Annotated in this window: 47 protein-coding genes (2 of these 47 cut by a window edge); 28 read left to right on the top strand and 19 right to left on the bottom strand. The window is 45.6% G+C overall.

Annotated features, from left to right (window positions below; all coding sequences use genetic code 11):
* A protein-coding gene (gene htpG, locus GVN16_RS04165; RefSeq protein ID WP_166562594.1) for a molecular chaperone HtpG crosses the window boundary here: on the top strand, window positions 1-1,429 show its 3' portion. 380 nt of this gene lie to the left of the window's left edge; 1,429 of the gene's 1,809 nt are visible here — the last part of the coding sequence; its start codon lies off the left edge, out of view; its stop codon occupies window positions 1,427-1,429.
* 55 nt (window positions 1,430-1,484) lie between these two features.
* Here the strand turns inward: htpG and GVN16_RS04170 are convergent, their stop codons facing one another.
* From GVN16_RS04170 to GVN16_RS04180, 3 genes are read right to left on the bottom strand one after another with little or no spacing between them, the layout of a single operon-like run.
* Window positions 1,485-1,832 (bottom strand): DoxX family protein, encoded by a 348-nt coding sequence (locus GVN16_RS04170; protein ID WP_166562595.1) that lies wholly within the window; start codon window positions 1,830-1,832, stop codon window positions 1,485-1,487.
* 1 nt (window position 1,833) lies between these two features.
* Window positions 1,834-2,514, bottom strand: a complete 681-nt coding sequence (locus GVN16_RS04175; protein ID WP_205748783.1) for a response regulator transcription factor — start codon at window positions 2,512-2,514, stop codon at window positions 1,834-1,836.
* A 56-nt stretch (window positions 2,515-2,570) separates the two neighbouring features.
* Window positions 2,571-3,827: a sensor histidine kinase KdpD gene (locus tag GVN16_RS04180; protein ID WP_205748784.1), complete on the bottom strand. Its 1,257-nt coding sequence runs from the start codon at window positions 3,825-3,827 to the stop codon at window positions 2,571-2,573.
* A 166-nt stretch (window positions 3,828-3,993) separates the two neighbouring features.
* Between GVN16_RS04180 and GVN16_RS04185 the strand changes: the two genes are divergently transcribed.
* Both GVN16_RS04185 and GVN16_RS04190 read left to right on the top strand, forming a co-directional pair.
* Complete coding sequence (locus GVN16_RS04185; RefSeq protein WP_166562596.1) at window positions 3,994-5,595, top strand: sodium:solute symporter family transporter; 1,602 nt, start codon at window positions 3,994-3,996, stop codon at window positions 5,593-5,595.
* Between the two features lie 127 nt (window positions 5,596-5,722).
* Window positions 5,723-6,358, top strand: a complete 636-nt coding sequence (locus tag GVN16_RS04190) for an NAD-dependent epimerase/dehydratase family protein (RefSeq protein ID WP_166562597.1) — start codon at window positions 5,723-5,725, stop codon at window positions 6,356-6,358.
* On the opposite strand, the gene GVN16_RS04195 is transcribed toward GVN16_RS04190, so the two are convergent.
* On the bottom strand, window positions 6,359-6,727 hold the full coding sequence (locus tag GVN16_RS04195) for a DUF3276 family protein (protein ID WP_166562598.1): 369 nt from the start codon (window positions 6,725-6,727) through the stop codon (window positions 6,359-6,361).
* A 202-nt stretch (window positions 6,728-6,929) separates the two neighbouring features.
* On the opposite strand from GVN16_RS04195, the gene GVN16_RS04200 reads away from it, so the two are divergent.
* The 3 genes from GVN16_RS04200 to GVN16_RS04210 all read left to right on the top strand — a co-directional run bounded on the left by GVN16_RS04200 (window position 6,930) and on the right by GVN16_RS04210 (window position 8,830).
* Window positions 6,930-7,490 carry a septal ring lytic transglycosylase RlpA family protein gene (locus GVN16_RS04200; protein ID WP_166562599.1) on the top strand — a complete coding sequence of 187 codons (561 nt, stop codon included), beginning with the start codon at window positions 6,930-6,932 and terminating at the stop codon, window positions 7,488-7,490.
* 9 nt (window positions 7,491-7,499) lie between these two features.
* Window positions 7,500-8,405 carry a DUF58 domain-containing protein gene (locus GVN16_RS04205; RefSeq protein ID WP_166562600.1) on the top strand — a complete coding sequence of 302 codons (906 nt, stop codon included), beginning with the start codon at window positions 7,500-7,502 and terminating at the stop codon, window positions 8,403-8,405.
* Between the two features lie 104 nt (window positions 8,406-8,509).
* Complete coding sequence (locus GVN16_RS04210; RefSeq protein WP_166562601.1) at window positions 8,510-8,830, top strand: heavy metal-binding domain-containing protein; 321 nt, start codon at window positions 8,510-8,512, stop codon at window positions 8,828-8,830.
* A gap of 278 nt (window positions 8,831-9,108) precedes the next feature.
* On the opposite strand, the gene GVN16_RS04215 is transcribed toward GVN16_RS04210, so the two are convergent.
* From GVN16_RS04215 to GVN16_RS04230, 4 genes are all read right to left on the bottom strand, one after another.
* Complete coding sequence (locus GVN16_RS04215) at window positions 9,109-10,041, bottom strand: dihydrodipicolinate synthase family protein (RefSeq protein WP_166562602.1); 933 nt, start codon at window positions 10,039-10,041, stop codon at window positions 9,109-9,111.
* Between the two features lie 164 nt (window positions 10,042-10,205).
* Entirely contained in the window at window positions 10,206-12,410 is a 2,205-nt protein-coding gene (locus GVN16_RS04220; RefSeq protein WP_166562603.1) for a hypothetical protein, read from the bottom strand.
* A gap of 38 nt (window positions 12,411-12,448) precedes the next feature.
* Window positions 12,449-13,633 carry an exo-alpha-sialidase gene (locus GVN16_RS04225; RefSeq protein WP_166562604.1) on the bottom strand — a complete coding sequence of 395 codons (1,185 nt, stop codon included), beginning with the start codon at window positions 13,631-13,633 and terminating at the stop codon, window positions 12,449-12,451.
* Window positions 13,634-14,686, bottom strand: coding sequence for a polysaccharide deacetylase family protein (locus GVN16_RS04230; protein WP_166562605.1), 1,053 nt, complete (start codon window positions 14,684-14,686; stop codon window positions 13,634-13,636).
* A gap of 238 nt (window positions 14,687-14,924) precedes the next feature.
* Between GVN16_RS04230 and GVN16_RS04235 the strand changes: the two genes are divergently transcribed.
* Window positions 14,925-15,794, top strand: coding sequence for an alpha/beta hydrolase (locus tag GVN16_RS04235; protein ID WP_166562606.1), 870 nt, complete (start codon window positions 14,925-14,927; stop codon window positions 15,792-15,794).
* Between the two features lie 104 nt (window positions 15,795-15,898).
* Here the strand turns inward: GVN16_RS04235 and GVN16_RS04240 are convergent, their stop codons facing one another.
* Complete coding sequence (locus tag GVN16_RS04240) at window positions 15,899-16,759, bottom strand: bile acid:sodium symporter family protein (protein ID WP_166562607.1); 861 nt, start codon at window positions 16,757-16,759, stop codon at window positions 15,899-15,901.
* Between the two features lie 413 nt (window positions 16,760-17,172).
* On the opposite strand from GVN16_RS04240, the gene GVN16_RS04245 reads away from it, so the two are divergent.
* From GVN16_RS04245 to GVN16_RS04280, 8 genes are all read left to right on the top strand, one after another.
* The gene (locus tag GVN16_RS04245) at window positions 17,173-17,718 is read left to right on the top strand and encodes an RNA polymerase sigma-70 factor (protein ID WP_166562608.1); all 546 of its coding nucleotides are present in this window, start codon (window positions 17,173-17,175) and stop codon (window positions 17,716-17,718) included.
* A gap of 42 nt (window positions 17,719-17,760) precedes the next feature.
* Window positions 17,761-19,092, top strand: a complete 1,332-nt coding sequence (locus tag GVN16_RS04250) for a metallophosphoesterase family protein (protein WP_166562609.1) — start codon at window positions 17,761-17,763, stop codon at window positions 19,090-19,092.
* Between the two features lie 235 nt (window positions 19,093-19,327).
* The gene (locus GVN16_RS04255; protein ID WP_229244049.1) at window positions 19,328-22,714 is read left to right on the top strand and encodes a SusC/RagA family TonB-linked outer membrane protein; all 3,387 of its coding nucleotides are present in this window, start codon (window positions 19,328-19,330) and stop codon (window positions 22,712-22,714) included.
* Window positions 22,715-22,736: 22 nt separating this feature from the next.
* Entirely contained in the window at window positions 22,737-24,377 is a 1,641-nt protein-coding gene (locus GVN16_RS04260; RefSeq protein ID WP_229244051.1) for a SusD/RagB family nutrient-binding outer membrane lipoprotein, read from the top strand.
* Window positions 24,378-24,423: 46 nt separating this feature from the next.
* Entirely contained in the window at window positions 24,424-25,686 is a 1,263-nt protein-coding gene (locus GVN16_RS04265) for a hypothetical protein (RefSeq protein ID WP_166562612.1), read from the top strand.
* A 42-nt stretch (window positions 25,687-25,728) separates the two neighbouring features.
* Window positions 25,729-27,099, top strand: a complete 1,371-nt coding sequence (locus GVN16_RS04270) for a PhoPQ-activated pathogenicity-related family protein (RefSeq protein ID WP_166562613.1) — start codon at window positions 25,729-25,731, stop codon at window positions 27,097-27,099.
* A gap of 51 nt (window positions 27,100-27,150) precedes the next feature.
* A complete protein-coding gene (locus tag GVN16_RS04275; RefSeq protein WP_166562614.1) occupies window positions 27,151-27,351 on the top strand; it encodes a hypothetical protein in 201 nt (66 codons plus the stop codon).
* Complete coding sequence (locus tag GVN16_RS04280) at window positions 27,341-28,177, top strand: glycerophosphodiester phosphodiesterase family protein (RefSeq protein WP_166562615.1); 837 nt, start codon at window positions 27,341-27,343, stop codon at window positions 28,175-28,177. Before GVN16_RS04275 ends, GVN16_RS04280 begins: the two co-directional genes overlap by 11 nt.
* Before the next feature lie 9 nt (window positions 28,178-28,186).
* Here the strand turns inward: GVN16_RS04280 and GVN16_RS04285 are convergent, their stop codons facing one another.
* Both GVN16_RS04285 and GVN16_RS04290 read right to left on the bottom strand, forming a co-directional pair.
* Window positions 28,187-29,143, bottom strand: a complete 957-nt coding sequence (locus tag GVN16_RS04285; protein ID WP_166562616.1) for a CPBP family intramembrane glutamic endopeptidase — start codon at window positions 29,141-29,143, stop codon at window positions 28,187-28,189.
* 226 nt (window positions 29,144-29,369) lie between these two features.
* Window positions 29,370-30,641: a hypothetical protein gene (locus GVN16_RS04290; protein ID WP_166562617.1), complete on the bottom strand. Its 1,272-nt coding sequence runs from the start codon at window positions 30,639-30,641 to the stop codon at window positions 29,370-29,372.
* Window positions 30,642-30,803: 162 nt separating this feature from the next.
* On the opposite strand from GVN16_RS04290, the gene GVN16_RS04295 reads away from it, so the two are divergent.
* From GVN16_RS04295 to GVN16_RS04315, 5 genes are all read left to right on the top strand, one after another.
* A complete protein-coding gene (locus GVN16_RS04295; protein ID WP_166562618.1) occupies window positions 30,804-33,479 on the top strand; it encodes a glycosyl hydrolase 2 galactose-binding domain-containing protein in 2,676 nt (891 codons plus the stop codon).
* Window positions 33,480-33,673: 194 nt separating this feature from the next.
* A complete protein-coding gene (locus GVN16_RS04300) occupies window positions 33,674-34,381 on the top strand; it encodes an orotidine 5'-phosphate decarboxylase / HUMPS family protein (RefSeq protein ID WP_166562619.1) in 708 nt (235 codons plus the stop codon).
* A 32-nt stretch (window positions 34,382-34,413) separates the two neighbouring features.
* Window positions 34,414-35,439, top strand: a complete 1,026-nt coding sequence (locus GVN16_RS04305; RefSeq protein WP_166562620.1) for a zinc-binding dehydrogenase — start codon at window positions 34,414-34,416, stop codon at window positions 35,437-35,439.
* Window positions 35,440-35,441: 2 nt separating this feature from the next.
* A complete protein-coding gene (locus GVN16_RS04310; protein ID WP_166562621.1) occupies window positions 35,442-36,230 on the top strand; it encodes an SDR family oxidoreductase in 789 nt (262 codons plus the stop codon).
* Between the two features lie 24 nt (window positions 36,231-36,254).
* A complete protein-coding gene (locus tag GVN16_RS04315) occupies window positions 36,255-37,145 on the top strand; it encodes a sugar phosphate isomerase/epimerase (protein ID WP_166562622.1) in 891 nt (296 codons plus the stop codon).
* On the opposite strand, the gene GVN16_RS04320 is transcribed toward GVN16_RS04315, so the two are convergent.
* The 7 genes from GVN16_RS04320 to GVN16_RS04350 form a co-directional block, all read right to left on the bottom strand.
* Window positions 37,146-38,315: a DNA-binding transcriptional regulator gene (locus GVN16_RS04320; protein WP_166562623.1), complete on the bottom strand. Its 1,170-nt coding sequence runs from the start codon at window positions 38,313-38,315 to the stop codon at window positions 37,146-37,148.
* Between the two features lie 160 nt (window positions 38,316-38,475).
* Window positions 38,476-39,096 carry a porin family protein gene (locus GVN16_RS04325; RefSeq protein ID WP_166562624.1) on the bottom strand — a complete coding sequence of 207 codons (621 nt, stop codon included), beginning with the start codon at window positions 39,094-39,096 and terminating at the stop codon, window positions 38,476-38,478.
* Between the two features lie 293 nt (window positions 39,097-39,389).
* Entirely contained in the window at window positions 39,390-40,367 is a 978-nt protein-coding gene (locus GVN16_RS04330; protein ID WP_166562625.1) for an LGFP repeat-containing protein, read from the bottom strand.
* A gap of 35 nt (window positions 40,368-40,402) precedes the next feature.
* Window positions 40,403-40,705, bottom strand: a complete 303-nt coding sequence (locus GVN16_RS04335; RefSeq protein ID WP_166562626.1) for a hypothetical protein — start codon at window positions 40,703-40,705, stop codon at window positions 40,403-40,405.
* A 71-nt stretch (window positions 40,706-40,776) separates the two neighbouring features.
* On the bottom strand, window positions 40,777-41,949 hold the full coding sequence (locus GVN16_RS04340; RefSeq protein WP_166562627.1) for a PQQ-binding-like beta-propeller repeat protein: 1,173 nt from the start codon (window positions 41,947-41,949) through the stop codon (window positions 40,777-40,779).
* A 312-nt stretch (window positions 41,950-42,261) separates the two neighbouring features.
* Window positions 42,262-43,896, bottom strand: a complete 1,635-nt coding sequence (locus GVN16_RS04345) for an amidohydrolase (protein WP_166562628.1) — start codon at window positions 43,894-43,896, stop codon at window positions 42,262-42,264.
* Window positions 43,897-43,935: 39 nt separating this feature from the next.
* A complete protein-coding gene (locus GVN16_RS04350; protein WP_166562629.1) occupies window positions 43,936-44,787 on the bottom strand; it encodes a helix-turn-helix domain-containing protein in 852 nt (283 codons plus the stop codon).
* Window positions 44,788-44,979: 192 nt separating this feature from the next.
* On the opposite strand from GVN16_RS04350, the gene GVN16_RS04355 reads away from it, so the two are divergent.
* Entirely contained in the window at window positions 44,980-45,612 is a 633-nt protein-coding gene (locus GVN16_RS04355; RefSeq protein WP_166562630.1) for a response regulator transcription factor, read from the top strand.
* Here GVN16_RS04355 and GVN16_RS04360 read toward each other — a convergent pair.
* Entirely contained in the window at window positions 45,578-47,746 is a 2,169-nt protein-coding gene (locus GVN16_RS04360; protein ID WP_166562631.1) for a sensor histidine kinase, read from the bottom strand. The genes GVN16_RS04355 and GVN16_RS04360 overlap by 35 nt on opposite strands.
* 147 nt (window positions 47,747-47,893) lie before the next feature.
* On the opposite strand from GVN16_RS04360, the gene GVN16_RS04365 reads away from it, so the two are divergent.
* From GVN16_RS04365 to ychF, 7 genes are all read left to right on the top strand, one after another.
* Window positions 47,894-48,658, top strand: a complete 765-nt coding sequence (locus tag GVN16_RS04365) for a hypothetical protein (protein ID WP_166562632.1) — start codon at window positions 47,894-47,896, stop codon at window positions 48,656-48,658.
* 109 nt (window positions 48,659-48,767) lie between these two features.
* Window positions 48,768-50,126, top strand: coding sequence for a M20/M25/M40 family metallo-hydrolase (locus GVN16_RS04370; protein ID WP_166562633.1), 1,359 nt, complete (start codon window positions 48,768-48,770; stop codon window positions 50,124-50,126).
* A gap of 84 nt (window positions 50,127-50,210) precedes the next feature.
* Window positions 50,211-51,740 (top strand): glycosyltransferase family 39 protein, encoded by a 1,530-nt coding sequence (locus GVN16_RS04375; protein ID WP_166562634.1) that lies wholly within the window; start codon window positions 50,211-50,213, stop codon window positions 51,738-51,740.
* A 42-nt stretch (window positions 51,741-51,782) separates the two neighbouring features.
* A complete protein-coding gene (locus tag GVN16_RS04380) occupies window positions 51,783-52,247 on the top strand; it encodes a DUF1801 domain-containing protein (protein WP_166562635.1) in 465 nt (154 codons plus the stop codon).
* 818 nt (window positions 52,248-53,065) lie between these two features.
* Window positions 53,066-55,567, top strand: coding sequence for a M14 family metallopeptidase (locus GVN16_RS04385; RefSeq protein WP_166562636.1), 2,502 nt, complete (start codon window positions 53,066-53,068; stop codon window positions 55,565-55,567).
* A gap of 134 nt (window positions 55,568-55,701) precedes the next feature.
* The gene (gene nhaA, locus GVN16_RS04390) at window positions 55,702-56,841 is read left to right on the top strand and encodes a Na+/H+ antiporter NhaA (protein WP_166562637.1); all 1,140 of its coding nucleotides are present in this window, start codon (window positions 55,702-55,704) and stop codon (window positions 56,839-56,841) included.
* 215 nt (window positions 56,842-57,056) lie between these two features.
* A protein-coding gene (ychF, locus tag GVN16_RS04395) for a redox-regulated ATPase YchF (RefSeq protein ID WP_166562638.1) crosses the window boundary here: on the top strand, window positions 57,057-57,671 show its 5' portion. Its footprint extends 489 nt past the window's final position; only the first 615 of its 1,104 coding nucleotides appear in the window; it begins with the start codon at window positions 57,057-57,059; the stop codon falls past the right edge of the window.

The following is a 57,671-nucleotide window of genomic DNA, read 5'->3' on the forward strand; positions in this document are numbered from 1 at the left end:
CTACATGGTAGCCAAAGAGGTCGAAATCATCACCAAATCGTACCAGGATGCTCCCGCAGCCCGCTGGATTTGTGACGGTAGTACGGCGTTCGAAATTTCTGAATCAGACAGAACCGAAAGAGGAACCGATATCATTCTTCATATCGCTGAAGATTCTGAAGAGTTCCTCGAAGAATCAAAACTGGAGCAAATTCTTGAAAAATACGGCAAATTCCTTCCTGTAGAGATTGAATTCAACGAAAAAGTTATTAATAATCCGAACCCTGTCTGGGTTAAGCCTCCTTCTGAACTGACTGACGAAGACTACCTGGCTTTCTACAAAGAACTTTACCCTTACGGTGAAGATCCTTTGTTCTGGATTCACCTGAACGTAGACTACCCTTTCAATCTGACAGGAGTACTGTACTTCCCTAAAATCAAAAAGGATTTCCAGCTTAACCGTGAGAAAATCCAGTTGTACAGCCGCCAGGTATTTATTACAGATGACGTAAAAGATGTTGTCCCTGAATTCCTTCAGTTGCTTCATGGGGTGATCGATTCACCGGACATTCCTTTGAACGTGTCGAGGAGTTATCTTCAGGCTGATGGCAATGTAAAAAGAATCAACTCGCACATCACTAAAAAAGTGGCTGATAAACTTCATGAACTTTTCAATAATGACAGAAAAGCATTTGAAGACAAATGGGAAAGTATCGGTCTGTTTGTTAAATACGGTGTTATTTCGGATGAGAAATTCTATGACAGGGCCAAGGACTTTATCTTACTGAAAAATGTTGATGATCAATATTTCACGATAGAAGAATATAAAACCAAACTGGAAGCCAATCAGAAAGACAAAGACGGCAACCTGGTAGGTTTGTATGCGAGTGACAAAGCCAAACAGGACGCTTACATCAGCGGAGCCAAAAAACGCGAATTTGATGTCATTATCTTTGACGACGTGCTTGATTCTCACTTTATCAATACGATTGAATCTAAAATTGAGAAATTCAGCTTTAAACGTGTGGATGCAGACACCTTCGAAAAACTGATCGACAAAGGCCTTAAGTCGGAAAGTGTTCTGAGCGAAGATGAGAAGAAAAAAGTAGAAGAAACTTTCAAAGAACTGGTGGGGACCAACATCGTACAAATTGAAGCTTTACCGACTGACGAACTTCCTGTGAGCATTGTCATGCCTGAGTTTATGCGTCGCTGGCAGGATATGTCCAAAGTGAACGGACAAGCCGGAATGTTTGGTTCTATGCCGGTTACTTACAATCTTGTAGTGAACGGCAACCACCCGCTGATCGGCAAAATTGCCAACGAAGAAAATGAAGAGGTCAGAAAGAGTCTTTCCAAACAATTGCATGATCTGGCCTTATTGTCACAAGGCATGCTGAGCGGAAATGACCTGACCAGGTTTATCGAAAGAACTGTAGGGACACTATAATTTTTGTGTGGGTTCGTGCCTCGAGGCACGAACCCACACAAAATACAACAAAAAATCAGATATAAAGATAAGCCCACCAGACCAGTACAAACTGAAGCGGAAGACGCCCCCATTTGATCCAGGCAGGGACTTTATGAAATCTTTCTGAAGTAGCCATGTAAACATTCGCCGGGAAAACAGCCACCAGCAAAAATATAATACCATAAGCCGAAAAGCTCCTGGAAGGCTCAAACAACAAACCCACACCCAGCAGTACTTCTGCCAGCCCGCTTACCCAGACCGCCGTTTTATGAAAAGGAAAATAGGGCGGCATAATTTTCAGGTAAAACCCGGGATTGACAAAGTGATAAACTCCCGCAGCTATATAAAAAACCGCCATGATATAAAGAGGAATTTGCTCCATATCAGCAGATAAATTTAAAACCTACACCGTGTACGTTCTCAATCTTGATATTAGGATCTCCCGAAAGCATTTTCCGGATACGCGTCACAAAAACATCCAGGCTTCTGCCCAGGAAATAATCGTCTCTGCCCCAGATGGCTGTCAGGATGTCTTCGCGTTTGATGACCTGGTTTTTTCTTTCACATAAGAATTTCAGCACTTCCGCTTCCCTGTGAGTGAGTTTCTGTACATCAGATTTATGTGTCAGGGATAACTGTGAGAAACAGAAATCGTATTTCCCGCAGGAAAAATTATCAGAAGTATTGGTAGAATCCGAAATGGCGTTTCTTTTCAGAAAAACCTTGATCCTCAGAACGAGCTCGTCTATACTGAAGGGCTTTGTGATGTAGTCATCCCCCCCGATTTTAAGCCCGGCTATCTTATCTTCATGCAATGACTTGGCCGTAAGAAAAATGATAGGCACCTGCTGGTTCTGTACCCTGATTTTTTCAGCCAGTGAAAACCCGTCAAGCTCCGGAAGCATCACGTCTAACAGACATAAATCGAATTTCTCTTTTTTGAAACTTTTCCAGGCTTCTTTACCATCTGAAAAATGAAGAATTTCGAAACCTTCTTCTTCCAGGCTGTCCTTGGTCACAAACCCGAGGTTAGGATCATCTTCAACATACAAAATCTTGGCCATTATGCTCTATTAAATTAAGGTTGTTTTTTGTTATTGCCTGTTCATTTTTACCGGAATCAGGTGGACTGAGAAATCACAATCCTGAACGTTGTTCCCATATTGTATTCACTGTCCACTTCAATGGTCCACTTGTGAGATTTCACGATCTCTTTGACATAACTGAGCCCCAGTCCGAAACCTTTTACGTTATGTAAATTACCGGTCGGAACCCTGTAAAACTTGTCGAAAATCTTAGATACGTATTCTCTGGGAATCCCGATGCCTTTATCAACGATTTCAAGAACCAGGTTGTTGCCTTCGTTTTTGGTGGTGATCGAAATATCCGGCGGTTTGGGCGAATACTTTACAGCGTTGTCTATCAAATTCCTTACCACATTCATCAGGTGCATCCTGTCTGCGTAAATACTGGTACGTTCTGCTTTAAGGTCCAGGCTCAGGCCGTCTTCCAGCTCAGCCCTCACCCCTTCTGTTACTTCGACGATCAGCGAATGGATTTCCTGCAATTGTATATCCAGCTCAATATTCCCTTTTCCTATTCTTGCAGTCGCCAAAACGGCCTCCACCTGGTTTTTCAGACGGTTATTCTCCTGCCTGATAATGTTTACGTATTTTTTGAGACGCTCAGGCTGGTCCAGTATTTTTTGCTGGGCCAGTACATCCGTAGCCACCCTTATGGTTGAAATAGGGGTCTGAAACTCATGCGTCATGTTATTGATGAAGTCACGCTGCACTTCACTCAGCCTTTTCTGCTTCAGGATCACAAACATAGAATAACCAAAGAAAGCCGTAACGACCAGCGTAATAAAAGAGGATATGATCCAGAAGTCCAGTTTACTGGTCAGATAGCTCTTTCTTTCGGGAAATTTAACCCCGAAATAGTTGAGAAACTTGTCTGTTTTCGGCAGAATAACCGGATTTTTGGCATCGGCTTCATAATTGGCATTGATGAAGGCCCCGTAAACGATCTTGTCGGTATCACAGTCATAAATACCATATTCAAAATCCGTTTTCAGGTTATTTCTTTTGAATTCTTCTTTAAGATAATGCTCCAGGACCTGTTCGTCTAGAGGAGTTCGAAGGTTGACCACATAATAATCAGAGGAGTACTCGCTTACCGGATTATCAATACTGGAAAGTTTGTAGGCTTTAGAGATGTGGTTGGCTACGTTACGAAGGGCTACCATGACGGTCTGTCGGAATTGCTGATTTTGAAGATCGAAGGCACGCTTTACCCAATAGGCCTGTACAGCTATGATCCCGCTAATTGACAAAACGCCAAGCACAATTATTAGTCGAATGGTATTTCTGCTCAAAACAAAGTATTTTAGAGTGAATCTGGCTAAAATTTCATTTCAAAACTCTGAAATAAAGACAAATATAAGCTTATTTTTCTCCGGCCTAAAAAAAACCTTGAAATAATCAACAATCTCCGCTTTATTTGTGGGTTTTAAAACTATCAATATTTAACCCTATATAATTATGCAGCAACTCCAGACTTTGGATTATTTTGTCTTCTTATTCTACTTTTTTGTTGTCGCCGGATATGGATATTGGATTTATAATAAGAAAAAAGCCAAAGAAGCTTCCACAAAAGACTTCTTTTTAGCTGAGGGTTCATTGACCTGGTGGGCCATTGGTGCCTCACTGATCGCCTCAAATATCTCCGCAGAACAATTCATAGGAATGTCAGGAAACGGTTTTTCGATGGGACTCGCTATTTCAACTTACGAATGGATGGCCGCCGCCACACTGATCATCGTAGCGGTGTTTTTTATGCCTATCTATTTGAAGAACAGAATTTTTACTATGCCGCAATTCCTCAACCAGAGGTATAACAAATCCGTGAGTCTGATCATGGCCATTTTCTGGTTAGGTCTTTATATCCTGGTTAACCTTACCTCTATCCTTTACCTTGGGGCTCTTGCGGTTTCCGGTATTTCAGGTATTGATTTCTGGGTTTGTATGTGGGGTCTGGCCATTTTTGCCATCATCATCACCATCGGAGGTATGAAAGTAATCGGCTTTACCGATGTTATTCAGGTGTTTTTCCTGATCATCGGAGGTCTGGCTACCACTTACCTGGCTCTGAACCTTGTTTCTGACGAATTCGGCATGAAAGGCCTTGTCAACGGCTTTAAGCTGATGACTGAGAATCATGACGATCACTTCCACATGATCTTCAAAAAAGGCACCACATTTTATTCTCAGCTTCCGGGACTTACCGTACTGATCGGTGGTATGTGGATCGTGAACCTTAACTACTGGGGATGTAATCAGTACATTACACAGAGAGCCCTGGGTGCCGATCTTAAAACTGCCAGAAACGGTATCCTCTTCGCCGCCTTCCTGAAATTACTGATGCCGGTTATCGTGGTATTGCCGGGCATTGCAGCTTATACATTGCACAGCAAAGGATTGTTCCAGCAGGAAATGCTCGGAGCTGACGGCTCTATAGCCCCTGACAAGGCTTACCCTGTGCTGTTGGGCTTACTTCCGGTAGGATTAAAGGGCCTGTCATTTGCAGCCCTTACCGCTGCCGTGGTAGCCTCACTGGCCGGAAAAGCCAACAGTATTTCGACCATCTTTACCCTGGATATATTTAAAGAGTATTTCGGAAAGAATAAAACTGAAAAAGAACTGGTTAAAATCGGCCAGATCGTGATTCTTGTTTCGATGGTATTGGCCATCGTTGTTTCTCCTTACATGGGTATTGACAAAAAAGGCGGCTTCCAGTTTATCCAGGAAATGACCGGCTTGGTTTCTCCTGGTGTGTTCGCAGCCTTTATCATGGGTTTCTTCTGGAAAAAAACCAACTCTGCCGGAGCTTTATTTGCTATCGTCGGAGGTTTCCTGATCGCCCTTACCATGCATTTCATGCTTGACGAGATCCCTTTCCTTGACAGAATGGGCCTTGTGTTTGTGATCTGTGTATCGGTGATGCTGGCTTTGGGAGTGATGATGCCTGATGAGAAAAAAGGTCTTGAAATCGATGCCTCCATGTTTAAACCTAACCAAAGTTTCGCTATCGGAGCCGGGCTGGTCATTGTTATCATTGCTGGTTTATACTATTACTTCTGGTAATAACCATCCCTATAGAAAAGGTGCTTCTGACCAACGGAAGCACCTTTTTTTGTATCAGATTTTCAGTAATATCGCTGTCATTGCCGGTATGATTGATTATCTTGCTTAATTAAAAAACAATCAGACCATGACCAGACCCACTGCCCTGGTAGCCGGATCAAGCGGTTTAACCGGAAGCCTACTTACTGATCAATTGCTGGCCGGTAATGACTACGAGAGAGTCATAGTTCTCGTCCGTAAAAAATCAGGCAAAGAACATCCGCTGCTGACGGAAATCGTTTTTGACTTTGACCGGCCCAAGGCTTCAATGGTAAAAGCCGACCACGTTTATTGCTGCCTGGGCACTACGATCAAAAAAGCCGGAAGCAGGGAAGCATTTTATAAAGTTGATTTTACTTATCCTTTTGAACTGGCTGAAATGGCCAAAAATAACGGCACTGAGTATTTTGCCATTGTGACAGCCATGGGTGCCAATGCCGGGTCTTCTATTTTTTACAACCGTGTAAAAGGAGATATTGAAACCGCATTAAAAGGGCTGGGTTTTGAAAAACTGGGTATTTTCAGACCTTCGATGTTACTGGGAGACAGAAAAGAAAACAGGGCTGGAGAATCCTTCGGACAAAAAGTGATGTTGTGGCTGGACTTCTTAATTCCTAAAAAATACAAGGCGATACAAGCTGCAAGAGTAGCAGAAGCCATGATCAAGGCTGGCCGGGACTCATTTAAAGGGGTTAAAATAATAGAATCTGATGAAATGTACTGATTATTCCCACTTCAGGTCTGAACCTCCGAAGGCATCGTCCTCTGTTTCATCTGTCAGGGCAGGTGTGCGTTTTTCTTCGTAGTCCTCTGACATCGTTTTAAACTGAGAAAAGTCCACACCCGGCATCAACTCGGTTTTAATGTAATCAACCGTCTCCTGCAGAGCTTCCACCACCTTATCGAAATCTTCTTTGTAAACAAACATTTTACTTTTTTCGAAGACAAACTCTCCGTCTTTCTGATAACGGCGACTTTCGGTAATGGTGAGATAGTAATCGTTTGACCTGGTAGATCTGACATCAAAAAAATAAGTACGTTTGCCGGCCCTTACCCGCTTGGAATAAATCTTTTCTCGCTCTTCTCTATGCACAGTCTTAAAGGTTTTTGAGGTTAAATACAGATTCAAAAATACTTTTTTTATGCTTTAAAAAAAACAAATAAGCCAAATATTAATTAAAATAAAACAAATATATTTAGATTTTTCCTCGTGTTTTTTGCATTTTGCATATAATCCTGCAAAAACATACCTTATTTTTACCCTGAACGTTATAATATTTTATTATTTTGTCTCTATGAGAAGTTATTTCTATTCCTTTAAAAATACTTTAATATTATCAACCGTTTTATGCCTGTTTTGCTTACAATCATTCTCCCAAACTGTCCAGATCGGAAAAACATTTAAAGGTAAAGCCTCTTATTATCACGATAAATTTCATGGCCGGAGAACGGCTAACGGGGATACGATGGACAACCAGGAATTTACCTGTGCCCACAGATCACTTCCCTTTGGTACAATGATTGAGGTAACCAACCCATACAACGGTAAATGGGTAACTGTAAAAGTAAATGACCGCGGGCCTTATTCAAAAAACAGGATCATTGACGTTTCGTTTGCCGCAGCTCAGAAAATAGGTATGCTGAACAGGGGGGTAATGACCATTCATGCCATGATTGTGGGAGAAGAAGGTAAAATATATATCTCGAGACCAGAACCGAAACTGACGGAAACCGAGCAGATATTTACAAGAGACAGCACGATGGTAGTAATACCCCTGATGCCCAAGAAGATAGAAACGATTAAGATCACCAAGAGAGACCTGATCATCAGGAGAAAAGAAAGAAGAGTAAATTAGTAAGAACCAATGCAATTAGACTTAGCTAAAATAAGAGAATACGGTCACCTTGATTTTCTGGCCAAACAACTGGTGGAGGGTTTTATAACGGGCTTGCACAAATCTCCCTTTCACGGGTTTTCTGTGGAATTTGCCGAGCACAGGCTTTACAACAGCGGCGAAAGTACAAGGCACATCGACTGGAAGGTTTACGGCAAAACAGATAAGTTGTTCGTCAAAAGATATGAGGAAGAAACCAACCTGAGATGTCATTTGCTGATTGACACCTCTTCTTCTATGTTTTATCCACAGAAAGACTTCGGTAAACTGACTTTTTCGGTGATGGCTTCAGCAGCGATAGCCAACATGCTTCAGAAGCAGAGAGACGCTGTAAGTCTGACCACTTTTTCTGACGGCATTGAGATTCAGACACAATGTAAGTCAACGCCAACGCACATACATAAGATATTTCTTGACCTTGAAGGTCTGCTCAAACAATCGAAACCCAACCGCCGGACTTCAGTGGTGGAAACCCTCCATGCCATTGCGGACAAAATTCACAAGCGTTCGCTCGTGATCATTTTCAGTGACATGTTTGACGATATTGAAAATACGGAAAAGATATTCTCAGCCCTTCAACACCTTCGTCACAACATGCACGAAGTACTCCTGTTTCATGTGACCGACCAGCATACAGAAAGGGATTTTGAATTTGAAGAGCGACCTTACGAATTTATAGACCTGGAGTCAGGTGAAAAAGTAAGGGTACAGCCCTCGCAAGTGAAAGAACATTATAAAAAGACCATTGAGTCTTTCTATCATGAACTCAAACTGAAGTGCGGAACATACAAAATCGAATTCATAGAGGCCGACATCAGTAAAGGTTTCAATCCTATCCTGGACTCGTTTCTGAAGAAAAGATCAAAAATGAAATAGATTTTTCGCCTCCTGTAATCTGAATATTGAGCCTCATCTAGTTTTTATTGTGGTTATCAGTTCATTTAGAGAGTTTTGAACCCAATAACTAAACAAATAAAAAAATGCTATTAACGACTACCCATAGTTTTGAAGGTAAATCTATAAAAGAATACCGTGCCATCGTAACCGGAGAAACCATTATTGGTGCCAATATTTTCAAGGACTTTCTGGCCGGGATCAGGGACATCGTAGGTGGTCGCTCAGGCTCTTATGAAAGGGTTTTGAGAGAAGCCAAAGACACAGCCATGCAGGAAATGATCGCCAGAGCCAAGCAATTCGGTGCCAATGCCATTGTGGGTATTGACCTCGACTACGAAACGGTAGGTAAGAACGGCGGTATGCTGATGGTGACGGCTTCGGGGACGGCGGTGGTTATTGAATAACTGGAAAACGGAGGAAAGGAAAACGGAGGAAAGGAGAAGGAAAGAAAGGAGAACGGGAAAAAATTCCCTTTGGCTTCTGAAAGTATAAAAGGAAAAGACGTGTATCAGGAGTTGGTGCACGTCTTTTTTGTTTGTGTTATAATTCTCCTGTTTTTTTATAAAAATCTATTCAAATCCGAAAATATCATGATTATTTCGGAATCAAATCCGAAAATATTATGCTTTTTCAGGAATTATACCTAAAATCCCTTATTTTAGAATGGGCTTTACTATTCATTTTAGATCACTAAATTCATCCCGTACATTTCAGCCAGGGTTTTGAATGAATCCATCAGGGCGGTCATCCGGATACTGTCGGCGTTGGTGAGGGTTTCCTGTGGTATTCTTGAATGGGTCTCTATTTTCAGCCCTCTTTTTTGCAGAAATAACTTGGCCGAGTAAGGATAAAAAGTATGCGTAACCCTGTCCATCATCGTCAGGAAAGCGTGAAGCCTGTTAACCTGCTCAGTGCGGCCATTGGTATAGTATTCATTCAAAAGCCAGGTGTAGGGTTCCGGATAGAAATTAGCGGAGATCGGGGAAATACCCCTTCCGCCATAATCCAGGGAATCGAGGGCAGTAGGTGTGTCTGCATTGTAAAACCCGAAAGTGGTTTCCTTAATACCTTCTGCTTTTTTCTGTATAGACACTGAATTACAGCTGGTGTCTTTATGATAGACAAAACGGCCTGTAGACGCCATCCACTGCATGATGCCAGGGCTCAGCAGACGTTTGTACGGCACAGGACATTCGTAAACACCCAGAGGGATGTCACCTGTCTGAGTCATGATACTTTCCAGTCTTTGTTTCAGAACATCCTCACTTTCGTCAGGTTCAGCCAATAAACTGGTGATCAGGATCGCGGCCTTGACACCCTGATCGTATATTTTTTTAATAAACTCTGCATTCGCATTCACATCCCGGCTGAAAGTACCTGTGGCTACCACCGGCACCTGATCACCACAAAACTTAACTACCGAAGAAGTCAGCAATAACCTTTCTTCTGAGGTCAGCTGGTACATTTCACTGGATAAACAATTGGCAAACATTCCGGCAGAACCGGCCTCTATATACATTCGGGTAAGTTGTTCCAGTCCTCCAAGGTCCAGGTGATTGGAACTTGTAAATGGTGTGATCATAACCGGCCATAAACCCTCAGGTAATTTGTTCATCTTGAAATTTTAGTATAAAGTAATCAGAAAAATACATCCACCGGATATACGATAAATAATACCCCGGAAGAGACAAAAAGGACTATTATCAAAATTGAATTGCAAAAAAAAGTTTGGGTCACCATTGGATTGAGACCCAAACCTGAGCGTTTTATAACCGGCTATTATTTAACCGGCGGACTGATGACCCGAAGGTATCTCCCCATCCAGTAGGGTAATAACCAGATGTCTCCTGCACTGTGTTCTGAGGTACCGTTACTGCCTTTTCTGTCCAGATTAAACATGTTGGCATTGTGCCGCTGAACAGGTCTTTCGTCCGGCGGCAGCACTTCTTTCGTGGTCTGTTTTCTGAAATTAGGTTCCAGAAGCTCTATGTCCTTCCTATGACTGTTGGCAATAGCCCAGTCGATCATGTCCAGCGGATGTTCCCTCAGGTACCAGGCGGCTTCGTCAAGGTCAAAGTTTTTTGTCCCGGTGAGGGCCGTAAATATATTCCATGCTCCTTCTTTTTCAGGGCGTTCGGCCTGCCAGTGGTCAATGATTGATTTTTTAAAGGCTGCTTTTAAAGTATCATTGAATGCATACCTGTAAAGCCCCCAATAACCCACAAAATACATTTCATCATCCGAATGATTCCAGCTGTCAGACATCTTTTTGGCGTGGGCGTCGGCTTCGTCCGGGGCTTCTCCGATGTGGCTCATAGGCCGCATCAGGTTTTCGAAATAGCCGTGTTTGGTCATCAGCTCAAAAGCTTTCTGTTTGTACTTTTCCTTTTTAGTAAAATGATAAGCGGTTTGCAGCATCGCCACAATATTGGAAGAATTGAGTTTTCTGTCCCCTACATTAGTCGGAAAACTGTTAACATACTCCGGATTCCATTTGCCCCACATGGTGGGCTTGCCATCGAAATCGATGAGGTACATATTATTTTTCAATACATGGCTCATGAGCGTATCTATCAGCGTAACGGCACGCTTTTTCATCTGAACATCGTCTATCAGTTCAGCCATGGCCCCGAAAGCAAAAATATGACCGATTACCTCATCGCTGCTTGTGGTTGACTTCCAGTCCCATTCCGGATCAGGAGATGGCTGCCAGCGTTCCGGATCCGCCAGCTGATTAATAAATCCTCTTCTTTCAAACGACCTGGCCGGAAATCCCGGAACAGGATTGACCGTATAAAGACGCTCCATGGCATCAAGGGCTTCACGGCAGTTCTGAAGAGCTTCTTTGTTTTTGGTAACTGCATACCTGAATATCTCTCCCCCAAGGTACATAGTCGTCCAAAGTCCGTCGTTGTCAGAATCTGCCAGATAGCCTGTGGAAAGATTTCCTTTTTCCATATCATCCAGGGAGGCATTGAAGCCGTTGCGGATGTGCCTGCTTCTGACCTGCTGGTCGTAAAACCCGGCTTTATCTTCCAGGGTCATTTTTTTAACGGCTATCTGTGCCAATCCGGCATCCGTCAGGATCAATGCAGAGCCGTCTGAACCTTCGGATATATTGGTGACGACATCGCCCGGCAACCATCTCTCTCCATTATAATAGTCAAATTTTCCGTCTTTACGCCATGCAAAGGCCCCTTTGGTAGTGCCGAACCAGACTTTGCTTTTTATCGTTTTCACCGCCGTGATTTCCGTCCATGGCAGTTTATGATAGCTGACCTGCTCTTTTGTCCCCAGGTCAAAAGTAATAAATCCGTGTGGTGTGCCGATGACAGCTTTCTTGCCTTCCGGGTTAAGATCAAAGCTTGTGAAGTCTGACCCGTCCAGTACTTTTACCACATTTTTATTCTTTTCAGAAAAGGCACTCAGCGTTTTCTTTCCCAAAATCCAGAACAATTTGGCATCCTTCTGATACCTGATCTGAATGACCTCATCACCCGGCAGGTTTCCGTCCCAGGTACTTCCGGAACCTTTCAGCAGGCTCATTTTTTTCCCGTCAGATACCAGGAATGAAAAATCATCTCCGGCAGCTATGATATCTGCATCTTCCAGCTGGTGTTTCAGAAACAGGTTACCTGCCCAGGCATTACTGAATACCGTCTTGTTGTCCAGCAACACAAACTGATCCTGATAAGCAGTCAGTCCTTTTAACTTCTTATTCCCGATCGTTCTGTAGGTTTTATCCTGTAGCAATGTGCCCGGATAAAGAAACTCCCCGTTATGAAGCACCATCAGACCTTCAGTGGTAAATATCTTCGTGTTGCCGTTTCGATCGGTAAAAGCCTGCAGCAACCTGGCTTTACTTTTTTCGGGCAGATAGTATTTGATGCTGTAATCCTGTTCAAAAGGAACGTCTTTATAAACCGGCTGCTGTGCTTTGACTGCAATACTGAAAAGGAAAAGGCAGAATAATGTAAATCTCATTCCGGTAAATTTTTGGCTATTTAAAAATGATGACTGAGTTATGGTCTGATGATTTTTTCAGGATCAACGACCACATATTTTATTGATTTTTTGTCTTTCTGAAAATGGGCTGAATAAGTAATGTGCAAAAGCCCGTCTGCGGTCTGGATCAGACCCGGATACGAGTAACCGGCGGTATCGGGCTTGTCATTTTCCAGTTTGGTTTTCCATTTCCAGCTTTTGCCTTCATCGTCAGACAGGTAGAGGCTCAGTTGATAACGACCGTCGGAGACGTCATTGCCCACGAAAGCCCATTTGCCGTCTTTTAACACCAGCAACTCGACGCTGGCGGTGTTGGGAATATCGGTCTTGACCGTGGCCGTCCAGGACTCTCCGTTATCAGAAGACTCACTGAAATGCACCCGGGTAGGCTCATCCCCGCTGTCCCGCATCAGGGCCGCCAGGTTGCCGTTCTTTTTACGGACCACAGCCGGCTGTATAGGCCCCCGTCCGACCACCGGAAGGCTTGGATGCCAGGAGTTGCCATGGTCATCAGAAATAGCCATCAGACTCATATTAAAGCCATCAGAATAAAGTGGCAACACGATGCGGCCGTTTTCCAGCAGCAATGGTTTAATCCTCGTCATCCAACCGATGCTGCGTTTGGTGGCATCGGCACTGGCAGTAATGATCAGGTCGTCATATTTCGGAGCATACCCGGCCCAGCCCATGGTACTCTCGGGCAGTTCTTTCATTTTCTTTTTCACTTCAGCCTCAAAATTGCTGTCAGGTTTCAGCAGGATATTATCCTGCCAGTTCCATTGCGGTGCTCCGGACCCGGAATAGTTAACGGACGTTCTGAATCTTAAAATGGATTGCTCCCATTTGTTGGCCTGTACGGCTATCCAGACCAGGAATAATTTACCCTCCGCATTCAGAAACAATACCGGATTACAATCCGGAATACCCGGTGTATCGGCCATCAGAAAAGGCTCAGCCCAGGTTTTCTCTCCTTTCCTGAGTCTTGACCCCATCAGCTTAACATCATCCGAAGTACGCTCGCCGCTGCCATAAAACCAGACGGCCAGCAGGTCGCCGTTAGGCAGACTGACAATACTGCTGGCATGCACGTGCTTTTCCTGGACCGGGAAAATGAGTGTTGAGGATTTGATAAACGACTGCTGTGCAGCAAGAAATAAAGCAGGCCACACCAACAGTAAAACAACAAGCAGGCTTTTTTTCATTTAATTCAGTTTTTTACGTCTTTCCATCAACTCTTTGAAAGTAGTCAGAATGATCCCTTCAGATTTGATATAGGCTTTGAGGTCAGGGTCCATCATTGATAACATGTCAGCGTATCTTGAGCCTCCTGAACCACTGATGTATTTAAATGCATCTGTAATATCACTGCTGTGAACGATCATCATCGCCACACCGGGCTGCATATTATTAAGGGTCTCTTTGAATTTCCGGGCTTTGTATTTACCCCAGGCTTCCGGAGTGGTGGCCCCTTCAGGTTTCCAGTCACCGCTGATGGTGTGCAGGTCATCCAATACCGGCAATCCCGCCTTCCAGATCATTTCACCGACAGATTTGGATTGTTTGACCACGTCGGGTTCAGGAAGTACGGTACCCTCTTTCCATTTGCCCTGGGCTTTCATTTGTTTGATAATCGGGTTATTCATGCTTTCGATCAGCAATTTGTTGTTGCCTCCCGGAAACATCACCGGAATTTTGTGCTCAATACCTACCTTAATGTACCTTTCAAGAAATGCCTGGTTAGCAAAAAGTGTCCCCATGTGAGAATCCATGTGCGTGGGTTGCAAACCCATTTTCAGTGCTCTTTGTAACTGGGCTCTGATTTCTTTCTCTACCTCATCAGCACTGGCATTGCTCACTACCTGCTCTACAGTGTGCCACATACAGCCTTCTTTGTCACAGAGTCCAGGCACATTCATAAATCCTGAGAGCGGGGTCCAGCGGTAATCTTTCCATTCAGAAGTCAGCGTCAGGTGAAGACCCGCGTCCAGATCCGGGAGTTTTTTCTGGATGTAATTGATAAAACTCGAAGCCCACGGACACGGCATCATGATGCTGCAGGAAGTAGCCACCCCCTGCTCTATCGATTTGATCGCTCCCTGGTTAGAGGAATAGGACATTCCACAATCATCTACGTGAAAAATAACTACTTTTTTACCTTTCGGGAAACCCAGTTTTTCGGCGTAGGTTTGCTGGGCCATTCCATAATTTATGCCTGCCGCAAGAAGGCATAGGAGCATTAATCCTGATTTTTTCATTTTATTCATTTATAAAGGTCAGCTGATTCATTCAAACTTTCAGATACGATTAAAGTTAATACTAAAAATCCTGTCCAAAAGGCTATCAGTCCGGGTAATTAAAATATTTTCCATCATAAAATGCCTGTAAATCTGTCAGAAACAAAGAATCCGTTTAAAAACTGTTCTTTTTTTTAAGCAGCAAGTAGTACTATTCCCAAATTCCTCCGTATTACTTATTTAATTACACTTTACAGCCATGATGACATTGAAGGCACTCCTCATTTTTTGTCTGGTTTCTGTTGCCGGCCTGGTATATGGAAATGAAACGAAAACGGGGATGCCTTTTTCTGATTCTACTTATCTTGAATTCCGGAATCTCAACTACAGTTCTGGCAATGACCCGGCCAACCTGATCGACATTTTTCTTCCTTTTCAGCATTCCGCCTCCACCAGGATGATAGTGTTTGTGCACGGCGGATTCTGGAGTAAAGGCAGTAAAAGTCAGCTTCCCAAGGTGCTCATAGACGTCCTGGTCGGGCAAAAAGGCTATGCCATGGCTTCGTTTAACTACCATCTGGTGAAAGACGACGCCAATAAGTTTCCCATCCAGATAGAAGACATGAAAAAAGCCTTTGCTTTTCTGAGTCAGAAAGGAGACAGTCTTGGATATGACGGAAACCATTTTGCCTTGCTTGGAGCCAGTGCCGGAGCTCACCTGGCTTTGCTGTACACTTATGGCCACGATACCCGAAAACAAATCAGCACCGTAATGGATCTTTTCGGCCCGACAGACCTGACAGATTCACTGGTACGGCAAAACAATGTAGTGGCCAATGTTACGATCAACCGTTTCCTCGGAGACTCCGACCCGAAAGCCCGGATCGCAAGAGATGCCAGCCCGATTTTCTTCCTGAACAAAAATACTGGGGTGCCTACCTTAATCATTCATGGTGAAAATGATGAACTGGTTCATATCGACCAGTCCATCAGACTACATAAAAAACTAAACGATGAAGGTATTAAGACCCAACTGATCACCTACCCGAACGAAAAACACGAAATCAGTAAATCAAGAATGTTCGACGTCTTTCTGAAGATTTCAAAATGGCTGGAAGAGGTTTACTAATATTATTGAATGTATCAGTTTTAAATGCCTCAATGAGTGCTGTTTCAGAACATGTCACGGTTTCTCCTTTTTCCTTCCTCCTTTTTTCCATTTTCCCTCCCCACCTACTTCAATATCCTGTTCCCGATCATAATAATAAATATGCTGGTAATAAACATGATGATACTGTAAATCGCGGACGGAATCGACATCGTTGGATTCTTGAGCAATGTTGTGGCAATGGCTATGCCCAGTGTTCCGTTCTGAATCCCCGACTCTATGGAAATGGTCAGACTTTGTTTAGTACTTAGACGGATCAGTCTGGATAAAATATAGGCTATTCCCAGAGTCAGTATATTAAGTAACAGAGCTGCAGGTCCCGAAACCACAAAAAAATCTTTCAGATGCTCCCGCTCTTTCACAAGCGTAGAGGCAATAATGATAATCAGGAAAGCCGCCGAAAGTATTTTAAAGGTTTTACCGGACTTTTCTGCGAATGAAGGAAACCTGCTTTTGATCAGCATGCCCAAAGCTACCGGCAAAGCCGTGATGAAAAGCACCGATAATATAGTATCAAAAATCGGCAGTATCTGCTCTTTACCATCAGGCATAAAATAGGTGATGGCAAAATTGACCACAAAAGGAATGGTAAATACTGTAATGAGGCTCGAGAATATGGTCAGGGTTATGGCCAGAGCCGTATCTCCCTTGGAAAGATGGGTAATCAGGTTGGAAGTGGGCCCGGCAGGACAGGAAGCCAGGATCATTAATCCCACAGCCAGTTCCAATTTCAGGTCCAGTAAAAATATGACGGTCCAGGCGATGGCGGGTAATAAAAAAACGTGGTTGAACAAACCGAGCGTCATAGCTTTCGGGAAAAGCAAAACCCGCTTAAAATCTGCAGCCACGAGTGTCAATCCCATGCCCAGCATGATAAAAGCCAATGCCAGCGGCAGAAACACCTGAGTAAGTATATTTGAATTCATGTTATAAAGGTTTAAAGAGTTATTCTATATACTACTCGAAACCACCCGGTTAGGACTACCTCCGCTTCCGTTAATGTTACACCTGCATAAATATTGTTACCATTCGTTCACAAAATCATTAAGAAATGATAAAGAAAAAAGCCTAAATTTTATATAAATGTTAATATTTTCATCATTTGCGTGATTTGAGGATTATTTTACGCAGTATGCGAACAATTTCTGTAGACTAATGTATAGATTTACTTAATCAAATGAGGTAGCCCTGGCTCTCAGAGAACAGATAACACCATCCGTTGACCTTCCCACATTCCTATAAATCATCATTGTGATCTGCAACTTTTATATAATTGAGTGAGCTTAACCGGACAGGTACAACCTTAATCTAAAACCGAACCAAATATTAAAGTCAGCTGATGGAAAAACTTGACAACCATTTCATTCATAAGTTAATTGACGGAAACTTTGACGCTTTTAAAGAGCTTTACAACCTCTATTACAGGCAGGGTTTATTGTTTCTAACCTCTATTATTAAAGATAAGGAAGAGGCTGAAAATATGGTTCAGGATGTTTTTATCAAAATCTGGCTGAGACGCGAACAGATCAACCCCGAGCTTAATTTCAATTCCTACCTGTTTACCTGTCTTCGCAACATGGCCTTTGATCACCTGAAAAAAGTAGAAAAAAGCCATCAGATGAAGCAGCAGTTTATGCAGATGATGGAAGACAACAACAACACTGATTCTGAAGCTGAAGATACCCGCATTATATTGTTAAAAACCGCGATGGATCATTTGCCTGAAAAAAGAAAGATGATCGTCAAACTCAATATTGAAGAAGGCAAGTCATACCAGGAAATTGCCGAAATTATGAGAATATCGAAAAACACCGTCAAAAACCAGCTGGTAAAAGCCAAGCAGTTTCTGAGAAGAAGAGCCGACTTTGGAGTCTCCGTCAATTAGACTTATCTTCACCATCATTTGAAAATTTAAAAACCAGTTTCCTTGAAAAAAATACTTTTTTACTTTTCCGTTCTATTTTCCATTGCCGCATCTGCACAAAAAAATTATCCTGCTCACTGGCAGGCCCGTGCCATTGAACTCAACCTGGATGTCAAAATCCTGTTTCCCTCTGTTAACCCGGACAGGATCATTCTTAACCTTACCGCCACCCCGGAAACTTCTGTGGCGGTCAACTGGCGTACGGACACCACTAAAAAACAGGGCGAGGTTCAGTTTGCCCTCTCTACCGATGCTACGCAGTTTCAAAAAGAAATAAAAACCATCAGGGCCCAAACCGAATTTCTGAAAGTGGCTTATCCGGACGAACCTGAAATTCATGCAAATTACCACTCGGCGGTGATGGATCAGCTCAGCCCTGGTAAACTATACGTATATCGCGTAGGGCATGACCAGAACTGGAGCGAATGGTTTCAGTTCAGAATGCCGGAATTGAAGCAACCCATCTCATTCCTGTATTTTGGAGATGCCCAGAATGACGTTAAATCACACTGGTCGAGGGTGATCCGTGAGGCTTACAAAACGATGCCCACCGTTTCATTCATGCTTCATGCCGGTGACCTGATCAACCGCTATAACCACGATGTGGAATGGGGCGAGTGGTTTTATGCAGGTTCATTTATCCATGCCACCGTGCCAAGCGTGATGACACCCGGCAACCACGAATATGGGAAAGGCGTTGTTCTTTCCCCGCACTGGAAACCGCAGTTCAATCTCCCGAAAAACGGTCCGAAAGGCCTGGAAGAAACCTGCTACGAGGTTAATTATGCCGACCTGAAAGTGATTTCACTGGATGCCGAACAGATAGATGAATCTGAAACCTACAGAAACCTGCAGGCCAGATGGCTGGATTCTATACTGGTCAGTAACCCTAAAAAATGGACGGTTATTACCCTTCATTATCCGTTCTACTCTACTAAACCAAACCGTGATAATGAAGCACTCAGAAAACACTTTAAACCAATCCTGGATAAACACAATGTAGACATCGTTTTGCAGGGACACGACCATGCTTACGGTCGCGGAACAGTAGCTAACGCTCTTTCGGGAAATAACCACAAAGGCAAAGTCGGCAACACCGTTTTTGTGGTTTCTGTTTCGGGCCCGAAAATGTATGAAGCCTCCGAAGACCCCTGGATGAAACGTAAGGCTGCCAACACCCAGTTATTCCAGCTGATCACCATTCAGGACAACGAACTTTTATACAAAGCCTTCACCGCCACCGGTGAATTGTATGACTCCTTCAAACTCGGCAAACAGAAAAACGGCATCAACCGTCTGACGGAATTGATTCCGGCCACTCCCGAGAAAAAATAAAATCATTGTATTCAACCTTGCCTGATCTCTCCTCTGATTTTTTCAGAGGCTGAGATTTTGTGCATGATCCCCACTTCCGCCGTGCAAGGCCCTCCTGTTTATCCGTATCTCCGCCCGCCCGTGGTAATAAAAAATTAATTTTCAGGGAGTAGTCCATTACTTAAGCATATGAGTATTAGCAGTATAATTAATTCTAAACTAAAAAACCATGGAATCAAGCTCTATTCTAAAACGAATGCTACAGTGCTTACTTCTCACCATAATGGCTGTAGGACTCTGCCTGCCGGATGCCCGGGCCCAGAGCCGGACGGTAACCGGTAAAGTCACCTCCCTGGGAGACGGGATGGATATACCAGGCGTAAACGTCGTGTTAAAAGGAACCCAGAAGGGTACCAGTACGAATGCAAACGGCAGGTTTTCGATTGAAGTCAATGGAAACAATGCTGTTCTGATATTTTCTTTTGTAGGTTATGAAGCACAGGAAGTAGCTGTGGGGTCAAGAAGCATCGTGGATGTGGCACTGGCCCTTGATGCCGCCAACCTGAAAGAGGTGGTTGTGACCGCCTTAGGCATTAAAAGGGAAGAAAAATCCCTGGGTTATTCGGTCGGAAAAATTGACGGCAAAGAACTTAACCGCGTAGTTCAGGAAAACGTACTGAATGGTATGGCCGGTAAAGTGGCCGGGGTAACCGTGAGTTCAACGGGTGGAACAGGTTCGTCTGTGAGCATGGTCATCAGAGGAGCCAATTCATTAAGCAACGACAATCAGCCGCTTTTTGTCATTGACGGGGTGCCTATCGCCAATACGCTGAACAACGTAAGCCAGGGCGGAAATGACAACCGGGCGGACTTCGGTAACTCAATTTCCAACCTGAACCCGGATGACATTGAGAATATATCTATCCTGAAAGGGCCAAGTGCAGCGGCACTGTATGGCTCAAGAGCAGGTAACGGTGTGGTACTTATTACCACTAAAAACGGATCGAAAGCAAAGAAAATGACCGTTTCAGTTACCACCAGTACGGTTTTTGACCAGCCTTATAAATTTCTGAAATGGCAGACCGAATTCGGTCCGGGACAATTTTCAGCCATCCCTCCGGCTGTCAGCGGCAACCCGCTGACCAACCCTTTCGGTAAACTGATTGAGGAAAACGTGGGGGCTACTTACGGAGCAGCCCTTGACAAAGGTTACGAGGAAGTACAATGGAACAGTCCGCTGGGTGCAGACGGCAAACCGATCAAAATGCCGCTCGTATCGCACAAAGACAACGTCAGAAATTTTGTACAAACCGGCGTAACCAGTACCAACGGCGTTTCGCTGGCCAACAGTACCGACATGTATTCCTATCGCCTGTCCTACTCCAATATGCAGCATAAAGGCATTATCCCTAACTCTGATTTGTTCAGAAATACTTTGAATCTCAATTCTTCGGTTAAGGTCAGCAACAAGATCAGGGTGAGCACCAACCTTGATTTCAGCAGATCAAACTCCAATAACCGTCCGGCGGGCAACAGGGGCTCCAATCCTTTGGAATGGGCTTACAACGTATCGCCTCACACCGACATCCGCGACCTGAGAGATTACTGGCTGCCGGGTCAGGAAGGTCTTCAGCAAAGATCGCAGTTCAAAGGCGTTTATAACAACCCTTATTTCCTGGCTTATGAAGTGAACAACAGCTTTGTAAGAGACAGGATTTACGGAAACATCAAAGCTGATTATCAGATCACGCCTGAACTGAGCCTGATGGGAAGGTATTCACTAGACAACTACAATGAACGCCGCGACCTGAAAGTAGCCAACAGTTATACCAACGATCCGAGAGGAGCTTACGGGCTGATCAACCTGGCCAATTTTGAAAGCAACATTGATTTTTTAGCGACTTATAAAAAAGACATTTCTGATTTCAGCCTCTCACTTTCTGTGGGCGGAAACAACAGGTATCAGAAAGGATCTAACGTAAGCAACGGTACCAAAGGAGGAACCGGGCTGATCGTTCCGGGTATTTATACCATTCAGAACATTGCCCCTGCCAACCTTGATTACAACAGTACTATGTTCCAGAGGGCTATTTACAGTGTTTACGGCTTAGCCAATTTCGGGTTCAAAGACATGATATTCCTGGACGTAACGGCCAGAAACGACTGGTCAAGTACGCTTCCTGCAGCCAACCGTTCTTATTTCTACCCCTCAGCTTCATTGAGTTTGCTGGTTAACGAAATGATCCCGATGAGCAATCAGATCAATATGGTAAAACTGAGAGGTGGTTTTGCCCAGGTCGGTAATGATGCCAACCCTTACAATTTACTGGGTACGCTCACCAACATGGGAGCCTGGGATGGCGTGCCGAGACTTAGCACGCCGGGGACATTGCTCATCCCTGATCTTAAGCCGGAAATTGTTACTTCATATGAAGCAGGTATCGATATCAATCTATTCAAAAACCGCCTGAGATTCTCCGGGACTTATTACATGGTTGAAAACCGCAACCAGATCCTGAGTACCAAACTGCCTCCGTCGTCAGGATATTCAACCAAAAACGTAAACGCAGGGCTGATCGTCAGCAAAGGTTTCGAATTCCAGATGGGCGGAACGCCGGTCAGCACCCAAAACTGGAGATGGGACATCAACGCCAACCTGACCCGTAACCGTACGACCATCAAAGAACTTTCTGATGACCTTCCTTACTATACCCTGTGGACCGACGCCAAAGGCGGAGCATGGACGTATGTGGGAGAACAAATCGGTGACATCTATGATGCGGAAGTGGTTACTGTCAAAGACAAGTCTTCGAAATACTACGGATACCCTATCCTGGACCAGACCGGAAAATGGCAGTCAATTGATGCCATCAATACCCGTAACAAAATCGGGAACTTTAACCCGAAATTTATCATGGGTATGCAAACCTCTGTTTCATACAAAGGATTCAGCCTGAACATGTCGTTTGACTGGAGAAACGGCGGAGATTTTGTTTCTCAGACCTACAGATACGGAGAAGAAAACGGCCGTTCGCAGTTGTTCCTTGACAAGCTGATCAATCCGAACGGATTGACGGGGCAGGCTCTGAGAGATTATCTTGTAGCCAACCAGGATGAGCTGATCAGGATCAACGGTAATTATTTCCCGCTGGTAGGTGGACCGACTCCTGATTATGGCGGATATCCGTTCAAATATGGCCCTTATACCCTGCCTCACGGAGGGGTGTTTGTTCCGGGGGTTATTGCCACAGGTTTTGATGCCAACGGCAATCCGACGGGCTTCAAGGAAAACCTGGGTGGTCCTGAAACCACCATGCTGCCATTTGCAGGAAGTACCGCCTGGTCATTTACAAGAGCCTTCCTTTATGATGCCTCTTATCTGAAACTTAGAGAAATATCGGTGGGATATGACATTCCTCAGAATGTGCTTAAAAAACTGGGTGTACAAAGTGCCAACTTCTCGGTATACAGCCGTAACATTATCCTCTGGACCGCCGCCAAGATCAACATCGATCCTGAAACAGCTTTCCAGCTGGAGTCTAATGTTCAGGGAGGCGGTTCTCAGTTCAAACAGGGTATTGAAAGATACAATGTGAACCCATGGGTACTTCCGATCGGTGTTAAGTTAGGTCTAACCTTTTAATTGAATTAAAATGAAAAATATAATGAAAAATCATATCATCAGAATGCTGGGTTTGGTTGTGGTGCTTTCATTTTCGGTATTTTCCTGCAAAGATCTTACCGAACTGAATGTCAATCCGAACGGAGTGGACCCTACCAGTGCCAATCCCAACCTGGTGCTGCCTACTGTACTGACAGAAGCCGGAAAGGCTTTTGTAAACCTGGGCTACCAGGACATCGCCGGGGTGATGCAACATACCCAGAAAGACGGCTGGACAGGTGGGCATAACACCTATGAATGGGGCGGAAGCCAGAGCTGGACCGACTATTACAACATCCTGCGAAACAACCAATATGTTTATGACCGCTCTGTAACCTTGAATTATGAATTGCACCAGGGCATCGCACTGGTCATGAAATCCATGATGTTTGGTCTTATTACAGATTTATGGGGAGATGCTCCTTACTCAGCAGCACTCAAAGGTGCTGAAGGAGGGTCCGCCAATACTTTTCCTGTGTATGACAGCCAGGAGGCCATTTATACCGGTATCCTGGCAGATCTGGAAAAAGCCAATACCTTACTTTCAAAAACAGCCGCTGAATATACCGGCTCTGTGGGCAGTGCTGATATCTACTACCAGGGTAACCCGGTTAAGTGGAGAAAACTGGCCAACTCTTTATTACTGAGATATTACATGAGGATATCTTCCAAAAAACCTGATGTAGCCAAAGCCGGCATTGAAAAAATAGTAGCCAATCCTACGCTGTATCCTTTGATTACAGCCGTGGCCGATGACGCCGGAATGCCTTTTGCCGGAAACAGCAACGACGACTCATGGCCTGCCAATGCCGTATATGATGCCAGTGCCAGCAACTACAGAAGATTGAAAATGTGTGCAACATTGGTCACGAAACTCCTTGAACTGAAAGATCCGAGGATCGGCGTATGGGCGAACAAAGTTCAGATTCCTTTGGTTGTTGACGAGTCGCTTCCGAAAGGAACCGATAAGATCGAAAACGGAAAACGTTATCTGTCTCCGGACAAAGTGGCCGGCAAAGAAGTCAACACGCATCCCGAGTATGTGGGACTTCCTCCCGGCATCATCGGCGGAGCTACTTATAACCTGAGCCCTACTGCAGAGCAGGCAGCTAACAATCCGCATGTATCGTGGCTGAATGATATTTACAAACAGGCCAAGGGTACCTTGCTCAAATCACGCCTGATGACCACTGCCGAGGTACGTTTCATCCTGGCTGAGGCCGCTCTCAAAGGCTGGGCCGCAGGAGATGCCAAAACCCACTACGAAGCGGGTGTAAAAGCGTCTATGGATTCGTGGGGTGTAGGTGCCGGATACAATGCCTACATAGCCGGTGCCGGGGTAGCTTATAACGGTACACAAAAGCAGATCATCGAACAAAAATGGATATCCAGCTGGACAGCCGCCCAGGAATCATGGTTTGACTACAGAAGAACCGGTTTCCCTGAATTGAAAGCCGGACCTTCTGCCATCAGAAAAGTGCTTCCTGTCCGTTTTTACTATATGCTTGACGAAAGAAACCTGAACAAAACGAACACCGAATCAGCGATGGGTAAACTGGAGACTACCGCCTACTCAGAAGCTGACGGCAAAAACAGTCCGTGGTCAAAACCGTGGGTTTTGCAGGGCACAGGTAAACCTTGGTAATCAATAAATTTCAGAGGGGTGGTACTGTCCACCCCTCCTATCCAATATGAAAAAGAACGGTCTGATTGTCTTGCTGCTGATTTGTTTGTCAGGATCAGCATTTTCTCAAACGCTGAAGGTCGGGGCCGTATCAAAGGTCATTACCCCCGATCCGTTGTTGCCCATTTCAGGAGGTATCGGCACACCGAAGCCCGTCACCGAGAAAAAAGGCGACCTTTTTGTCCGGGTCATTGTATTTGACAACGGACAAACCAAGATCGCCATGGTAGGCATCGATAACCTCGGATGGCCTTCCGTCCTGGGAGATAAGTCAAGGGCCCTGATCAAAGGTATCCCCCCTGAAAACATACTGATTTCGGCCAGCCATACGCACAGTGCCCCTGATGCCTACGGATTCCCTGACCAGACAGGGAAGAACTTTGCAGACATGAAGTACCTCGACTGGTGTGTAAAGCAAATCGCTGACGCAGTCAATGAAGCTTTAAGCAAAGCAGAACCGGCTGACCTGAAAATAGCGGTGGCAGATGCCAAAGGTAAAATTGCCTATAATTATTACGCTCCCGATCTTTATGATCCCCGATGCGGCGTGATCCAGGCGGTGGCAACGACCGGTAAAAATAAAGGAAGTAACATTGCCACGCTGGTCAATTACGCCATTCACCCTGAAGTGCTGGGATCAAAAAGAGGCATTCTGAGTCCTGACCTCTGCGGCCCGATGTATGACAAAATCGAAGCGAAAGGCGGTGGTGTGGCCATATTTATCAATGGTGCCCAGGGAGGCATGGTGACTGCCGACACAAGAAGAGAGCCCGGCAATGAAAACAACTCGTGGGAAGAATGCATCCGGATCGGGGAGCTGCTGGGCGAAGAAACCATGCGGATCATCAGTAACGCTCCGGTGGTCCAAAACCCTAAAATCTTTTGCACCTCCCGTAAATTTGAGTTTCCGATAGAGTCTGATGTGATGAAATATATCATGAAAAACTCACCGCTTCAGTACAAATTTTCGAAACCGGATCATGTTTCTGCACAGGTCAACCTGATTAACCTCGGTCCTGCCCAGATACTGACGATTCCGGGGGAGGCTTTGCCCAACATCGGTTTTTACCTGAAAAGAAATATGCCGACCAAACTGCCGTTTCTTTTCGGTCTGACCAACGATGCCTTCGGATATATGCTCACCAAAGTAGATTATAACAGTTTCAAACGTTATGATTATGTGAGCCGTACCAGTCTGGGTGAAATGACCGCGGAAATATACATAGACCAGGCCCTGAAACTCGTTAAAGAAAGTCCGAAACCTGAATAAAAGCATTAAAGAATCAATTAAAACCAATAACGTATCTGAGTTATGAAGAACAAATTTTTAAAAGCCGGTCTGTTTTCAATCCTGTTGCTGGGGCTTACTTTCTATGCCCATGCCCAGACCTCAGCCAAAAAGGCCCTGATCACACCGGAAACCGCACTGAAAAGTTATATCAACAACGGAGACGCCACTTTCAAATGGGAAGTGAAAGATTCATTTACGCTTGGCGAAGTAACCGGCTATAATTTACTGCTGACTTCTCAGAAATGGAGAGAACACACCTGGAGACATCAGCTGACCATTTTTGTCCCTAAAAACAAGCAATACAACGGAGCCCTTTTGTTCATCACCGGAGGTTCAAACAAAGCAGAACAACCGAACTGGAGTAAAGACGATAAACTGTGGCCGTCACTGGCAGGTGTAGCTGAGAAAAACAAGGCGATTGTGGCTTTGATCAAACAAGCTCCCAACCAGCCTTTATATGGCGACCTGACCGAAGATGCCCTGATTTCTTATACCCTTCATAATTTCAAACAGGATAAGGATTATTCCTGGCCGCTGCTTTTCCCGATGGTGAAAACAGCCGTAAGATCCATGGATGCGGTGCAGGAATTTGCCAGACAAAACCTGAAACAGGAAGTAGACGGCTTTGTGATTTCAGGAGCTTCAAAACGCGGATGGACCACCTGGTTGTCGGCCGCTATTGACGACAAAAGAGTAAAAGCTATCGGACCGATGGTGATTGACATGCTGAATATGCCGGTAACACTGGATTACCAGTTTAAAACCTACGGAGAATACAGCATCCAGATCGAAGATTATACCAAACTGGGTATTCCTCAAAGTACTGATACCGAAGAAGGAAAGGCCATCACCACGATGATTGATCCGTATTCATACAGAAGCAAGCTGACGGTCCCTAAGATTATTTTTATCGGTACCAACGATGAATACTGGACGGTGGACGCCATCAAACACTATTATGACCAGATTCCGGGCAAAAACATGATCCATTATGTACCGAATGCAGGACACGACCTTGGCGGCGGAAAACAGGCTTTCGAAGCTCTGAGTGCCTTTTTTGCCACTACTATTATGAACAAGGAATACCCGGTGTCTACCTGGAGTACCAAACCTGTAGCCGGTGGAACAGAATTAAACATTGATGCCCCAAAAACCGAGCTGGTGGACGCTACCATCTGGTGGACGACTTCTTCTGACCGCGACTTCAGAAATAACCTCTGGCTTAGCAAAAAGCTGAAACTGAAAGACGAACCGGGCATTAAAGTGACCGTACCGTCTCCGGCCAAAGGCTACCAGGCGTTTTATGTCGACCTGAAATACAAAGACCCTAGCGGAGGTACTTATACGGTCAGCACCAGGGTGTTTGTTACCGACTCAGAAAAAGTATTGTAATACATATCTATAAGGTGATTTTCAGGGTTTATTAATCAAACCAGAAAACTAATGCGACCGGAAATTTTAATTGAAAAGCTCCTCAAGGATCAGCTCTCTATGGAAGAGCTGCAGGAGCTGCTGGCCGATCTGGGACAAGAAGAAATGGACCCTAAGTATTCCGTTATCCTCGAACGGCACTTCAACAACCTGGTAAACGGAAAAAATGGTATACATCTTTCAGACAATGATCAGCTATCTGATGAAAAATAAATCTTATTTCTGCCTAACGGCGGCTTACTTCTTATTTACTTCTTTTATCAGAACTCCGGAGGCTTCGGCCTGCCGGAGTTCTGATGTTTACAGTCCTGACTCTCTGAAGGTCTCTGCCCACCGGGGCAATTCAAGGCTGGCTCCCGAAAATACCCTGGCGACTTTCAGGGAAGTGTTGAAAATGAAAATCGACTACATCGAAATAGACGTCAGAACGAGCAAAGACGGACGCTTACTGATCCTTCATGACGGCACCCTGAACCGCACCACCAACGGAGAAGGGCCTATGAAAGATTTTGACGAAGAAACCTTGAGGAAACTCTCTGCCGGAAAGGGCTTCGACAATGCATTTGCTTCAGAAAAAATTCCGACACTGGAAGAAACCTGCAGTCTCGTATCTAAATGGAATGCGGAACACCATCAGGGTACCCAATTGTATGTGGATTGTAAAGATGTGCAGCCGGAACCGCTGGTCAAAGAACTGGCCAGGTATAAGTTGCTCAAAGATGCTGTATTTTACGGATCAGATGATTTTCTGCTCAGGTTAAAAACCGTTTATCCCGAAGCGAAACTGATGCCCGCTCTCAATAAACCGGAAGATATCACCGCCAAAATAGAAAAGCTGAAACCTTATGCTTTTGACGTCAAATGGCAGATTATGGACGAGAATCTTGTCAAAACCATTCATAGTCATAAAATCAAGGCATTCACTGATTTACTGGGTTTCACAGATCTCCCGGCAAACTACAAAAAAGCCTCAGACATCGGCGTGGACGTGATTCAGACTGATTTTGTTCAAAAAGTTTATGGCGTTTTGGGGAGATGACCCAAAACGCTATTTTACAATTTCCAGCCCGAAAATCATGTCAGAAGCATTCACCAGGGTATGAACCAGGGCGGCATAAAAGACATTTTTGGTTTTGAGATAAGTATAACCATAAGCCCAGCCCGCCACACAGGCCAGACCCACGTAAGGCAGCGAACCGGCGTGATAATGCACCAGTCCGAAAAACATACTGACAATAGCCATGGAAGTGAAAGTGCCCTGCGGATGGTTTTGCTTCTTCTCAAGAAACCAGGCTGTTCCGAACAGGATCACATGGATCAATACCGGAAACCAGAATATTTTGGGGTTTAGTCCATAACCAACGAGGACAGAAAGCACGACAAAAACAGCAAAACCCCATTTCCAGAATACGGGCCAGTTTTTATGAAAACCGATTTTTTTGGTCAGCATATTCTGCATCAGCCCCCTGAAAAACAGTTCTTCAAAAAGAGCCGTACCGATGAATATCCGTATAAGTTCGGCGATTAGTTTGGAAATAAATTCGCCGGACAGTGCTTCCGGTCCGGTCAGCTTCATGAATTTACCCACAAAACCCAACAACATCACCAGCCCCACAAACAGAAGCCACGACACCGCGGCGTAAGCAAAATACTTCGTTTTAAACACCGGGAAAAAGCCGATGTCACTGATATTTCTGACATACCGATAGGTATACACTGCCCCCAGCATGATGACGATTCTCAGTACCGAACCGAAACCTGAACCACCATACGGCAGGCCTGTGCCACCTTCAAAAGAAAGCATGGTGGCCGGAATCAGGAAAAGTAGCAGGAAAACAAAATCAGAACACACCACAGGCGGGCCCGTCTTCTGAAAAGCCAGGAAACCCAAAACCGGAAAAAGAAAATAGAACCCAAACAAAGAAGAAGCACCGCCGAAAGGAGACTGACCGTTCAGTGTAATATAAACATATAAAATAACGATCAGCAATAGGGGGAACAGCAAAACACGCTCTTTGGACAACAACAAACTCCCTTAAATCTTTTTTGAAACACCGGGCTGGCCAATGGTAAAAAGCAAAAAGTACGGGATCATGAAAAAGGGCATTTGCAATCCCAATTCAGCTCCTGATTTTTCTTTGTTAAAATAAAGAAACAGTAAACTGAAAATTACCGTCAGTATTCCTCCAGTAAGCAACTCTCCCCGTATACTCGATTCATTCGTTTTCATATTATTCAAAACGGTTATGAGAACCCGCCAGCTCTCCGTGAGTATTGACCAGAATAAAGCTCAGGATAGCTATAAAAACCAGCAATGCCAGCATTCCCTTCGCCCATCTGGAACCATCAATTTCTTTCCCGGTGAATTCAGGATGGGTTTTCCCGGTTAAGAACAGGATGACCACCAGGTTGATTACGTACAAATACTGCTCAATCCTGTACATACTGATGAATGCCCCGGTGATCAGAAAACTGAATACAATATAGAGCCCCAGGTGACCGGCAAAAAAAGTAAAGAGGTCCTTATACCCATAATTAACAATACCTGATTGCCTGAAATAATACTTATTAAACCACAAAGCACTGAACAGCAACACCAAAGCAAAAGCAGTCCAGATAACGGGCAGGGTCCAGTCGGCCGGACTCAGATTCAGGTAGGTTTCTGCAATCCGCTTCACTTCAAAAGACTGTTGCCAGACAATCAGCGGAATCACCAGCACAAGCATCATGACCGGAAACCATTGTGAAGTTTTCTTATGTTTGTCTTCCGACACCTCCCAATGAGACGTCAGCGTGCCGTAAGTCATCCCGACTCCGCCAAAAAAGCCCAGCGAGTATTCCATGACATTCCATAAGTTAAATTTTATTTCGAGTACACCGCCCAGAACCTGGAGGAAATTGCCGAAAGCAAAACCGAAACCTCCGCCCAATCCGGCAAAAATAGCCACCCTCATGGCTGCGTGTTGCTTATTGCGAACCAGGTACCAGGTCAATGCCAGGGCCATACCCAGGCAGGCTGCCCACATTTCAGATCGCGGCGGGGTCATCAGCCAGCCGAACTGCTCAATAAAGAAGAAATAAACCAGCAGCCCTCCCACTACCATCTCTACGATGATGTTCGACCATTTGACCATCCTTTTGGCAGAGCTGGAAATCGCCAGTCCGAACAAGCCTCCTCCTAAAAAACCGTATAAACCGCCAATGACAAAAAGCATACACAAACCGTAATACACATTTCCGAAATCTGTGCCCCGGCCATAGCCCACCACCACACCATAGCTCATCACCCCTCCTATCCCCCAGCCTAAGGCTCCGGCCAGTACCACACTTAAAACTTTATTGTACCAGTCTATCCGTTTGGAAACCAGCAAAACGCCCAGGGCACCGATGCCTCCGGCCCAGGCGGCTCCCTGCTCATGACCAAACTGTCCCCTGATGGCCCAGGCTGTACCCATGGCCATTCCGGCTACCAACATGCTTAAATAAACCTGTTTGCTTTTCATTTCAATAGTGGGTATTTTTGAAGGATGTGACTTTTATTGTACTATACCCTGATTGACCGTAAAGAGACTATCCTGTCAAAATATATTTTTTATAGCGATAGCCCGAAATGCATTCCCTTCAGTAATATCTAAATATCAAATCTAAAAACCGGGCAAGGTGATATGCTTCTGAAACATAAAATTCCACTTTTGTTTTCCTTTTTACTCCTGCTGTCATTAACCGGCTGTGATGCCCCTCTTAAACCCGGAGAACTCTCTTTAAGGGACGGGTGGATGATCGCCTCGACCCACGAGGTGGAAGGTGACGCCAAAACCATCACGGCAGGCATCAGGCAATCCGGAAAATGGACCAAAACAAGTGTCCCGACCACGGTTTTGGGGGCTTTGACCGAGTCTGGAGAATATAAGGACATCTTTTTTGATAAAAACCTGGAGAAAATTCCGGCCGAAAGATTCAAGCACTCCTGGTGGTTCAGAAACCAGTTTGATTTTGACGGCTTTGACCAGGAAAAAGAAAACCTGAGCCTGATGGTGGACGGCATTAACTACAGGGCCAATATCTGGCTCAACGGCGTTCAGATTGCCAGCCAGGATACCCTTGCCGGGGCTTTCCGTCAATTTGAAATCAATGTATCTTCTGCCATAAAATCCGTAAACAATGTACTTCTTGTAGAAGTTTTTCCTCCGCAGGTGCGTAATTTTTACATGGGTTTTGTAGACTGGGCTCCCAAACCACCCGACAACAACATGGGGATTTTCAGGGAATTAAGACTGAAAAGATCAGGAAAGGTCTCTGTAAGCCACCTGTTTGTTGCTCCTGATGTCAACACAAAAGACCTGAGTCAGGCGTCGGTGACGGTAAGTGCAGAACTGAGAAATCACAGCAACGAGCCAAAAGAAATAGAAATAAGCGGAAAAATTGAAGCCATTGAGTTCAGAAAGAAAGTCACGCTTAAAGCCCGGGAACACCAAGAGATCAGGTTTACACCTGAAGAGTTTAAAAATCTTCACCTCAAAAATCCGAGACTCTGGTGGCCGAACGGGCTGGGAAAGCCTGAATTATATACCGTCAACCTGGAAGTTAAAGAAAAGGACCAGTTGCTGGATTCCAAAAGTACACGGTTTGGTATCAGGAAAATCGAAACGTATCTCAATGCAAAAGGTGTACGTGGTTATAAGGTCAACGGTCGCGATGTACTCATCAAAAGTGCGGGCTGGGTAGACGACCTGCTGCTGAGATACATGCCTGAAAAAGATGCCGCCCAGATCCGGTACGTCAAAGAAATGAACCTCAATTCGCTGCGGTTTGAAGGCATCTGGGGCAACAATCATCACATTTACGACCTTTGTGATGAAAACGGCATTTTGCTCATGGTCGGCTGGAGCTGCCAGTGGGAATGGCCCGACTACATCGGCGAAGAGCTCAAAATGAAACCCGGCGACGAAAATCTGCCGATCAATGAAGGTGTCGATTTGTATGCGGTGAGATTAACCCCACAGGAAGAAACCCTGTTTTCGGATTATTTCAGAGACCAGGTCAAATGGCTGAGAAACCACCCCTCGATATTCACCTGGGCTGGTGGCAGCGACGCCATGCCCAAGCCGTCTCTCGAAAAAAGGTACCTCGAAACGCTAAGGAAATACGACCCGACGCGGCCTTTCCTCGTGTCTTCAGGAGCATTTGAAAGCACGCTCACCGGCTCATCCGGCATGAAAATGAACGGGCCTTATGAATATGTGCCCCCGGTCTATTGGTTTGAGGACCAGAAACTGGGTGGTGCCTTCGGCTTCAATTCCGAAACCGGCCCCGGCCCGCAGATTCCCCCGTTGGAAGGCATCAAAAAAATGATGTCCCAAACCCACCTGTGGCCTGCCGATAACGCCATGTGGAATTTCCATTCCGGCAGAAAAGACTTTAACACGATGAAAGTCTATCTGACTGCCCTCGAAAACAAATACGGCCAGCCCAAAGACCTCGAAGATCTGGCTGCCAAGGCCCAGCTGATGAACTATGAGGCCATCAGGCCCATGTTTGAAGCTTTTGTGATCAACCGTCCGAAAGCGACCGGGGTAGTACAATGGATGCTGAATTCACCCTGGCCGGAATTCTACTGGCAGTTGTATGATTATTACCTGATGCCGACCGGGGCTTATTACGGCACCAAAAAAGCAGGACAACCTTTGACGGCCATTTATAATTGCTTTGACCAGACCATACATCTCAGCAATGACGCACCTGCCGGAGTAAAGAATATCAAGGCCGGACTAAGATTGCTGGACCAGAATTCAAAGGTGATCTTCGAAAAATCAGAAGTGATTTCCCTGGGGAGCAATGTGAGCCGATCATGGCTCAAAATCCCCGAACTTAAAGGCAGTCACCAGGTGTATTTTCTGGACCTTAAGATCAGGGACGACCGGGGCAAAGTACTTGCAGATAATTTTTACTGGCTGGCCACCGAAAAAGACCAGCTGGACTGGTCCCAATATTTCTGGTTTTATACGCCTCAGAAAAAATATGCTGACTTCAAAGCACTCAATGATCTACCCGCCGCGAAACTGGAAGCAACGAAATCTGTCAAACTCAGTGACGATGAATATGAAATCACGGTAAAACTCAAAAACCCGTCTGATAAACTGGCCTTTTTTACCGAATTACAACTCAACAATCCTGAAAATAACAAAGCCATTCTCCCGGTTTTCTGGTCCGACAATTATATCTCCTTATTGCCAGGAGAAGAAAAGGTACTGACCGTAAAGTGCAGGAAAAGCAATGCCGGACAAAAAGAACCTGTGGTCAGAATCAAAGGATATAATGTAACTGAAAGTCTTCAGCTTTAACGGAAATAATTATCCGGTTTTAATAGCCTCACAGCAGGTAATCAGGGTAATAATATCAGGTCTGAAAAAGGAGACCGTTATTTGTAAAATATTTTAATATAAAAACCTGATTTAGTGCCAATACTTTTTTAGTTTTAGAGATCAGAAATTTCCGGTTAACCATACCTGAAATCAATATTCAACCTTAATAATAAATGAAACCCATTGTTCAAATTTCCCTGGACCTCACCAACATTGATGAGGCTCTGGAAACCGCCGCTCTGGCCATGAGAGCCGGTGTCGACTGGCTTGAAGTCGGAACTCCCCTTATCCTTGCCGAAGGTCTGCACGGCGTCAGAAAATTACGCGAAGCTTTCCCCGGAGTACCCATTGTGGCCGACCTCAAAACCATGGACGGAGGTTACCTCGAGGCTGAAATGATGGCCAAAGCCGGGGCAACCCACGTGGTAGTGATGGCCCGGGCTCATGCAGAAACCATCAAATGTGTGGTGCAGGCAGGACGCGACTTTGGTGTCAAAGTCATGGGCGACAACATGGTCTGTGAAGACATGGTGGAAGGGGCAAAATGGCTCGAAGACCTGGGTTGCGATTATGTCATCCACCACATCGGCTACGACGAACGCCGGGGCATTGCTGCCAACGGCTTCAGAATGCCCAGCCCTCTGGACCAGTTAAAGGAAGTAGTCCAGGCGGTCAATATCCCGGTTCAGGCCGTCGGTGGCCTCAGTCTCGAACAAGCCATCCGTTGTCCTGAATTCGGGGCACCGCTGGTCGTATTGGGAGCTCCCCTGACCATTGATGCCGACGCTTTCAAAACCGCTGACGGTGACCTTGAAAGTTCACTGAGACTTATCTGTGAAAAAATACATGCTTACGGTGATGTCAAAGTGGGAAAACGCTGATCACCTCAATAAAAGATAAAAATATCAACCTTATGAAATCTGCTGCTGTAGTTAATTATGCCCCTGAAAAAGGCTCGGTGGAAATCCGTGAAATAGAAAAACCCGTCATCGGCGACGAAGACGTATTGTTACAGGTAGCCAATGTCGGTGTCTGTGGCAGTGACCTGCACCAATGGACTTCCGACCACAGCTGGCCGGTCAACTACCCCGTGGTATTAGGCCATGAATTCGGCGGATACATTGCCGAAGTCGGCAGCCGGGTAATAGGCTGGAAAGAAGGCGACCGGGTGGTCAGCGAAACCGCCGCGGTGATCGACATCAACAACCCGATGAGCCGACAGGGTTTATATAACCTTGATCCTACCCGCAAAGGGTTTGGTTACGGGGTCAATGGTGCCATGACCAAATATGTGAGGGTTCCGGCCCGTTGTCTGCACGCCGTTCCTGACCTCGTACCTTTTGAAGAAGCCTGTCTGACAGAACCTTGCTGTGTGGCCTTTAATGCCGTGGTGGAAAACGCCCGTATCAAACCCGGCGACCGGGTGATCGTTCTGGGCCCGGGCACCATCGGCATCCTGTGTGCGGCCATGGCCAGGTTGTGCGGAGCCCAGGTGGCTATTGTAGGTCTTGAAGCAGACCGCCACCGGTTGGAGATAGCAAAGCAATACGGCTGTGAGGCCATCATCGGAGACGCCACAGAATGGGCCAAAAGAGCCGACGGACTGGGAGCAGACTGCATCATTGATGCGGCCGGGGCAAGTGCCACACTGAAAATTGCCCTGCAGCTGGTAAGACCCAACGGACACATCACCAAAGTAGGCTGGGGTCCTCAGCCTCTGGGGTTCTCTTTAGATCCTCTGGTACAGAAAAATGTGACTTTACAAGGCAGTTTCAGCCACAACTGGCCCATCTGGGAGCGGGTACTCGCCCTGATGTCAAGTGGCCAGCTGGATGTCAAACCGATCATCGGGGGTGTCTGGGCCATCTCAGACTGGCACGAAGCCTTCGAAAAAATGCACAGCGGTGAGGTGGTCAAAAGTGTCTTAAAACCGATCTGAATATGAGACTCGATAACAAAGTCATCATCGTCACCGGCTCATGTACCGGCATCGGGAAGGCTATAGCCGAAAGGTGCGTAGCCGAAGGAGCTTCTGTGGTGATTCACGGGTTGGAACAGGACCTGGGAGAGGAAGTGGTCAGACAATTGGGCAATGAAAAATCAGTGCTGTACATCGGAGACCTGGCTGAAGAAAATACGGTAAAAAAACTGGTAGAAACAGCCCTGACAGCCTTCGGAAAAATCGATGCGATTGTCAACAATGCCGCCATTGTAGCTTCCTCCAATATTCACGACACGGACCTGAACTTCTTCAGACATATATTTGAAGTCAACACCCTCGCTCCTTTTGCCCTCATTAAGGAAGCGTTGCCACACCTGACCAAAACGAGCGGTAATGTGCTGAATATCGGTTCGGTCAACGCCTACAGCGGAGAGCCCAATCTCATGGCTTACAGTGTTACCAAAGGAGCCCTGATGACCCTCACCCGCAACCTGGGAGATACCCTCCACAGGGAAAACGGCGTCAGGGTCAACCAGATCAATCCGGGGTGGGTGCTGACAGAAAGAGAAGCCGAACGCAAACGTGAACATGGTCTTTCCGAGGACTGGTACAAAGGCGTTCCGGCGGTCTTTGCCCCTGCAGGTCGACTGCTCAAACCCTCAGAAATAGCCTCAGCGGCCGTTTACTGGCTGGGTGATGAGTGCGGCCCGGTGAGCGGACAGGTAGTCGAACTTGAACAACATCCTTTCATCGGACGTAATCCTCCGAAAGACACTTCAACCATTTAACCTTTAATTTCCGAAAATCCCGATATGCCCAAATTAGCCGTTTTCCCCAAAGCTTTTATGCACGCTCTCTGCAAAGACGGCACCATGAAAGTAGCCGAATGGATAGAATTAGCTTCAAAACTTGATATAGACGGTATCGAATGGTATGCCGGTTTCTTAGAAATGGCCGATGAGTCCAACTGGCCTTTATTCCGCGAACAGGTCGAATCGCACGGTCACACCATACCGATGATGTGCTGTTCTCCGGACTTTACCCATCCTGATCCTGATTTCAGGGCAAAGGAAATCGCCAAACAAAAACACTGGATAGACATGACCAGTATTCTTGGCGGGAAATACTGCCGGGTGCTTTCCGGGCAACGCAGACCGGAACTTTCCATCGAAGAAGGCGTCAGTCTGGCCGCCGAATGCATCGAAGCCTGCCTGCCGCATGCCCAGGAAAAGGGCATCACGCTCATCATAGAAAATCATTACAAGGACGACTTCTGGGAATATCCTGAATTTGCCCAGAAAGCAGACGTTTTCTGCATGCTCGTAGACCGTATCCAACATCCTAATTTCGGAGTGAATTATGATCCGAGCAACACCTATCTGGCCGGAGAAGATCCGCTTGAACTCCTTTATCGCGTCTCCAACCGGGTAGTGACCATGCATGCCAGCGACCGCTATTTACTCAGCGGCACCATCGAAGACCTGAAAAAAGAAGAAGGCGGTTCAATAGGATATGCCAAAAGACTCAGTCACGGTGAAATCGGCAAGGGCCTGAATGACTATGATGCTATTTTCAGAGAGTTAAAAAGAGTCGGATTCGATGGCTGGATCAGCATCGAAGACGGTGTTGACGGTATGGACCAGCTAGAGCGGAGCGTCCGGTTTGTCAGAAGGAAAATCAAAGATTACTGGCCTGAAAACTGATCAGATACCTGGTTTTACGGAATACTGTTTACGATATTCTATGGGTGTACAACCCTTGAGCTGTTTAAACTGACGGGCAATGTTCTTACTGTCCGTCAGCCCCATATCCAGGGCAATTTCAAAGACACTCAGGTCTGTTTCCAGCAGCCTCCTGCTCAGTTTCTCAATCCTCAGGTTAAAAATGTACTTGTATATCGGGTATCCGGTGATATACTGAAAGCGTTTTTCCAGGGTGCGTCTCGACAGCGGCACCTGTTTTACCACATCGTCCACCTGGATGTTCTTGTCGATGTTCTGGTGAATATATTTAAGTGTGCAGGCAATATGGTCGTCATTGGTGGCATAAATATCCGTGGAATGCCTCGTGACCACCTGCGTAGGCCGTACAATCACATCATAAAAAGAGGAGCAGCCGTTTTTGATCATATGCTCCAGCAATTTAGCGGCATCATACCCGCCTTTTTCTGCATCCTGGGCAATGCTCGACAAAGGAGGATCGGAAAAATCACAGATCATCTCATCATTGTCTACACCTAAAACCGCCACTTCTTCAGGTATCCTGATTTTGGAATGACGGCAGGCTTCAGTAATGTGCTGACCCTGGTTGTCATCACAGGCCATGAGGGCGATGGGCTTCGGCAGGGACTTCAGCCACTGGCTCAGTGAACTGGGTTTGTAATACCATAATTCGGTAGAGCCTGCCATGGCATTTTCAAAATAATGCACTTTATACCCGGCCCTGTTGATGCGTTCTTCATATCCTTCGGCACGCTCGCGGGACCAGACAATATCTTTAAAACCGTAATAGGCAAAATTCTTAAACCCTTTTTTCAGGAAATAATCAGCCCCCATCGTCCCGGCTTCCTTGTGTACAGCCGTGATGTTGGGTATTTCCTTAAATCTTTCCTTAAAGTCCTGGGCAATGACCGGGATGCCTTCCTCCACAAACCTGGCTACTTTCGGGTCGTTATAAAACTGCCCGATGATGCCGTCTGCTCCCCACTCTTTGGCCCATTGCAGGATCCCTTCCACCCCGATGGTTTCCCGCTGAAACAAAGGCATTCTGCAGAAAATCCACGGCCCGTGTTCTTTCGAATACCGGGCAATTCCTTTCAGTAACTCTTTGCTGAACTCTTCAGCAAAGTCTATCATCAGAATAATTTTGTACATGATATATCCGGAAAATCCTGGGATGAATCATCATCGGAGGATGTGGCCTGCTAATCTAGACATTACCCCGCTAAAATGCAAGAAAGACCGGGCCGCCCCCACAAAAAAACGGGCAGCCAGTAGATACTGACCGCCCGTTTTATAAATTCTTAAAATCGGATTACATGTTGCTTTTGGTATAAGTGCCTAACGGGAAGCTCAGACCTACGTTAAGTCCAACACCCTGGTTTTTAAAGTCGACGTTTTTAGCAGGAGAAAGGTCCACAAGGCCCTGTCCGAAATAGAGATCCGTGTTTAACCACACTTTATTATTCAATCTGTAGTTGAAACCTACACCAAGTTTTACTCCGGCATCAAATTTCTCGAAATCACCATTGGAGTCATTGTAAACATTTCCACGGTCATCAGTCGATTTTAGCAGATAACCGAAATAGGGTCCGGCAAATACCTTAGGTCTGAAAGCGTGGCCTTTGTCATTCAGGTATAAAGTACCTAAAACAGGCAACTGGATATACTGAAGATTTCTTTCCTGGTCGGAGTTGTTGAAGTGAGTACCCATAGTGGTATAAAGCAATTCAACCCTCAGGCCTAGTCTTGATTGTGAACTGTAATTAAAAAAGCCCCCTACATTTATGCCCGGTCTTGATTTAACATTATCTATGTCTCCTCTCAGTGTAGACAAATTTCCACCGATTACCGGTCCGATAGAGATGTTTTCTTGTGCAAAAGCGGTCATTGAAGCTGCACACATCAGGATTAAAAGCAAATTTCTGGTTCTCATTTTATTGGTCTTTTAAGTTTTAAAATAAACGGCCTACCCTTAAGCCGTCAGATAGTTTATAGATGTGTTAAAAATGTTATTCCCTGGGGAAAAACACCCCTTTAATAATAAAACTGCCTACATGGGCAATCAATGTCGGGGAACTTTTTCCACACTTTTAGTAATTTACCCTATTTCCCAGTGAGTACGGGTAAAAGAAATAAGCGTATTAAAAGCCAGGTTGGCTTTTAATACGCTTTATAAATTTATTTATCATCCAAAAGCTAATGAATCAACAAAATCATATTAATCAATTAACCAGTTCTGTGAACACTTGTTGTCGGACCCTGCCTAAGAATCTCGTGGTTAGGTACAAACTTAACCTCATCTCTCGTTTTGATTATTTTACCTTCTTCGAATTTCTGACTTAAATAATTATTCAAATCTAGCTTTTCTTCTTCACATGGAAATCCAGCTGCCCCGTTTTCCCAATCCATTTCTTCCCATTTGTATCTTATATCTCCTTTCACTATATGAGCTTTGGTGTCTTCTGACCAGTAAATTGACCCTCCTTGAAAATGTACAAAACGGCCTGGTTTTACAGGACACTGTGTCTCCACCGTAATTGGTAAACCTAAAAAACTGTTTTCAGCTCCTACACTCTCCCATTTAGCACATATTTCTCCGAGTGGATTCATTATAAATTCACACTCTACTCTAAAACGTATTTTATAACTGTAATCATTATAATCAACGATTATATCATCATTTTCTCTAAATACTTGTTCGAAACGCTTGGTACTTCTTTGTCCAATTTCCATTTCATTAAAATCAATTAATCCCTTTGCACTACCCAGTACATCATCTTTATCATTATTAATAAAGAAATTAACCACAGTGTCAATAATCTGGAACCCTGAATCTATATATTTTCCGGATTCACTACCGGCTATTGGATTACCACTGTAAGCTGTCACAGCAGCCTCACCAATTTTTTTGGCAAAAGCCGATATATTTTCCTTGTTCTCATACCAGCCACTGTTTTGGTCAATGTCTACAGCATTAACCACGATACCTATGACCGCCTCTTTGCTGTAGCCATCAAAAAGAAGTGATACATCTTCCGGATAAGATTTCGTTTGATGGGTATTTATTCTTATCAATGGTAAAGCGTATCCTTTTTGTTTGGTACCGGAAGCAATTAAACCAGATAAAACAAGTTTGTCAGGAGAATGAATAGATTCCGTATCATTGCAAGTCACGTTTTCGATAAATACTTTGTATTTGTACATATTTTCTTGATTTAAAAATTGATGAAATAATTAACTTACTCTAATTCTCCGACTACCACCAGGTCACACTTGTATATGAAGTCATTCGGAGCACCATCAGGGCTTATGGCTGAAATGGTAATGACATAGGCGTTTCCGATAATCTTTTTCTCAATATTCCAGATAACCATCACATTACCGGTACTGTCATCACTATGAATAGTGGCAGATACGGTAGGGATCGATTTGAATTTTGGCAAAGAAAACTGCAGTTCTCTCACATGGTCTGTCCGAAGGTTCATCGGCAGAGTCCCGAAACACATTACGTGTTGATTGGCAAGTGTTATTTGTGTCAACATAAAGGATAAATATTAAAAGGTGAATTAATTCATTTCCCGCAAATACGTTATTCAATTACCCCGGCCGGAACTCACTGCACCACCCCACTGATCCCGGCATGGTATACCGTACCATCTTTCGCCACCACACAGGGCGAGGCTTCGTCAGCGGCACGGCTGGTTTCAAACTCCCATTTTTTCACACCGGTAGCCGCGTCAAAAGCATATATTTTTTTATCTATGCCGATGTATACCATACCCATGGCCACCACCGCACCAGACCCCTGGGTATTGCTGACAGCAGCTTTAGCCTCCCATTTCTTTGTACCTGTGGCAGCATCCAGGGCATACAAAGCGGCTCCCCCACCTACATAAACTATGTTATCGGCTACTACCGGGGAAGAATCCCACGGGGCTCCGTCAGCTACCTTGAACTCCCATTTCTTTACACCAGTCTTCGCATCCACTGCGTAAAGCTTATCGTTATCAGTGCTGCTGTTGATTGAACCGGCACCTACATACACCACCCCATTGGCAATGGTCGGTGAAGATTTGGCGATGGCACCGGATTGAAAACTCCATCGGGTAGCCCCGGTTTGCAGATCAAAGGCATTGAGTCCTTCGTATTCTGAACCCGCATACAGAAGCCCCTCTGCTATGGCCGGGGAAGACTCTGTTACATGGCTTTTTTCTGCTTTCCATTTCCTGGCACCGGTAAGGGCGTCCAGACCATAGATCCCGACTTTGTTGCCTGTTCCACGGATACTGGCATACACAACGCCGTTCAGGAAAGCAGGAGATGCCTGCCAGCCATACACTTCATCGTCTCTGAACTGCCATTTTTTAGCTCCTGTGGCAGCATCCAAGGCATAGAAGTAATTATCTCCGGGATAATAAAGCAGGTTATTGACCACCAAAGGTGCCGCAAAGGGTTGCTTTAAAACTACTTCGGCTGTGCTCGACTCCCATTTCTTAGTACCCGTTCCGGCATCAAGGGCATAGATTTTCTTATCCCAGCTGGCAAAATAAACCACCCCATTGACCACCGTGGCAGTGGAATAAATAGCGTCCCCGGCTTTAAACTCCCATTTCTTTGTCCCGGTAGTGGCATCAATGGCGTAAAAAATACCGTCAGTATTCCCTAAGTAAACAGTGCCGCCGCCTGTTTCTTCCGGCTCAGGATTTGTTGCTTCTTTTTGGCAGGACATAAAAGTCAGTGTGAGGACGAATGCCAGTTTTGAAATGATTTGAATGGTTGCTTTCATTGTTTTTCAGAGTTTTTTTTCGTTGGCCCTCCGGCTGAATTCAGCCGGAGCCAGGCCATCTTTACCTTGTTTTGATCTGTACAAAAGTAAAGTCCCTGAATTCTTCAGGAAATCCCCAATATTGATGATATTATAAATAGAACATTAAGCAAAGACTGGTGGCCGGAGGTACGGAAGAAAGGTTTTTTTAAGAGTTCGTAAGTATATTAACAAAGGAAAGGGAGCTACCTCATCATACCAAGATGATGAAAGTACTCCCCTCTTCTGAAACCTGTAAGAAAAACTGAGTTTGGCTGGATGCAATCACTTATTCTATTTCAGCACACCTGCGTCATAAACCACCTTACCGCCTACCAGGGTCAGTACACTTTGTGTGGCCATCAGGGCAGGTAAGGGCACCTTGAAAATATCCTGTGACAAGACCGCCAGGTCAGCTACCTTGCCTTTGGTGAGAGTACCCTTGTCTTTTTCCTCAAATTCGGCAAATGCAGCAGTGTTTGTATAAGCAATCACCGCTTCTTCCACACTTAAAGCCTCTGAAGGCCTCATCGGGTGTGTAGCCGCCTGCATAATATTGAGAAACGGATTAAAAGGGCCGTCAGAGCCGATGGCTAACGGAATACCGTTTTTTAGCAAAGTTTTCATGGCATTCGCATACTGAGGAGCTGAAACAGTACCGTCCAGTGAAGTAAAATGGGTTGGATTTTGCACAATGATAATGCCCAGCTTTTTTGTCCTGTCCAGGAAATCCTGTGAATAGCCAGCCATATCCCCATGTTCTATTCTCGGCCTGAGTGCTTTCCAGTCTACCTCCATTTTCTCAAGAATGTCCAGCAGGTTCCCATAAGACTGCTCTCCCGAAACATGAAACATCAGCTGATCCTTGCGGGCTAAGGCTTCCCTGCAGGCTTTTTCTATTTCTTCCTTGCTGTAGTTCATCCTTCCATACCAATCTTTCCGTCCGGGATAAGGCTTATAGTTAAATGCCCCCTGCTCTATCGGTGTACCGTCAATGAGCCATTTGGTACCACTTACTGTAAGCAAAGGCATACCTTCAGGATGTTTCGACATCTCTCTGCCAGGCACCATGATGGTACCGTCAGGATTCATGTCGGCCCATTTAATCAACCTCAGCCTGAAAGGGAGGCCTGCTTTTTTCCATAATCTTGCCAGGTCTTCTGCCCTTGCCAATGTACACATGTTCTGGTAACTGGTAATTCCCAACTTAAGCATTTCACCGGTCATTCCTCTGAATTTCCCGACAAGTTCTTCTTCCCCCCGCATGGCAGATACCTTTTCATAACTTGTATTAGGATTATAAGCATTCTTTTCAAAAGCCTTTCCGGCCAGTGTCTTACCATCAGGCAAACGGTCATAAAATCCCCCTTTGGGATCATGAGGAGAATCCTGGATCTGCATTTCCTTTAATCCCGGAGAGTTAAATATGCCGACATGCCCCCACCATGAAAGCAGCCTGACCGGGTGCTTCGATGTAATCCGGTCCAGGGCCGCTCTGCTGACTTCCGGAGAGTTGGCTATCGACGGTCCGATTTCTGCCACAATCCAACGTCCGGGAGGAAGTTGGGCCGCGACCTTAGCCAGAGAGTCCTGCAACATCCTCCAATCCGGATTCATGGTTTTGAATCGGATCTCGTAGGCTTTCAGGTCGTTCAGCAACAGGTGGTTGTGGGCATCGTTAAATCCGGGAACTACCACCCTGCCGCTAAGATCAATGCGTCTGGTAGATTGCCCAGCCAGCTTTAGAATCTCTGCAGATGGGCCGGATGCCAGTATCCTGCCGTCTTTGATCGCCAGGGCTTCTGTATATAACTCTCCGGGATCGGCTGTAAATATTTTTCCTCCATATATAATAAGATCGGGAGTCTGACCTGCCAGACGTAAGACAATGAAGAAAGAAAGAATGGAAATGAGAAGCTTATTTTTCATGATTCTGATACATTAAATTCAATAATGCATCAAAACTATCTACAAAAAGGAAGTGGACGGATGTAAAAAAACGACATTCTCAGACATGCTTTTCACAGACTTCTGGTCTGATTCAAAGACCACGGCGGGGGTTTCTCCCGTAAACAATTTAAAATCCCTGACCAGATGGGCATAATCAAAATAGCCGCAGGCAAAAGCTGCCTCCAGCCAGGGGGCTTCCGGCCTGGCCCTTTTATAATCCAGCGTCATATTGAACCTGACTACCCTGGCATACATTTTCGGACCAATACCGATTCGCTCAAAGAAATTCCGCTCAAACTGTCTGACACTCAGGCAGGCCAAAGAAGCAAGCTCATCCAGGCTCCGGCCGGGATTTCCGAGCATCACCTGCATGGCATGGTCTATCGGCCTGACTTCGTGTTTTACTTTTTTAAGCTTCATCAGCAGGAAATTCTCAATCAGATCAATCATCTGCTGATAATCCCGGATCCCGGCCAGCTGTTCATTGATTTCGTTCATTTCCCGGCCGTAAACATCTTCTGAATCTACAGAAATATCATAGAATTCAGACATAGGGATACCAAACAATCTGAAAAAACCGCCAGGTTTGAAAGCCACTTTAAGCACCAGGTGATCCTCTCTCAACCCGATGTTAACCCTGGCAATCTGCTGTCCCACAATAATACTTTTGGGATTAGCTATCTCTTCTCCCGTCTCAAAAATGGTCTTGCTGACCACGTCCCTGGGATAAAAATACAAACTCTGATAAGGCTCCGCAGGCATCGGCTTTGGCGGGGGAGCAACGCCCCTGAAATTCAGGTGCAACATAAAATAATGGTGCACATAAGATCGCAGGGCAGGATGAGGAGCAATAGACGGAATCAATAACATTGTGAAATGAAATTTAGTCTTTTTGTAATTTAGAGATTTTAAAACTTCAATCCAAAGCAATTTTATTTTACGGTCAGTGAACCACATTATCAAATTCACCCGCTATTTTTTAGGATAAACCCGAATCTTACTTATATTTACCTTAATTTAAGATCACTTATCAGGAATCAGTAACCCAGGGTAAATTTAAACATGAAGATCATTTTAGTAGATGACCATCATCTTTTTGGGCAATCACTGAGTTTGCTTTTGGGGGAAATGTTACAAACGGAGGATATTTCGGTTTTCAAAAACGGAAACGAAATGCTCGGTTATTTAGAGACCCATGCGGTTGACATCATCATTTCCGACCTCCAGATGCCTGAAATCAACGGCATAGAGCTTACGAAAAAAATCCATGAGAAATACCCTGATATCAAAGTCCTCATACTCACTATTGATGACGACCCCGTTAAGATCAGGGAAGCCATTTCTGCCGGAGCTTCGGGGTATCTGTTAAAAGATACGGACCAGAATGAGTTGATCGAAGCCATCAGCAAACTGACTGGTGGTTTACCATATTACAGCGAAAAAGTCCTGAAAATCATCGCTTCAAAAGACCCTGAGTTATTTGCGTATTCTACCCAGCTGGCCATTCTTTCTGCGAGGGAGATTGAAGTACTGAAACTCATCGCCGAAGAATATTCCTCCAACGAAATCGCCGACAAGCTTTTCGTCAGCATCAATACCGTCGAAAGTCACCGCAAAAACCTCATGAAAAAGATAGAAGTAAAGAACGTCGTGGGCCTGATCAAGTTTGCGATGCGGAATAAACTGGTAAATTAAGCGGCACATTCACGTGCACTTTTGTGCCTTCTTCTTCGTTTGACTGAACCGTCAGCTGGCCTTCCATAAAAGCCACCCTGTCGCTGATTCCCTCCAGCCCACGCCCGGTATCTGCCTCTGAAATGCCCTTCCCGTTATCTCTCACAAACAAATCGAGCGACTGTCCGTCAGACCTGAACGTGATGGTAGCATCTGTTGCCTCCGAATGTTTGAGGATGTTATTGATCAGCTCCAGGCAAATGGAATAAATATGAAAAGCCACTTTCTTTTCAAGGTGGATGTCTTTGAGTCCTTTGTTGTTGAGGGTAAATTCGATCGGTGTAGAAAAGTTAAGGCGGTCCACCATTTTCTGAATGGCTTCATCCAGCCCGAATCTCTCCAGTTCTTCCGGCAGCATATTGTGCGAAATCAGCCTGACTTCCTTGCAGGCGTCATCTACCATCTGTTTGATCTGCAGATAAACATTCTGATCATGGTTAGGCAGTTTATCGCTGTCAAGGGTCAGCAAACTCACCCGAACGGCCGACAACAATGAGCCGAGATTATCGTGCAGTTCAGTAGCCACTCTTTTCCGTTCTATGGTCTGCCCTTTGAGAAGGGCCTCCTGCACCTCCGCATTCTTGGCTTTCAGTTGCAGGTTCTTTCTTTTCAGTATCACACTGTAGACAATCGCCACACCGCCGAGCAGGGAAATGAGGGCAAGCACACCCAAGAGGGCCTTCCGCTGAAGGGCATCAAAAGTCAGCTTGTTGTTCAGTTCTTCCAGTTTAAGCTGTTTATTAAGTCTTTCTTCTTCCGACTGGTGTTTTTCGGCCACCAGTTTCAGGTAATTCTCTTTAGACAGGGCCTTTTCGTTTTCCAGCTTCCGGCTGATCTCCGTCAGTCTGAAGTCCTGGGCCAGTTTTTCCGCTTTCAGTTTTGAGACTTCAAACTGTTTCTGAAGCGTACTGAGCCTGAATTCCTCTGTTATCCGCAACCTTTCATTCCTGATTTTGGCCTGTTCGAATTCATAGAGTTTCCGCACATCATTCATTTCCAGCAATCGCTTTTTGAGGTCATTGCTGTCTTTCAGCATATAGGCCCGCTGACTGGCCCGGAGGGCTTCCAGTTCTTTACCGATCGCCATATTGGCCTTATAAATCACATCGTAGGTAAACGGCATAAGCAAAGTCAGCTTTTCTTTCCTGGCGATGTCCATCGCCAGGTTGGCAAACTCCAGCGACTTTTCGTAGTTCTTCATATTCAGATAAGCCTCCGCTTTACTATTATAGATAGAAGCTATACCTTCCTGGTTCTTTTTCCGGGTGTAAATCGCCAGGGCTTCGTCATAATAGGGAAAAGCTTTCTCCGGATTACCGGTATGGTTATAGAAGTCGCCGATTTCCTCGTCGGCGTTGGCAATGGCCACCTCCAGACCGGAAGCTTTCATCAGGCTCAGCTGAACCAGGAATTCCTTTTCTGCCTTTTCCATCTTATTCCACCTGGTATAGACCCTGGCCAGCGTTCCGGTCAGATAACCCTTGTCGACCAAAAGCCTTTCCTTGGTCCGGTAAGGATAAAGATCAAAACTGACGAGGGCTCTCAACAGGTATTTTTCCGCATTTTCATAATCTTTCGCAAACAGGAAAGTGTTGCCCAGTATCTGTTCGATCTCCCCGATCCGCTTACAGTTCTCACCGAGCTGCTCACAGAGCTCCATGGCCTCAAAACACAATTTCAAGGATTCTGAATACTGATGTAATCTCCTGTATTTTAACTCTTTACGAAACAATGCCCTCAGCATCATCTGCTTGTCATTGTATTTTTTTGACAAAGAGTACAGTTTCTCAGAATACATAAATACCGTATCGAGGTTGTTGCGGTCTGAGTCGATATAAACCTCGCCCAGCATATTGAACAGCCTGATCCTCAAGGAATCGTTATAGGCATTACCGGGTCTGCCGGCAAGCTCGGCCTCCAGCCGCCCCCCCACCCTTTTGAGGCTGTCCTCATAAGCTTTGTCGCTTCTCCTGTAGGCGTTAAAAACCGGAATTCTGATCACCTGGGCATAAAGGCCGGACGACACCAGGAGAAGCAGGCCGAAAAGACCGTTCTTCAGGTATTTCTTCAGACAGATGTTTGAGAAGGAGTACATACAGGCCAGGTACTAAACTAATTTGTTTTAAAATTAATACTATAATCCTAAAAACAAGGGCATGAGCCTAAAAATCACGGTTTCCCGTGATTGACAGCCGCTTTTAAAAGCCCGAGCTTTGTACCGAAACCAACATTAAGCATCACTATGAAAAAGAGTAAATTATTGATCCTCATTATCAGCCTGGTTGTAAGTCTTTCCTGCAAAAACGAATCCGAAGCACAACCTGACTTTTCCTGCGATAAAGCAGCCAAAATTACCAAACAAAGCTTCGGTGACCTGGGGATGATCATTGAGTACAGCAATGGAAAAATCTCGAAAGTTTACAGGGCCGACGGCAAGGGCCTGACTGAAAACTACAACTACAAATCAGCCACAGAAGTCGAAATCAAAAGGATTTTCTCTGATGGCGGTGTAGGCAATCTATTCAATGCGACCTTAAACAGCATGGGGTACGTTACCAAATTTGTCCAGATATCTGACGTAGCACCCTACACTATCGAATACACTTACGATGCCCAGGGGTATCCGCTTACCAGCAAAGCTGTTTACCCGAAAGAAGCCTCTTCGAACAGCAATTCGGTTTATACTTACAGCAACGGCAACCTCACCAAAAAGGTCACCTATCAGAACGGTGCGGTCTTTTACACCGAAGACTACACTTATTATGAGGACAAAATCAACAAAGCTGACCTGATCGGTAATGGCAACACGCCGGATATGTACGGCAAATTCAGCACAAACCTGCTCAAAACACACAAAACCACCAATGCCGACAAAACCACGGAGCTTTACGAGTACACCTATGACGTCAACGCCGCCGGATTCGTCAAATCTCTGACAGAGAAACATACAGACAGCAAAGCCAAGGTGACTTCACAGGTCAACAAATACGAGTATGTTTGTCTATAAATAAATCACATTGATCTAGTCTTGAAACAGATTGAGGCTCATCACTTTGCCTGCAGCAGGCAAAGTGATTTTTTATGTCTATTTTTGTTGAAAAACATCAATTAAACTAATGAAGAGAATTTTATGCTGCCTTGCCCTGGTATCGTGTTTACACCATGCCCATGCTCAGAAAATCATCAACCGCGACCCGCAGATCGAACAGATGACCGGTCAGATTTCTTCCGACAGTCTTAAAGCTTATATTGATAAACTGGTCACTTTCGGCACCAGGAGTACCATTTCAACGACCACTGACCCTAAAAAAGGGATCGGGGCGGCGAGGGCATGGATCTTCAGTAAGTTCCAGGAATTTGCAAAGCAGTCAAACGGCAGACTAACGCCTGTCATTGACACCTGGACACTTCAGCCCGATGGAAAAAGAATAGATAAAACCATAGAAATGGCCAACGTGATGGCTACCCTCAAGGGCACCGACCCTAACGACGACCGTGTGTTTATTGTTACCGGTCACCTCGACAGCCGTGTCACCAATGTCATGAACCGTGAATCGGAAGCTCCGGGAGCGAATGACGACGGCAGCGGCACTGTGGCGGTCATGGAACTGGCCAGGGTCATGTCCAAATCCTCTTTTCCGGCCACCATCATTTTCGTAACCGTCAGTGGTGAAGAACAGGGTCTGCTCGGAGCAGCCCACCTGGCCGAAAGGGCGGTCAACGAAAAATGGAACCTGGAAGCCGTACTCAACAACGACATCATGGGATCCAACAACTCCAACGAAACCAACATCATTGATAACACCCGCCTGCGTATTTTCAGTGAAGGCGTACCGGCTTTTGAAACAGACAAGAAAATCGGGGCCATCCGCCAGTTTGGTTTTGAAAACGACGGCAAGTCAAGACAGATCGCCAGGTATGTAAAAGAAACAGGCGAAAGATATGTAGACAACCTCGAAGTGGTGATGATTTACCGCAACGACCGTTTCCTCAGAGGTGGCGACCATACACCCTTTATCAACCAGGGGTTCGGAGCCGTGAGGCTTTCTGAAATGAACGAGAACTTCCTGCACCAGCACCAGGACGTGAGGATTGAAAACGGCATTGAATACGGTGACCTTCCAAAATTCATGGATTTTGAATACCTGAGAAAAAACACCTGTGTGAACCTGGCTTCGCTGGCTAACCTGGCCAAAGCACCGGCCATGCCTCAGGACCTTACTATGGATGTGAGCGGGTTGGGCAATTCCACCAGCATGCGTTGGAAAGCACCGAAATCAGGTAAAGTGAAGGGTTATTATGTGATGATGCGTGAAACGGCCATGCCTTACTGGCAAAAGAAGTTTTTCACCACCGACCTGAAAATTACTTTACCATATTCCAAAGACAATTACTTCTTCGCGGTTCAGGCCGTGAGTGAGGACGGCAACGAAAGTCTTCCCACTATGCCGAAAGTAGGTCTGAGGAATCCTTAAAACATTACACGGGCCAATTAAAACCTGACCCGGATTGGCAATTCAAAACTTTGGAGATATATTTAGGTGTGAAAACCCGACATCATGCCTAAAAACTATCTCCTTTGTTTTTTTATCCTGCTTAAATTTGCCCTGCATTATTTTCTGCACAACGGCGAATACGATTTACACCGCGACGAATACCTGCACCTCGATCAGGCCGAACACCTGGCCTGGGGCTATACCTCCGTTCCCCCGTTTACCTCCTGGATATCCTGGCTGATCATGGTGCTGGGCAACTCTGTTTTCTGGGTCAAGTTCTTCCCGATCCTGTTTGGCGTGCTCACCCTGGTACTGGTCTGGAAAACCGTTGAGACCCTCGGCGGCGGAGTTTTCGCATTATGCATGAGTGCCGTTGCGATCATCTTTTCGGTAGTGCTGAGGCTCAACATCCTCTATCAGCCCAATTCGGCCGACGTGCTTTTCTGGACATTGTTTTACTTTGCTTTTATCAAATACCTGAAAACCGACAACCCTCGCTGGCTGATGTATGCAGCCCTGGCTTTCGGACTGGGTTTTCTGAATAAATACAATATTTTCTTCCAGCTGCTGGGCATCCTTCCGGCCATATTGCTGACAGATTCCCGCAAGATATTCATCAAACCCACCTTTTATGTGGCTCTGCTTGCCGGGCTGCTGCTTATTGCCCCGAACCTGATCTGGCAGTACGTGAATGACTTCCCCGTGTTTACCCACCTCCGGGCATTGAACAAAACGCAGCTGGTGAATGTCAACCGCATGGACTTTTTAAAAGAGCAGCTGGTTTTCTTTTATGGCTCGGCCTTTCTGATCATCACCGGCCTGGTTGGTTTTTTCAGATATGAGCCGCTTCGTCCTTACCGGGCATTTTTCTGGACATTTTTCTTTACCCTGGGCATCTTCACTTTCTTCAAGGCGAAGGCCTATTATGCCATCGGGCTTTACCCTGTTTACCTGTCTTTCGGATCGGTTTATTTAGAAAGTCTGTTAAAAAAAGGCTGGTTATATTACCTCAGGATCGCCGCCCTGGCCTTACCCATTATCGCATTGCTGCCCCTGATCAGGGTGGTGTTCCCGGTCGACAGTCCCGCCGAAATTCAGAAAAACGGACAAGCCTTCAAAGACCTGAACCTCCTCAGGTGGGAAGACGGCAAAAACCATCCTCTTCCGCAGGACTTTGCCGATATGCTGGGCTGGAGCGAACTGGCCGCCAAAGTGGATTCTCTTTACGAGAAAGTGGAAGATAAGGAACATACCTTGATTTATTGTGACAACTACGGCCAGGCCGGGGCCATCAATTATTACTCCAGGCACCCGGAAATCAAGGCGGTATCCATGAACGCCGATTACATCAACTGGATGGACCTGGACGCTTTTGAAATAAAGAACCTCATTCTCGTACAAGACCCTTCCGACACAGATAAGGAGAGAACGGACGAAAGGCCGATATTTCAGTCGGTCACCTACGAAGGCCGCGTCGAAAACCCTTTTGCCAGGGAATATGACGCCAGGATATACCTGCTCAAAGGTGCCAAAACCTCTATCAACGACATCCTGAAAAGCGACATGGCTGAGGAAAGAAAAGAATACCAATAAAGCTTATATTTGTCCCGTTTTGAATCCAAACCTTAAAAAACTATGCAATCAAAAGCAGTGACTGTAGAAGAATACCTCGCCGGGCTACCCGAAGACCGGAAAGGCATCATCTCCGAAATGAGAAGGATCATCCTGGAGAACATACCCGAGGGTTTTGCCGAAGTCATGAGTTACGGCATGGTCGGGTATGTGGTCCCCCACTCCATTTTCCCGGCGGGCTATCATTGTGACCCTAAACTTCCGCTGCCTTTTATTAACCTGGCGTCCCAGAAAAACTACATCGCCTTATATCACATGGGCATGTATGAAGGCCGGTTGCTGGACTGGTTTAAAGAAGAATGGGCGAAAGTCTCAAAAAAGAAACCGGACATGGGCAAAGCCTGTATCCGGTTTAAAAAGCCGGAAGACGTGCCGCTTCAGCTGATCGGCGAACTGGTATCCAAAGTAAAACCCGAGGAATGGATTAAATATTATGTAGGGGTTTTGGACGACAGGAAGAAGGATTGAAAAGACTCTGGGTCAGATCCTTTTATGAATCAAATATTAACGGAAAGCGTATTTTGCAGCCATGTGCGACCCCTCCGGGGTCGTAGATTTCAAGGGGGGAGCATTTTTTACAGATATTTGACCCCGCCGGGGTCATTCACTGACAAAAGATAACCCCGATATTATCCGAATAAAGCGTGTTCTACAACAACATGCGACCCTTTTTGGGTCGGAAATTCCGTTGATAGATATCTTCTATAAACATGTGAATCCTTCGGATTCATTCGCCGTAAGCTCTTTTCCGTGTCCGACCACGGTGAGGGCATTCCTTGCAAATTTATTTTTGCCCCCCCCCCGACCCCGAAGTGGGTCGTATGTTTATAGAAAAAGTCATATTTACAGCGGTATCCGACCCAAACAGGGTCGAATGTTCGCTGCGATAAATGTGTCATGTTAAAAATATCAATCCCCCGGATTCATTCACCATAAATTCATTTCTATTCCCGACCCCAGAGGGGTCAAATATCGGTAAGTACCCCCCCCAAGCACTTCCTGACCCCGGAGGGGTCAAATATTTACTGTGAAAAATGTTCGTGAAAAACTCAGGCCTAAGCTCTCAAAACCATTTAGTATGAGCAAAAACCAGGCACATCCATCTGAATAACTCACGAGTAGAGGATTATCATCGGAAAAAACGATCTCATTGGCCTGAAAATCTTCCTGATCTACTCTTTTAATAATTTGATCTTCTCAAATACAAACCGGCCAAATATTTCCTCTCCAAAAAGGAGGCTGCTAAACATAAAATTGTATTTTTGAAAAAATTTACCCTTGATTATATGAGACAATTCAACAAACTGTTACTTTTCCTTTTACTGATTCCTTTTCTCTCCTTTTCACAAAACATCAAGACTCCGGCCGAATTTCTGGGCTATAACCTGGGCGACAAATTCAGCTTTCACTACCGGATCCTCGACTATGTAAAATATGTAGAATCCCAGAAGCCGGGCCTCGTTAAGGTCATTCCTTACGGCACTACCTCAGAAGGCCGCCCGCTGGTTTATGTGGCTGTAGCCAACACTGAAAACCTGGGAAAACTGGAAGAGATCCGTACCAATAACCTTAAAAGCATCGGTCTGATGGACGGAAAACCTACCGCTAAGGTACCGCCAATCGCCTGGCTGAGCTACAACGTGCATGGCAACGAAGCTGTTAGTTCTGAAGCGGTCATGAGGGTATTGTATGAACTTGTCAATCCTTCCAATGCCACTACGCAGCGTATCCTTAAAAATACGGTGGTGATCCTTGACCCGTGTATTAACCCTGACGGCAGAGACCGTTATGCACAATGGTATAACCGCTATGTCGGTAAAACGCCCGATCTGAACCTGGCTTCTGTGGAACACCACGAACCATGGCCGGGCGGAAGATTTAACCATTATCTTTTTGATATGAACAGGGACTGGGCCTGGCAGACCCAACACGAGACCCGTCTCAGGATGACGGCTTACAATTCATGGATGCCGCATCTTCACGGCGATTTCCACGAAATGGGACCTAACTCTACTTATTATTTTGCCCCTTCGGCGAGGCCTTATCATGAAGACCTGAGCAAATGGCAGAGGGAATTCCAGGGACACCTGGGCGACTACAATAAAAAATATTTTGACGAAAACGGCTGGTTATATTTTACCAAAGAAAGCTATGACCTGTTCTACCCGAGCTATGGCGACACCTACCCTTCTTATAACGGGGCCATCGGAGCTACCTATGAGCAAGGAGGTGGCGGGGCAGCAGGACTGGCCTACCCGAGAAATGACGGCGACACCCTGACCCTTAAGTCAAGAATCGACCACCATTATTTTGCAAGCATCGGAACACTCGAAGCCATTTCTGAAAAAGCAGATAAAGTGACAGAAGAGTTTGTGAAGTTCTTTGATGACCCTCAGAAAAAAGGTTATGGAAAATACAAAAGCTTTGTTTTAAAGACCGCGGGCAAAGCGGGCCAGGAGAAAGCTCTGACCGAGTTGCTTGACAAACTGCAGATCAAATACAGCTATGCCGATAAAAAGCAGACGCTGACAGGGGTTAACTTCAGCAATCATAAGGATGAATCTTTCAGCGTTGAAAACAATGACCTGATCGTCAACACTTTCCAGCCGAAGGGTACTTTTGTAAAAGTATTGTTTGAACCGGCTACTGCCCTTGAAGACTCCAACACTTATGATATCACAGCCTGGGCCCTTCCGTATGCCTACGGACTGAAAGCCTATGCGGTAGGTTCGCGTGTGGACGGTGGTAAAAAGACCATTGCAGCACCTAAAACCACCCTCGATGTACAAAAGCCTGTGTATGCCTACATCGCTACCTGGAAATCATTCGGTGACGCCGGGTTTCTTGCCCAGTTGCTGAAAAACAAGGTCAAGGTAAGGGTGCATGAAGCGGGCTTTAAACTGAACGGAGAATCTTATGCTCCGGGCACCTTGCTGATTACCCGGAAAGGCAACGAGGCCCTGGGGGCAGACTTTAACAAAATCGTTACTGAAGAAGCTAAAAAGGCCGGAATCAGCCTGATCACAGCTTACTCAGGTATGACAGACACGGGCCTTGATATGGGTTCATCGAGTGTGAGCCACCTGGACGCTCCGGCTGTGGGCTTTGTACTCGGAACCGGCGTTTCGGCCACTGCGGCGGGTGATGTATGGCATTATTTTGAACAACAACTGAACTACCCTGTCACTGTGATCGACCAAAGCTATTTCTCCAGAATAGACCTTTGGAAATTCAATGTGCTGATTCTTCCGGACGGACGTTATGCAGAAACCATCAGGGATACCAAAGAAATCCTGAGATGGGTTTCAGACGGCGGCAAACTTATCATTATGGAAGGGGCGACGAACTTTTTCGCCGGAAAAGACGGGTTTGAGCTGAAAGGAAAGAAAGAGAAAGAAAAAGATGATACTAAAAACCTGAAAGCCTTTGGCGAAAGGGAAAGAGCGGCCATCAGTGACCAGATCGTGGGGGCTATCTATAAAGTAAACATGGACAACACCCACCCGCTGGCGTATGGTTACGATAAAGAATATTACTCGCTGATCAAGGATGTATATGATAACGATCTTCTGAAAAACGGCTGGAATGTGGGCTATCTTGATGCCTCAGGACCCGTAACAGGTTTCACCGGGAAAAACGCCCGTGAAAAAATGAAGAACGTTCCGGTGTTTGCCGTACAGGAATCAGGCAAAGGCAAGATCATCTATATGATGGAAAGCCCGCTGTTCAGAGGATTCTGGTATAATGGTAAGTTACTTTTTGCCAATGCCGTGTTCATGGTCAACTGATCCTGATCGCTTATAAAAAAACACCCGGGCAGGCTGTCCGGGTGTTTTTTTTATGCCCATTCGGCAGGCAGAGGGTTATTTTAAGGCATAATTTTACTAAATTTGCAATCATTAGCCAACAAATCCCTTCCCGAATGAGATCAACCAGACTGTTCAGAGAATTCTTCGAAAGCGAAAAAGCCGGGGGCCTGGTCCTCATCTTTTGCACTGTTTTTTCCCTCATCCTTTCCAATTCTTCTTTGCATGACGCATACTTCAGCATCTGGCATTTCCAGGTAGCGGGACACAGTTTTGAGCATTGGATCAACGACGGACTGATGACGATTTTCTTTGTGCTGATCGGGCTGGAGCTGGAGCGGGAACTGTATGCCGGGGAACTATCGAGCATCAAAAAAGCACTTCTGCCCCTGGCCGGGGCCATCGGGGGTATGCTGGTGCCTGCGGGGCTTTATTTGTTTTTTAATTATGGTACTGACACGCAGTCAGGAGCGGGCATCCCGATGGCTACAGATATTGCGTTTGCGTTGGGCATCCTCTCACTGCTGGGCAAAAGGGTGCCGCTTTCTCTGAAGGTCTTTTTAACAGCCCTGGCGGTGATGGACGACCTCGGGGCCATCCTCGTCATTGCGATATTCTATACCAAAACCCTCGTCTGGAGCAATCTCATCATTTCACTCAGCATCTGGGGGGGACTATTCCTCCTCAACAGACTCAAAGTGCATAACCTGATCCCTTACCTGATCGGGGGTGTGGCGATGTGGTATTTTATGCTGAACTCCGGCGTACACGCCACTATCACGGGGGTATTGTTTGCCTTTGCCCTGCCTTTTGGTAAAGGCGACAGCAAATCAGCTTCCACCATTCTGCAACATGCCTTGCACAAACCCGTGCCGTTTATCATATTGCCTTTGTTTGCCCTGGCCAATACGGCGATTGTGATCAGTCCCAACTGGGTAGAAAACCTGTCGCAGAACTACAGCCTGGGTATTGCCTCAGGCCTGGTATTGGGTAAGCCGATCGGCATCACCCTGGTCAGTTTTATTGCCGTGGCAGCGGGCATCTGTCAGTTACCGTCGGGCCTTCAATGGAAACATCTGCTGGGGGCCGGTTTCCTGGGTGGGATAGGTTTTACGATGTCCATCTTTATAACCTTGCTGGCGTTTGACAACCATGATGTGATCAGTAATTCCAAGTTCATGATCCTGCTGGCATCGCTGGTGGCGGGTATCGCGGGATTTCTGTGGCTTAATTTCACTCTGAAACGGGTGAAATAAATACATCCCGGTGTTTCCTGCAGAAACGCACGGCCGTGCGTTTCTGCCTGGGTATGACACCATGAACAAATGCATTCACAGAAACATCTTTCAACCCCGCATCAGCCGGTATAACCGTTAATTAATCAGGCTTTTCACTCCGGCCTTTGCCTCATTTACATTTTTCCGTACCTTTGCGGTTCGAAATCGATTTATATTCTAATATCAGATAAAAAATGTCTTTAAGAGCCGGTATTGTAGGATTGCCTAATGTAGGAAAATCTACCCTTTTTAACGCTGTTTCAAACAGTGCCAAAGCCCAGGCGAGCAACTATCGCTTTTGTACCATCGACCCCAACGTGGGCCTTGTGGATGTGCCTGACGAAAGAATGGACAAACTGGCTGAACTCGTTAAGCCTAACCGTGTGGTGCCTACCCAGATCGAGATCGTGGACATCGCCGGATTGGTGAAAGGTGCCAGCCGTGGTGAGGGTCTCGGAAATAAATTCCTGGGCAACATCAGGGAAGTGGATGCCATCATTCACGTCGTAAGGTGTTTTGAAGATGAAAACGTACTGAGAGAGGAAGGGGCCATCAGCCCGATCAGTGACAAAGAGATCATTGACACGGAACTTCAGCTGAAAGACCTGGAAAGTGTGGACAAGAAACTGCAGAAGATACAGAAAATGGCCCGCGTAGGTGGTGACGCCAAAGCGAAAGCAGAACTGGAAGTGCTGGAGCGTTGCAAATCATGGCTGGAGCAGGGCAAAAGCATCAGGGGCTTAGGTCTGACCAAAGAGGAACTTCCGGCCATTGCCGACCTGTTTTTACTGACCCAGAAACCTGTGTTG

This window comes from Emticicia sp. CRIBPO, assembly GCF_009905725.1.
Lineage (GTDB): Bacteria > Bacteroidota > Bacteroidia > Cytophagales > Spirosomataceae > Leadbetterella.

Excerpts from the sequence above, each read along its gene's own strand:
- GVN16_RS04280 (WP_166562615.1), top strand. The coding sequence starts at position 27,341 with ATGAAAAATAAATCTTATTTCTGCCTAACGGCGGCTTACTTCTTATTT.
- GVN16_RS04185 (WP_166562596.1), top strand. The coding sequence starts at position 3,994 with ATGCAGCAACTCCAGACTTTGGATTATTTTGTCTTCTTATTCTACTTT.
- GVN16_RS04190 (WP_166562597.1), top strand. The coding sequence starts at position 5,723 with ATGACCAGACCCACTGCCCTGGTAGCCGGATCAAGCGGTTTAACCGGA.
- GVN16_RS04340 (WP_166562627.1), bottom strand. The coding sequence starts at position 41,949 with ATGAAAGCAACCATTCAAATCATTTCAAAACTGGCATTCGTCCTCACA.
- GVN16_RS04345 (WP_166562628.1), bottom strand. The coding sequence starts at position 43,896 with ATGAAAAATAAGCTTCTCATTTCCATTCTTTCTTTCTTCATTGTCTTA.
- GVN16_RS04175 (WP_205748783.1), bottom strand. The coding sequence starts at position 2,514 with ATGGCCAAGATTTTGTATGTTGAAGATGATCCTAACCTCGGGTTTGTG.
- GVN16_RS04300 (WP_166562619.1), top strand. The coding sequence starts at position 33,674 with ATGAAACCCATTGTTCAAATTTCCCTGGACCTCACCAACATTGATGAG.
- GVN16_RS04310 (WP_166562621.1), top strand. The coding sequence starts at position 35,442 with ATGAGACTCGATAACAAAGTCATCATCGTCACCGGCTCATGTACCGGC.
- GVN16_RS04275 (WP_166562614.1), top strand. The coding sequence starts at position 27,151 with ATGCGACCGGAAATTTTAATTGAAAAGCTCCTCAAGGATCAGCTCTCT.
- GVN16_RS04225 (WP_166562604.1), bottom strand. The coding sequence starts at position 13,633 with ATGAAAAAAAGCCTGCTTGTTGTTTTACTGTTGGTGTGGCCTGCTTTA.
- GVN16_RS04335 (WP_166562626.1), bottom strand. The coding sequence starts at position 40,705 with ATGTTGACACAAATAACACTTGCCAATCAACACGTAATGTGTTTCGGG.
- GVN16_RS04365 (WP_166562632.1), top strand. The coding sequence starts at position 47,894 with ATGAAAAAGAGTAAATTATTGATCCTCATTATCAGCCTGGTTGTAAGT.
- GVN16_RS04350 (WP_166562629.1), bottom strand. The coding sequence starts at position 44,787 with ATGTTATTGATTCCGTCTATTGCTCCTCATCCTGCCCTGCGATCTTAT.
- GVN16_RS04245 (WP_166562608.1), top strand. The coding sequence starts at position 17,173 with ATGGAAAAACTTGACAACCATTTCATTCATAAGTTAATTGACGGAAAC.
- GVN16_RS04305 (WP_166562620.1), top strand. The coding sequence starts at position 34,414 with ATGAAATCTGCTGCTGTAGTTAATTATGCCCCTGAAAAAGGCTCGGTG.
- GVN16_RS04265 (WP_166562612.1), top strand. The coding sequence starts at position 24,424 with ATGAAAAAGAACGGTCTGATTGTCTTGCTGCTGATTTGTTTGTCAGGA.
- GVN16_RS04355 (WP_166562630.1), top strand. The coding sequence starts at position 44,980 with ATGAAGATCATTTTAGTAGATGACCATCATCTTTTTGGGCAATCACTG.
- GVN16_RS04380 (WP_166562635.1), top strand. The coding sequence starts at position 51,783 with ATGCAATCAAAAGCAGTGACTGTAGAAGAATACCTCGCCGGGCTACCC.
- GVN16_RS04320 (WP_166562623.1), bottom strand. The coding sequence starts at position 38,315 with ATGTACAAAATTATTCTGATGATAGACTTTGCTGAAGAGTTCAGCAAA.
- GVN16_RS04205 (WP_166562600.1), top strand. The coding sequence starts at position 7,500 with ATGCAATTAGACTTAGCTAAAATAAGAGAATACGGTCACCTTGATTTT.
- GVN16_RS04315 (WP_166562622.1), top strand. The coding sequence starts at position 36,255 with ATGCCCAAATTAGCCGTTTTCCCCAAAGCTTTTATGCACGCTCTCTGC.
- GVN16_RS04370 (WP_166562633.1), top strand. The coding sequence starts at position 48,768 with ATGAAGAGAATTTTATGCTGCCTTGCCCTGGTATCGTGTTTACACCAT.
- GVN16_RS04290 (WP_166562617.1), bottom strand. The coding sequence starts at position 30,641 with ATGAAAAGCAAACAGGTTTATTTAAGCATGTTGGTAGCCGGAATGGCC.
- GVN16_RS04240 (WP_166562607.1), bottom strand. The coding sequence starts at position 16,759 with ATGAATTCAAATATACTTACTCAGGTGTTTCTGCCGCTGGCATTGGCT.
- GVN16_RS04385 (WP_166562636.1), top strand. The coding sequence starts at position 53,066 with ATGAGACAATTCAACAAACTGTTACTTTTCCTTTTACTGATTCCTTTT.
- GVN16_RS04215 (WP_166562602.1), bottom strand. The coding sequence starts at position 10,041 with ATGAACAAATTACCTGAGGGTTTATGGCCGGTTATGATCACACCATTT.
- GVN16_RS04325 (WP_166562624.1), bottom strand. The coding sequence starts at position 39,096 with ATGAGAACCAGAAATTTGCTTTTAATCCTGATGTGTGCAGCTTCAATG.
- GVN16_RS04260 (WP_229244051.1), top strand. The coding sequence starts at position 22,737 with ATGAAAAATCATATCATCAGAATGCTGGGTTTGGTTGTGGTGCTTTCA.
- GVN16_RS04360 (WP_166562631.1), bottom strand. The coding sequence starts at position 47,746 with ATGTACTCCTTCTCAAACATCTGTCTGAAGAAATACCTGAAGAACGGT.
- GVN16_RS04230 (WP_166562605.1), bottom strand. The coding sequence starts at position 14,686 with ATGAAAAAATCAGGATTAATGCTCCTATGCCTTCTTGCGGCAGGCATA.
- GVN16_RS04330 (WP_166562625.1), bottom strand. The coding sequence starts at position 40,367 with ATGTACAAATACAAAGTATTTATCGAAAACGTGACTTGCAATGATACG.
- GVN16_RS04220 (WP_166562603.1), bottom strand. The coding sequence starts at position 12,410 with ATGAGATTTACATTATTCTGCCTTTTCCTTTTCAGTATTGCAGTCAAA.
- GVN16_RS04295 (WP_166562618.1), top strand. The coding sequence starts at position 30,804 with ATGCTTCTGAAACATAAAATTCCACTTTTGTTTTCCTTTTTACTCCTG.
- GVN16_RS04210 (WP_166562601.1), top strand. The coding sequence starts at position 8,510 with ATGCTATTAACGACTACCCATAGTTTTGAAGGTAAATCTATAAAAGAA.
- GVN16_RS04255 (WP_229244049.1), top strand. The coding sequence starts at position 19,328 with ATGCTACAGTGCTTACTTCTCACCATAATGGCTGTAGGACTCTGCCTG.
- GVN16_RS04375 (WP_166562634.1), top strand. The coding sequence starts at position 50,211 with ATGCCTAAAAACTATCTCCTTTGTTTTTTTATCCTGCTTAAATTTGCC.
- GVN16_RS04200 (WP_166562599.1), top strand. The coding sequence starts at position 6,930 with ATGAGAAGTTATTTCTATTCCTTTAAAAATACTTTAATATTATCAACC.
- GVN16_RS04170 (WP_166562595.1), bottom strand. The coding sequence starts at position 1,832 with ATGGAGCAAATTCCTCTTTATATCATGGCGGTTTTTTATATAGCTGCG.
- GVN16_RS04235 (WP_166562606.1), top strand. The coding sequence starts at position 14,925 with ATGATGACATTGAAGGCACTCCTCATTTTTTGTCTGGTTTCTGTTGCC.
- nhaA (WP_166562637.1), top strand. The coding sequence starts at position 55,702 with ATGAGATCAACCAGACTGTTCAGAGAATTCTTCGAAAGCGAAAAAGCC.
- GVN16_RS04270 (WP_166562613.1), top strand. The coding sequence starts at position 25,729 with ATGAAGAACAAATTTTTAAAAGCCGGTCTGTTTTCAATCCTGTTGCTG.